We start from the raw sequence: 57,671 nt of genomic DNA, 5'->3' as shown, positions 1-57,671 counted from the left end.
AATTGCCACGAATCCCTCAACGTGAAATGCCAGCTATTGGTGCTCCGGTGATGGTTTTGGCCACCCTAGCGATGGTGGTACTGCCGATTCCAGCATTTTTGCTGGATATGTTCTTCACCTTTAACATCGCGCTTTCGATGGTGGTGTTGTTAGTGACCGTTTACACACGTCGCCCTTTGGACTTCGCTGCTTTCCCAACGGTATTGCTGATCGCCACGTTGCTCCGCTTGGCTTTGAACGTTGCCTCGACTCGTGTCGTCTTACTGCATGGTCATGAAGGCGGTAATGCGGCAGGTAACGTAATTGAGGCGTTCGGTAACGTCGTTATTGGTGGTAACTACGCGGTCGGCCTAGTGGTTTTCCTCATCTTAATGATCATCAACTTTATGGTGGTGACCAAAGGTGCGGGTCGTATCTCTGAGGTAAGTGCTCGCTTTACGCTTGATGCGTTGCCGGGTAAGCAAATGGCGATTGATGCGGACTTGAATGCCGGATTGATAGACCAAGAGCAGGCAAGAGTTCGTCGTTTTGAAGTGACCAAAGAAGCGGATTTCTATGGCTCGATGGATGGTGCCTCGAAGTTCGTAAAAGGTGACGCGATTGCCGGTATTTTGATTCTGTTTATCAACATCGTCGGCGGTCTGTCGATCGGTATGGCGCAGTATGGATTGGGTTTCGGTGAAGCGATTGAAATCTATACCTTACTGACAATCGGTGATGGTTTGGTCGCACAAATCCCATCGCTATTGCTGTCGATTGCAGCGGCAATGATGGTGACGCGCCAAAACACCGATGAAGACATGGGTGAACAACTGGTCTTCCAGATGTTCGACAACCCAAAAGCGCTGATGATTACTGCAGCTATTCTTGGTGTGATGGGCATCGTACCGGGCATGCCGCACTTTGCGTTTTTGAGCCTGGCAGTCGCGGCCGGTGCAGCGGCATATTTCATCGACAAACGGCAGAAGCAGAAAGCGAAAGAGCCCGCTTTACCAGCAACAGCAGATGAAGGTACAGAACCTTCCTCACAGCGCGAACTGTCTTGGGATGACGTCCAGCCAGTCGATATTATTGGCTTGGAAGTAGGTTATCGCTTAATCCCTTTGGTGGACAGAGATCAAGGTGGGGAACTGTTAGAGCGCGTAAAAGGCGTGCGTAAAAAGTTATCGCAAGATTTTGGGTTCCTAATTCCAGCGGTTCATATTCGTGACAATCTTGAGCTGACCCCAAACAGTTACCGAATTACATTGATGGGGGTTGCGGTGGGCGAAGCAGAGATTCGTCCGGATCAAGAGCTAGCGATTAACCCAGGTCAGGTGTATGGCATGATTGATGGGGAGCCAACCATTGACCCTGCTTTTGGACTGGAAGCCGTATGGATCCGAGAAGATCAGCGTGAGCACGCGCAAGCCTTAGGTTATACGGTTGTTGATTCATCAACGGTATTAGCGACGCACCTGAGCCAGTTATTGACCAACAACGCATCACAGCTAATTGGTCATGAAGAAGTAGAGAATTTATTAGAAATGTTGGGACGCAGCGCGCCTAAGTTAGTCGAGAACTTTGTTCCTGACCAATTACCATTAGGTGTGGTGGTGAAAGTCCTACAAAACTTGTTAAACGAGGCCATTCCAATCCGCGATATTCGCACGATTGTTCAAACTTTGGCTGAGTACTCAAGTAAGAGTCAAGAAGCTGACATATTGACGGCAGCAGTTCGAATTAGTCTTAAACGTCTAATTGTTCAAGAAATCAATGGTATAGAGCCTGAGCTACCAGTGATTACTTTGATACCCGAACTGGAACAAATATTGCATCAAACTATGCAAGCATCAGGAGGCGAATCCGCGGGGATTGAACCGGGACTCGCTGAGCGATTGCAATCTTCACTAAGCCAAGCGACACAGGAACAAGAACTGAAAGGCGAACCTGCCGTTCTGCTTACTTCTGGTGTATTACGCTCGACGTTGGCGAAATTTGTGAAGAACACAATACCTAATCTCCGGGTACTGTCTTACCAAGAAATCCCGGATGAAAAACAGATCAGAATTGTGCAAGCCGTGGGTAACTGATCTCACGCATCATTAATGGATTCATAGTTTGAAAATAAAGCGATTTTTTGCCAAAGACATGAGAACGGCGCTGCTCCAAGTGAAAGAGGAGTTAGGCGCGGAAGCGGTGATCATGTCAAACAAGAAAGTGGCTGGTGGAGTAGCGATTGTTGCGGCGATAGATAGTGAATCTAATCCGTCTCAAGCAAGCGCAGCGTCACAGCAAAATCGCGGTGCTTCTCAATCGAATCGCTATAACGAACATCGTCAAATGTCATCGTCTTCTGCTGATCGTTACCAAGATCGTCATTTAGATGAAGATAAAATTAGCCTGAACAGTAATAACAGTAACAATGAAAAAACAGGCTCAATGACGCAGCGATTCGCTAATATGCTTAAGCAATATAGCGGTGGTGCAGCAGATGCTGACGACCACGTAGCGGAAAATGAAGATTCGCTCTCGGCTTTGCTGCAACGCCAAAATAAGCATCGCGACGGCTACAACCAAGAAAAGCCAGCGCCATATCAACCAGATTCACCTTTGGCGAAGCTAATCGCACAGGACAATCGATTTGAACGTCCGACGCCCAAGCTGGACCCGACGCGCTATGACCGACGTCGCCCAAGCGATGAGCGTGGCGAATCGGCCGATGAGCTAGAAAGCATGCGCGAAGAGATGACGTCAATTCGTCGTCTGTTGGAGCACCAAGTTTCTGGCCTGATGTGGCAAGAAGTAGAACGCCGTGAGCCGCTAAGAGCGATGCTGATTAAGCGCTTAGAGCGAATGGGCGTTTCTCCGGAGTTAGCAGACCAGATGGCCTGTTATATCCCGGAAGATACAAAGCCAGCGCGAGCGTGGAAAGCGTTATTGTCGCTGGTGGCGGATCAAATCAATATTCCTAAACAGGACATTTTAAAACGTGGTGGCGTAGTCGCATTGTTGGGTCCGACGGGGGTTGGGAAAACAACAACCGTAGCGAAACTCGCAGCACGCGCAGCCATGGAATACGGTGCCGACAATGTGGCCCTTGTGACAACAGATACATATCGCATAGGTGCACATGAGCAGCTCTCAATTTACGGAAGAATCATGGGTTGTCCCGTAAGAGTTGCTAAAGATTCTAACGAGTTAGCCGATGTTATATATCAGCTAAGAAACAGAAGACTGATTTTGGTCGATACGGCAGGGATGGGGCAACGAGATGTGAGGCTTTCCGAGCAGCTCGACACTCTAATGCAAGAGAGCGGAGAAGTGATTCACAGCTACCTTGTTTTGCCGGCTACCGCACAACGTCGTGTTCTACAAGAAACGCTGGATCACTTCCGACGTATACCACTTTCGGGTTGTATTATGACGAAGCTTGATGAGTCATTAAGCCTAGGCGAATTCATCAGTGTAGTGATTCAAAACGCAATGCCAGTAGCTTACATCGCTAATGGTCAGCGCGTACCAGAAGACATTGTGATAGCGCAACCAAAATATATGCTTGCGAAAGCAAATGAACTGTTAGAGAAGTCGACAGAGAACGAACCTCACTTTTGGAACAGTGACAGTGAAGGACTCTAAGGCGGCGGACTACTATGACTGAGAATATGATACACGATCAAGCAAGCGGCCTCCGTCGCTTAACACAACCATCGTTGACCAAAGTGATTGCTGTTACTGGCGGCAAAGGTGGTGTGGGGAAATCAAACGTAACACTGGGTCTGGCGATTTGTATGGCTCGCCAAGGCAAGAAGGTGATGGTTCTCGACGCTGATTTAGGTCTGGCCAATGTGGACGTGATGCTCGGAATTCGTGCAAAACGTAATCTAGGACATGTCTTAGCGGGTGAATGTGAGCTAAAAGATGCGATTGTCGAAGGGCCTTATGGTATAAAGATAATTCCTGCAACTTCTGGCACACAGAGCATGACAGAGCTTTCTCACGCTCAGCATGCTGGACTCATCCGAGCATTTGGTAGTCTTGAAGACGAAATGGATGTCCTGCTGATTGATACCGCTGCTGGTATCTCTGACATGGTAATCAGTTTTTCGCGAGCAGCTCAAGATGTGGTTGTAGTTGTGTGTGATGAACCGACGTCAATCACAGATGCCTATGCATTAATCAAGCTGTTGAGTAAAGAACACCAAGTTCAACGCTTTAAAGTTGTAGCAAATATGGTCAGAAGCTACCGTGAAGGGCGAGAATTGTTTGCAAAGTTGACACTAGTCACAGAGCGATTCTTGAATGTTAGCCTTGAACTCGTAGCATGTATTCCATTAGATGATAAAGTACGACAGGCTGTAAAAAGACAAAAAATTGTCGTTGATGCGTTCCCACGCTCGCCTGCCGCTTTAGCTATCAGCTCACTAGCAAACAAAGCGTTGACGTGGCCACTACCGAAAACACCAAGTGGACACTTGGAATTTTTTGTGGAAAGGTTGCTAAATCGTACCGAATTCGCAGAGGACCCTTTTGGTGAATAAAGCGATAACCTATGACCAACATGGCAAATTTAATAGCCAGCAGGCGTTCATTGAACGTTATTCAGTGTTGGTTAAGCGCATTGCTCACCACCTACTAGGCCGTTTACCGCCGAGTGTTCAGGTAGAGGATTTAATTCAGGCCGGCATGATCGGTCTTATCGAAGCTCAGCAGAATTATGATGGTTCTAAAGGTGCGAGCTTTGAAACTTATGCAGGTATCCGTATTCGTGGCGCAATGTTAGATGACATGCGTAAAGGCGATTGGGTACCGCGTTCTGTTCATAAAAATAATCGAGAGATTAACCAAGCGATTGCGGAGCTGGAAGGCGAATTAAATCGAGATCCTACTGATTCTGAAGTAGCCACGCATCTCGGTATGACACTGGATCAATATCATAGTGCTCTTACCGATATCAACTGCTCAAAATTAGTCGGTATTGAAGATTTAGGCGTTTCTGATGATGTGATTTCACCGGCGGATGAAACCGATGACAGCAACCCATTCAAAGGGGTAGTTGATGAATCATTTCGAAAAGCACTGGTTGAATCAATAAAACAGCTTCCAGAGCGTGAAGCTTTGGTTCTTTCGCTTTATTATGATGAAGAACTCAATTTGAAAGAAATTGGCGATGTGTTAGGCGTAAGCGAATCTCGCGTAAGTCAAATACTGAGTCAAGCGATGCAACGTTTACGTACCAAGCTCAGTGCGTGGACACAAAATGACTAAAAACACTGATTTTACGATTCAGTGGAGGCAATTTTGAATAAAAACATGAAGATCCTTATTGTTGATGATTTCTCAACAATGCGCCGTATTGTTAAAAACCTGCTTCGTGACTTGGGTTTCAATAACACTCAAGAAGCGGACGATGGTTTAACCGCATTACCAATGCTGAAAAAAGGTGACTTCGATTTTGTTGTAACTGACTGGAACATGCCAGGTATGCAAGGCATCGATTTGCTTAAACACATCCGCGCGGATGCAGAACTTAAGCATCTGCCAGTTCTAATGATCACGGCTGAAGCGAAGCGTGAGCAGATCATTGAAGCTGCTCAAGCAGGTGTAAACGGCTACATTGTTAAGCCATTTACTGCTGCAACATTAAAAGAAAAATTAGATAAAATTTTCGAGCGTTTATAACTCTCTCTTTCTCTTTGTTATTCGAGTCATTCATACCAATTATTAAATACCTATTAAATGACTCGTTTAGCGTTTTCAAAGTGATAAGAAGAACTAAACGTAAAAGGGTCTATTCAGAATGATCTCACTAGAGCAGGCGAAGTCACTCGTTCAAATGCTAGAAAACGGGGAACAAGACCAAGCCAATATGCTTGTTGCCTCGATCTACGAAGGTGCCGATAACCCAATGCTGCAAGAAATTGGAGCGTTAACTCGAGACCTTCACGAATCACTCAAGCAGTTCAGTCTCGATCAGCGCATGACCGAAATTGCGAAAGACGAAATCCCTAACGCTAGGGATCGTCTCAATTATGTGATCGAGAAGACAGAGCTTGCAGCCAACAAAACAATGGATGCGGTCGACTGCTGCCTTCCTATCGCTGACAACCTGCATGATTGCCTTCTAAAAGTTCGTCCTCAATGGAATGAACTCATGCACGGGCGCATAGAATTAAGCGAATTTAAAGCACTGTGCCACCGAATCGACGGGCTATTAGTGCAAGTCGAAGGTGACAGCACTGAATTGCGCGGCCAGTTGACCGAAATTCTCATGGCGCAAGACTTCCAAGACCTAACTGGCCAAATCATTCGCCGCGTAATTACGTTGGTTAATGAAGTTGAAGGCCGCTTAGTGGAAATCCTAACCGTATTCTCTGGAAATAAACTTGAAGAACATATTCAAGTTTTGTCAGAACCGGCAGATAAAAAGAATACACAAACAAGCGAAGCCGAAGGCCCGATTCTTCATCCAGAACTGAGAGAAGATGCGGTTTCATCGCAGGACGAAGTCGATGACTTGTTGTCCAGTCTTGGATTTTAAAGGTAACGTATGAGCTACGATTTAGACGAAGATATTCTTCAGGACTTTCTCATTGAGGCTGGGGAAATTCTCGAGCTGCTTTCTGAGCAGTTGGTTGAATTAGAAAATAACCCAGAAGACAAAGACTTACTTAATGCTATTTTCCGCGGGTTTCATACCGTAAAAGGCGGTGCCGGCTTCCTTTCATTGGCAGAGCTAGTCGATACTTGTCATGGTGCGGAGAACGTGTTCGACGTTTTACGAAACGGTCAACGCACGGTAACGCAAAACTTAATGGATACGATGCTAAAAGCCTTGGATACGGTTAATACCCAGTTCCAGGCTGTTCAAGATCGTGAGCCGTTAGAAGCTGCGGACCCTGAGCTTCTTGAAGAACTTCATCGTCTATGCAAACCTGAGTCAGAAGATGAAGTAGCGGCAACCGTAGTTGAAGAACCAGTGGCTACTCCAGAGCCTATCATCGAAGAACCTGCTGCGCCGTCAGCACCATCAAGTGTCGGCTCTGTTGATGAAATTACCCAAGACGAATTCGAAAAGCTACTGGATGAGCTTCATGGTAAAGGTTCAGCGCCAGGCACCTCAATGTCTGCGACACCTACAACGCCATCTGAACCGCCTCAATCGAGTGCACCATCAGTTGAAAGTGGTGATATCACTGATGATGAGTTTGAACGTTTACTCGATGAACTGCACGGTGTAGGAAAAAGCCCTTCTACGGCAGAGGCTGCTGCATCTGCATCCGTACCAGTAGAGCCACCTAAAGCGGCAGAGCCTTCCGCTCCAGTGTCATCTTCATCAAATCAAGACAGTGACTTAATGACGGACGAAGAGTTCGAAAAGTTACTCGATGAGCTACATGGTTCAGGTAAAGGTCCAACGCTAGAAGAATTAGATATGGCAACGAAGCCAGCGTCAGCAAACGTAGAGCAAAGCCCTGCGAAACCTGAGCCTGTTGCTAAGCCAGCACCCGTTCAAGCAGCGCCAGCACCAAAGCCAGAATCTAAACCAGTCGCGGTAAAAGAAGAAGCTAAAGCACCAGCGGTTAAAAAACCTCAGGCTGAAGCAACCGTTCGTGTTGATACCTCGACACTTGATACCATCATGAACATGGTGGGTGAGCTCGTATTGGTTCGAAACCGCCTATTAAGCCTTGGTTTGAATAGCGACAACGAAGAGATGTCCAAAGCGGTCGCTAACCTTGACGTGGTAACTGCGGATCTACAAGGCGCGGTAATGAAAACGCGTATGCAGCCAATTAAGAAAGTGTTTGGCCGTTTCCCGCGCGTTGTCCGTGACTTGGCTCGTAACCTAAATAAAGACATCGTGCTAGAAATGCGCGGTGAAGAAACCGATCTCGATAAGAACCTTGTAGAAGCATTGGCCGATCCGTTGATTCACTTGGTACGTAACTCGGTTGATCACGGTATTGAAATGCCAGACGCACGCGCGAAGGCCGGCAAATCACGCACAGGTAAAGTGATTTTGTCAGCATCGCAAGAAGGGGACCATATTGAACTATCCATCGTAGATGATGGTGGCGGTATGGACCCGAACAAACTGCGTGGCATCGCGGTGAAGCGTGGCATGATGGATGAAGATGCGGCGGCACGTTTAACAGATAAAGAGTGCTTCAACCTTATCTTCGCACCTGGTTTCTCAAGTAAAGATAAAATTTCTGACATCTCTGGTCGTGGTGTGGGTATGGACGTGGTTAAGACGGCGATCAATACCTTAAACGGTTCAATCGATATCGATTCTGAGCTAGGCAAGGGCACTAAGATTACGATCAAGGTACCACTAACGTTAGCGATTTTACCGACTCTGATGGTTGGTGTTGGCGGTCATCCGTTTGCTCTACCACTGGCTTCGGTGAGTGAAATTTTCCACTTAGATCTTAGCCGTACAAACGTGGTAGATGGTCAGCTGACGATCATTGTACGTGAGAAATCTATCCCGCTATTTTACTTACAAAACTGGTTAGCATCCAAATCGCAAAACGTCCAAGAGCGTACTGGTCACGGTCACGTGGTGATTGTACAGATTGGTAACCAACGCGTTGGTTTTGTTGTGGATACGCTTATTGGTCAAGAAGAAGTGGTTATTAAGCCACTCGATAATCTATTACAGGGCACTCCAGGTATGGCTGGTGCGACAATTACTAGCGATGGCCACATTGCATTAATTCTAGATGTGCCTGATTTACTTAAGCGATACGCTGCGGCTTCACGCCTTTAAGCAAAGCTGACGTTATTAAAAGGAATAAGATGGCGATTAAAGTACTAGTCGTTGATGATTCGAGTTTTTTCCGACGTCGCGTGAGCGAAATCATCAACTCAGAATCGCGCCTAGAAGTGATTGACGTTGCGGTAAATGGTAGAGAGGCGGTTGAGAAAGCCAAATCTCTCAAACCTGACGTCATCACGATGGATATTGAAATGCCAGTGATGGATGGCATTACAGCTGTACGTGAAATAATGGCCGCTGCTCCAACGCCAATTCTAATGTTTTCGTCCCTGACCCACGACGGGGCGAAAGCTACGCTTGATGCGCTAGATGCGGGCGCATTGGACTTCTTACCGAAAAAGTTTGAGGACATTGCGCGTAACCGTGAAGAAGCGGTGTCATTACTTCAACAGCGTGTGATTCAGATTGCCTCGAAGCGCGCTTTCATGCGTCGACCTATCGCTCGCCCAACAGCGAGTACCAGCACGACTACTCGATCATTAGGTTCAAGAACGGCTTCACCTGTGACTCCAACACCAACTCGACCTGCTGCGACAAAGTACCGTGCTTCTGGTAAGAAGTATCAACTGACGGCAATTGGCACATCAACAGGTGGCCCCGTTGCTCTACAAAAAATTCTGACGCGTTTGCCGATGAACTATCCGCATCCGATTGTATTGATTCAACACATGCCAGCAACGTTTACTGCTGCGTTTGCCAGTCGTTTGAACACCTTGTGCAAGATTCAAGTGAAAGAAGCACAAGATGGCGATGTGTTACAGCCCGGTGTCGCATACCTTGCACCAGGTGGGAAACAAATGATGGTGGATGGACGAGCGAGCGCTGCTCGTCTTCGCATTATTGATGGCGGCGACCGCATGAACTACAAACCATGTGTGGATGTGACTTTTGGTTCTGCCGCAAAAGTATATAGCGACAAAGTGCTCTCTTTAGTGTTGACAGGCATGGGTGCAGACGGTCGTGAGGGCGCTCGCATGTTGAAGTCTGCAGGCTCAACTATTTGGGCACAAGATGAAGAAAGTTGTGTTGTTTATGGCATGCCCCAAGCGGTTGCTAAAGCAGGCATTTCTTCAGAAGATTTACCGCTTGACCGCATCGCTGAACGCATGTTGGTGGAAGTTGGCCTAGCTTAGGATTCATCATGATTGTTTGGAGTGTAGCTAACCAGAAAGGAGGCGTGGGTAAAACCACCTCAACAGTGACATTGGCGGGCTTATTGAGCCAGAAAGGCCATCGAGTATTGATGGTTGATACTGATCCTCACGCCTCACTGACTACTTATCTCGGTTATGATCCTGATGCAGTAACTTCGAGCCTATTTGATTTATTCCAGTTGAAGACGTTTTCTCGTGAGACGGTTAAGCCGTTGATTTTAGAAACAGAGCTGGAAGGAATGGATATCATTCCCGCGCATATGTCCCTTGCCACGCTTGATCGCGTAATGGGTAATCGCAGTGGTATGGGATTAATCTTAAAACGGGCGCTGCAAACTGTCTCACAAGACTATGACTATGTGTTGATTGACTGTCCGCCAATCCTTGGCGTGATGATGGTGAACGCGTTGGCAGCCAGTGACCGAATTTTGATTCCTGTTCAAACAGAGTTTTTGGCAATGAAAGGTCTAGAGCGCATGATGCGTACGCTATCCATTATGCAAAAATCTCGCCCGGGCGGTTTCAAAGTGACTATCGTCCCAACCATGTACGATAAGCGCACGAAAGCGTCATTGCAGACATTGATGCAACTGAAAAAAGATTACCCAAATCAAGTGTGGACCTCAGCGGTGCCTATTGATACCAAGTTCCGCGATGCCAGTTTAAAGCACTTGCCAGCTTCGCATTTTGCATCTGGTAGCCGTGGTGTGTTTGCCTATAAACAGCTACTGATTTACCTGGAGAGGTTGGCGTTCGATGAGCAGTAATGATGTGCTGTCCAGTGAACAAGCACTTGATGACTACTTTAATGCATTACTGGATGATGAAACTGAAATAACGACTCTTGAGGAAGACCTTGACCTGTTGGCTCAAGAGGTATCATCTGCAGAGCCAGAGCCAGAGCCAGAGCCAGAGCCAGAGCCAGAGCCAGAGCCAGAGCCAGAGCCAGAATTACAGCTACAATACTCGGAGCCAGAAACGTACCAGTTTCAAGAAACATATCCGCCAGAGTTGGAAGCTCCAAACCTGGAAGATGTTCAAAGGCTATTAAGTCAGCTTGAAGCAAGCAACCCAGTGGCTGAGTTGGATATTGATAGTATTCTTGAACAAAATACGATTGATATTGCAGCAGAGATAAAAGCGGCTGAGCCTGAGGTACAAACCTTTAGTGAGGTGCCTGAGCTTCAGGGTGTTGAGGAAATACAGGACTGGGTGATTGATGAGCCAGTTTTTGAGGAAGCGCAACCAGAGGTGGATGAACCTCACGCAGTGATCGAACAAAGTATCAATATAGAATCGAACGTCGATACTGAACTCGAAACACAAGCAGATTCCGATATACCAACGGTCTGGGAAAGCACGAAGCGAAGTGAGGACTTCCAAGTTCTTTACTTTGATGTGAATGGTGTCACGTTTGCTGTACCTCTTGATGAGTTAGGTGGTATTCATCGCATTAGCGAGCTTAACCATTTGATAGGAAAACCCGCCTGGTATTTGGGGCTACAAACAAATCGCGAGCAGCAGTTTGATGTCGTCGATACCGCGAAATGGGTGATGGCAGATAAGCTTCGTGATGATAGCTATAAAGATAACTACCAATATGTCGTCATGCTTGGTGAGAGCATGTGGGGGTTGGCCAGTAACCAATTAATGGGGACTGAAACGCTTAATATCGACAAGGTTAGCTGGCGTGAGCAGGCGGGTAAACGCCCTTGGCTAGCGGGCATGGTAAAAGAAAAAATGTGTGCCTTAATTCATGTCCAGGCGCTCATTGACATGCTAAACGCCGGTTTAGATGTCAAATCACTGAATTAGATTTAAGTCGGGAACGACATTAACGAGGATTAACTATGTCTCAAGCTTTTGAAGTAGAAGTGAAGAAAGATGCATCGAATGACGAAGTTCTTCAGTGGGTGACGTTCCAGCTAGAAGAAGAAACGTACGGCATCAACGTAATGCAAGTTCGTGAAGTACTTCGTTATACTGAAATTGCCCCTGTTCCAGGTGCACCAGATTATGTACTTGGTATCATCAACCTACGCGGTAATGTAGTTACTGTTATCGATACACGTTCACGTTTTGGCCTGATGGAAGGCGAAGTCACTGACAACACTCGTATTATTGTGATCGAGTCTGAGCGTCAAGTGATTGGTATCTTAGTAGATAGCGTGGCAGAAGTTGTTTATCTGCGTTCTTCTGAAATTGATACGACGCCTTCAGTTGGTACCGACGAGAGTGCGAAGTTCATCCAGGGTGTGAGCAACCGTGACGGCAAGCTTCTTATCCTTGTGGATTTGAACAAGCTGCTAACAGATGACGAGTGGGACGAGATGGCTCACCTTTAATGGCTGAATGATGATGGCTGAAGAGACTCTTTTATCTGCTCCATTCCTTGCGGGTGGCGTCGCTTTTATCGTGTTAGTATTGGTTGTTTTGCAACTGCGGATTCGCTCGGGGTTACAAAAGCAGTTAGACCAACAACGATCTCAATCTCGACACGCAGATAAAGAAGTGCAAAAGTTGAGTAAGCAGTTACTCGAAGTGCGCTCGGTTGTCGTTGGTCTTGGACAAAAAGTGACGGAGCAACAAGACATTATTCAGCACTTAAACGAGAGAATTCGCGAACTCGAACACGCTGATACTGATGGTCGCTTGTACAGTCGCGCTTCTAAAATGGTACAGCTTGGCGCTGATATCAACGAGCTGATTGAAGAGTGCGAACTACCAAAAGCCGAAGCTGAGCTGATGCTTTCACTGCAGAAGAAACTGGCGGGGAAAGAGAAGATTCCACCATTAAGTGGTCAGCCATCAGATGACGCAGAATATCCAACGCGTGGACGTCGTCGACGCTAAAGGTTATCAAGCGATAAAAAAGAGGCGTTATTACGCCTCTTTTTTTGTTTTTAGCCGCTAATGCTCTTCTTAAATACAACCCTAGATAACCTTCAGTCGATCTTGCTCTTAGCTCTGGCTTCTCAAATTCAAAATGAGCGCTTATAACTACTTATAGTTAATTTTATTAAAGTGTGATGATTAATTAACAAAAATACATGAACTTACATGTAACCTAGCCCTCTTATCCTGTTTTGTCATAACTAAGCTGTGCTAATATAGCGGCTCGTTCATTTTTTAGTTGAAGCTCTATGTTAGAAGTGTCTAACCTGACAGCAATCCGTGATGAAAGGGTTCTGTTTGAAAACCTGCAGTTTGAAATTAAGCCTGGTGAATTGGTCCAGATCGAAGGGCGTAATGGTACTGGTAAAACTACATTGCTACGGATTGTGACAGGGTTAGGTGATAGAGAAGAAGGTGTCATTAAATGGAAAGGCGAAGAGGTTGAAAAATCTCGTGATGTTTTCCATCAAGATCTGCTTTTCTTAGGACATCAAACAGGAGTGAAACGAGAGCTTACCGCATTAGAAAACTTACGTTTTTATCAATCTATTCAAAATAATCGCTCTTCAGACGAAGAAATCTTTATCGCTTTGACTCAAGTAGGATTAGCTGGTCGAGAAGATGTGCCTGTAGCACAACTTTCCGCAGGTCAGCAACGACGAGTCGCATTGGCAAGGTTATGGCTCAGTAAGCAAATTTTATGGATTTTAGATGAGCCGTTGACTGCCATTGATAAGCAAGGCGTCAAGGTGCTTGAATCTTTGTTCGCAAGTCATGCTGATAATGGCGGTATTGTTGTCTTGACGACGCATCAAGATATGTTTGCGGACAGCCCGAAACTTAGAAAAATAAAGCTGGGTGACTGATATGATTTCATCGATGACCACCATCATTCGTCGTGAGCTCCTAATCGCATTTCGCCGTCAGGCAGACATTCTGAACCCGCTGTGGTTCTTTATTATTGTCATTACTCTCTTTCCTCTGAGTATTGGACCAGAACCTAATTTGTTAGCACGTATTGCAGCGGGCATCGTTTGGGTTGCCGCATTGCTGTCCGCCTTATTATCATTAGAGCGTCTATTTCGTGATGATTTTCAAGACGGTGCACTAGAACAAATGATGCTAATGCCGATTCCATTGCAACTTGTAGTGGTTTCAAAGGTCATAGCACATTGGTTGTTAACAGGGTTACCTCTGATTTTAATTAGCCCATTATTGGCGGTTTTACTTTCGCTCGACTTCAATACTTGGCTATCGGTTGTACTAACCTTGATGATCGGTACACCAACACTAAGTTTTATTGGCGCCATTGGTGTGGCGTTGACTGTTGGGTTGCAAAAGGGTGGCGTTCTTTTGAGTTTGCTTATTCTTCCGCTCTACATCCCAATTTTGATTTTCGCAACATCGGCAATTGATGCTGCCGCACTCGGTATGGCGTATAACGGTCAACTAGCGATTTTAGGTGCGATGCTAATGGGGGCGATGACATTAACGCCTTTTGCCATCAGTGCCGCATTACGAGTTAGTGTTAACTAACTCAATAAAGTGCCAATGAAGCGGCGCTTGATCAAAGAATTATTATTAAAGCACTGCTACGGTCTCAACCCTTTAGACAGTGTCCCTGAAGTAAGAGTGAGAACAAAACATGTGGAAATGGCTACATCCTTATGCCAAGCCAGAAGCAGCTTATCGTTTGAGTGGTAAGTTTCTGCCTTGGTTTTCTGTATTGGCCCTCGTATGCTTATCGGTTGGTACGGTTTGGGGGCTTGCATTTGCGCCTTCAGATTACCAACAAGGTGACAGTTTCCGAATCATCTACATTCATGTCCCATCAGCTATTTGGTCTATGGGCGTTTATATGTCGATGGCGATCGCTGCATTTATTGGCCTAGTATGGCAAGTTCGCCTATCTGATATGGCGGCACTTGCGATGGCTCCGATTGGTGCAGTATTTACTTTTATTGCTCTACTTACAGGTGCTGTTTGGGGCAAGCCTATGTGGGGCACTTGGTGGGTATGGGATGCCCGTCTTACATCTGAATTGATTCTGCTATTTCTCTACCTTGGTGTGATTGCGCTCTACCATGCGTTTGACGATCAAAAAACCGCTGCAAAAGCCGCTGGTATCTTAGCGATCGTAGGCGTAGTAAACCTACCTATCATTCACTTTTCCGTGGAATGGTGGAACACGCTTCATCAAGGTGCGACGATCACGAAATTTGAGCAACCTTCTATTTCATCCGACATGCTTTGGCCGTTATTGCTGAACATCTTTGGCTTTGCGTTCTTCTTTGGTGCCGTGACGATGGTCCGTTTTCGTAACGAAATCATCAGTAAAGAAAGTCACCGCCCCTGGGTGCGCAAACTCGCAACAGAACAAACTCAGTGAGGTAACTGATAATGCATTTTGAATCTCTGAGCGACTTTTTTGCCATGGGTGGCTACGCATCATACGTATGGAGTGCGTTTGGTATTACTTTCTTATCCATGCTGATTCTTCTGATCACTAGCCTTCGCCGCGGTGATGCATTATTGAAAGAAGTGAAAGCAAAAATTGACCGTCAAGCTCGTATCGACGCAGCTAAGAACATGGAGAACACCTTATGAACCCGAGACGTAAAAAGAGGCTAGGTATTGTACTAGCGATCTTTATCGGTATTAGTGCCACCATTGGTTTGATACTTTATGCGCTTAACCAAAATATGGACCTTTTCTATACTCCAACGGAATTGGTTAATGGTAAGCCAGATGGCACCAAGCCAGAAGTAGGCCAGCGTCTGCGTATCGGTGGAATGGTGGTTGTGGGCTCAGTTCGTCGAGATCCTAATTCTTTGAAAGTGAGTTTTGACCTGCACGATGTCGGTCCGAAAGTGACGATTACCTATGACGGTATTCTTCCTGACTTGTTCCGTGAAGGGCAGGGTATTGTTGCTCAAGGTGTACTGAAAGATGCCACGACAGTTGAGGCATTTGAGGTCCTAGCGAAGCACGATGAAGAATACATGCCACCAGAAATTGCAGAAGCGATGAAGAAAACGCATGAACCGCTTCAATACAGCACCGAACAGAAACAAGGAAGCGGCCAATGATTGCTGAAATCGGTCACTTTGCTCTCATTCTTTCGCTTGCAATGGCAGTGCTGTTGAGCGTATTGCCATTGTGGGGAGCATCGAATAATAACACCATGCTCATGAACACAGCGCGACCGCTATCTTGGTCTATGTTCCTGATGCTGTTGTTCTCTTTCGCCATTTTATGTTGGGGATTTTATACCAACGACTTCACGTTACAGTATGTAGCGAGCAACTCGAATAGTCAGCTTCCTTGGTACTACCGTTTAACCGCAGTATGGGGTGCACACGAAGGTTCACTGTTGCTATGGGTGTTAATCCAAGCTGCTTGGACTGTCGCTGTAGCGACGTTTAGTCGTGGTATGCCGCAAGAGTCGGTTGCACGTGTACTTGCTGTTATGGGCATGATCTCAGTGGGTTTCCTACTGTTTATCATCCTAACGTCGAACCCATTCCTACGTACGTTACCGTTCTTCCCGGTTGACGGACGTGACTTGAACCCTCTGCTTCAAGACCCTGGTTTGATTGTTCACCCGCCAATGCTTTACATGGGCTATGTTGGTTTCTCGGTTGCATTCTCTTTTGCGATCGCATCCCTAATGACCGGACGCCTTGATACGGCTTGGGCTCGTTGGTCTCGTCCTTGGACAACCGCTGCATGGGTATTTTTAACACTTGGTATCGCACTAGGTTCTTGGTGGGCTTACTACGAACTTGGCTGGGGTGGCTGGTGGTTCTGGGACCCAGTAGAAAACGCATCATTCATGCCTTGGTTAGCGGGTACCGCATTAATGCACTCTCTTGCCGTGACAGAAAAACGCGGCACATTTAAAGCGTGGACGGTACTATTGGCAATCTCTGCATTTTCGTTGAGTTTGTTGGGCACCTTCTTAGTCCGTTCCGGTATTTTAGTATCGGTGCACGCGTTCGCGTCTGACCCGTCGCGCGGTATGTTTATTCTAGGCTTCCTCGTTTTCGTTATCGGCGGCTCTTTATTGCTGTTTGCCGTAAAAGGGGCAGCAGTGCGTGTACGAGGTAACTTCGACTTAGTCTCACGTGAAAATGCGCTCTTAGCCAACAACGTATTACTTATCGCCGCTCTTGTTGTGGTGTTAGTGGGGACACTGTTGCCGCTCGTACACAAGCAGCTTGGTTTGGGGTCGGTCTCTATCGGTGCGCCATTCTTTGATATGCTATTTGCGTGGTTAATGATGCCATTTGCTTTTCTGCTTGGTATTGGTCCTCTTATTCGCTGGAAGCGAGACAATTTATCTAAACTTGTGAAACCAATGCTCGTTTCAGGTGTGCTTGCTTTCGCCTTGGCCGCGCTATGCGTGTACCTGTTTGCCGATTTCTTCTCAACCATGGCTTACATTGGTTGGGTGATGGCGATTTGGATTGTTGCGATGCATGGCTTTGAACTGTACGAGCGCGCAACGCACCGTCATAGCTTTAGTGAAGGTGTTCGCAAGCTGCAACGTAGCCACTGGGCAATGATGTTGGGTCATGTTGGTCTGGCGGTATCTGTTATCGGTATTGCGATGGTACAGAACTACAGCATCGAGCGTGATGTACGTTTAGCACCTGGCGAACACTTCCAAATTCAAGGCTATGATTTCTACTTCTCAGGCTTGCGTGATAAAGATGGTCCAAACTACGATGGCTACATCGCAGACTTTGAGATCACACACGATGGCAAATACGTGAATACGCTTCACGCAGAGAAGCGCTTCTACCGTACGGCTAAGTCTATGATGACTGAAGCAGCCATTGACCGTGGTATTAGCCGCGACTTATACATTGCAATGGGTGAACGTTTAGACGACAACCGATCTTGGGCTGTTCGTATTTACTATAAACCGTTCGTTCGATGGATTTGGGCTGGCTCTTTGATTATGGCATTAGGCGGCGCACTAGCGATTTCTGATAAACGCTACCGCTTCCGTAAATCGCCGAAGAAAAACGCGAAGTCAAAAGAGCAGGAGGCATAACATGAATAAGAAAATCTTATTTATTCCGCTTGTCGCTTTCATGATTCTAGCGGGCATTTTCGCAACCCAATTAATGCGTAACCAAGAGGGCGATGATCCAACTAAATTGGAGTCGGTTTTGGTTGGCAAGCCAGTTCCTGAATTTCATTTAGAAGACCTGGCTGAGCCTGGAAAACAGTACGACCAATCAATTTTTAAAGGTGAACCGTTGCTCTTGAACGTTTGGGCAACGTGGTGCCCAACGTGTTATGCAGAGCATAAATACCTAAACGAATTGGCGGGTAAGGGCGTTAAGATCATCGGTATGAATTACAAAGATGATCGTAATAAAGCAATAGGTTGGCTGAATGATCTCGGCAACCCGTACTTGATCAGCCTATTTGATGGCAGTGGTATGCTTGGCCTTGACCTTGGCGTTTATGGTGCTCCAGAAACATTCATTATTGATGCAAATGGTGTGATTCGCTATCGCCATGTAGGGGATGTAAACCCACGTAATTGGTCAGAAACACTGGAGCCGCTTTACAACAAATTGGTTGAGGAGGCGAAGCAATGAGAAAGCTAATTCTTGCCGTTTTTGCTGCGATGACATTATCTCTTGCTGCTCATGCGGCCATTGAAGTGTACGAGTTTGATAATTTGGAACAAGAACAGCAGTTCAAAGAGTTAAGCCATACGCTCCGTTGCCCTAAATGTCAGAACAACACGATCTCGGATTCTAACGCTGAACTTGCTCAGGACTTACGCCATAAGGTGTACGAAATGACCAAAGAAGGTAAGTCCAAAGATGAGATTGTTGATTACATGATCGCCCGTTACGGTAACTTCGTGACTTACAACCCACCATTTACGGTCGCGACTGCGATTTTGTGGCTAGGGCCACTCGCTGTAGTACTGGGTGGTTTTGGTTTGATTGTGCTGCGTAGCCGTAAATCTAAAGTTAAGGCAAAAGCGAGCAGTGACGAGCAATGGGATGAGCAAAAAGAAGCTCGTTTAAAAGCATTGCTTGAAGAAGAGAACAACGGAGATAAGAAGTAATGACACTATTTTGGATTTCCACCGTTGTTCTCACGCTTATTGCTTGTGCGCTGGTGGCTTTGCCGCTGCTTAAACAAAAAGCGAACAATGATGATGTGTTACGCGATGAGCTTAACAAGGCATTTTATAAAGATCGACTATCTGAGCTTGCAGAAGAAACTGACGAAGGTCTAGTTGAAAGTGAAGACGAACTGATTTCTGATCTAAAGCAATCACTGCTTGACGATATCCCTGGTGATAAAGCGCAAAAAGAAACTAAGGTTTCTCCAATCGCGGTTTTAGTTCCATCGGTAATTCTGACGGTGGTGCTGAGCTATGGTTTGTATTATAAATTTGGCGCGTCAGACGATATTGTTCAATGGCAAGAAGTGTCTGCAAATCTACCTGAGTTATCGAAAAAGCTGATGTCGGCTTCTTCTGAGCCGCTGAGTGACGATGAAATGGCGGATTTGACCCTTGCCCTTCGAACTCGCTTACATTACCAGCCGGAAGACTCGACAGGTTGGTTACTGCTAGGTCGTATTGCGTTAGCAAATCGTGATGTCACCACAGCTATCGATGCGATGGAAAAATCGTACCGCCTAGAGCCCAAAGACCCAGATGTGATGTTGGGTTATGCACAAGCTCTGATGCTGTCTCAAGAGGAAATGGATCAAGCGACGGCTCGCTCATTACTCGGCAAGCTGATGCAGCAAGACTATGTCGATCTGCGTGTGTTTTCTTTGTTAGCGTTCGATGCGTTTGAGCGTCAAGACTTCCCGGCAGCCATCAAGTACTGGGGAATCATGCAGCAAATGATTGGTCCAGAAGATAGTCGCTACGAGATGTTGTCACGCAGTATTGAGAGTGCTCGTAAGCAAATGGGCGAAGCGGTTTCACCGGATAAGAGTGTAGCTGTGACAATTAATGTGGCACCAAATGCTCAGTTGGATCCAAACGCAGTTCTGATTGTGTCAGTACATCGTTCAGATGGCTCCCCAATGCCTGTGGCTGCTGCTCGTTATCCGCTAGGTACTTTCCCTCGCACAGTCGTATTAGATGATGGCAATGCCATGATGCAAGGGCAAAAGTTATCTACACTCGATAAGCTCATCGTCCGTGTGCGTGTAGATTCTGACGGTAACGTAGCAACGCGTGATCAAGATTGGCACGGAGAAAGTGACGTCGTTGAATTTGGCGCACCAGTAGAAGTGACCATTGATCAGCAGTATTAATTGTTAACATCTGTCTCTGAAACATGACAACGAGGTAGAGTCAGTTGCCTTTAGTGGTATGACTCTAAACGATCGAGTAGAATACCGAAGGCCAGCGATTGCTGGCCTTTATTTATTCCCATATCTGAGTCATCTTTACTATGTATCCTGCTCAACATACGTACAATGGTTAATCGGGGTGACTTAGGTACATTAATAGTCGTTATGGAAAATAAAATGTATAACAAGGGTAAATCTACCTTCTTGTTGCTGTTAGCCGTTGGACTGGTTGGCTGTTCAAGTGCGCCTGATGAAGCAGTAACAGGACAAGAAACAAATCAAACGACTTCTGATGTGTATGACCCGTTGGAAGGCTTTAACCGAACCATGTGGGAACTCAACTACGAATATTTAGATCCGTATTTGGTTCGTCCTGTATCACTTGCGTATGTAGAATACACGCCAGTTCCTATTCGTTCTGGTATCGCTAACTTCTTATCGAACTTAGATGAGCCAGCAAGCATGGTTAATAACTTAATCATGGGTAATGGTACGAAAGCTGTGGACCACTTTAACCGTTTTTGGATTAACTCGACGTTCGGTATTTTCGGTTTATTCGATATTGCAAGTGCCGCGGGTATTACGAAGTACGACGAGAAAGCGTTCAGTGATGCAGTAGGCCACTATGGTGTTGGAAATGGTCCTTACTTCATGGTTCCAGGTTATGGTCCGTATACCTTACGTGAAGTGACAGATACCGTAGATAGTACGTATTTACCCCTCTCTTATCTCAACTTCTGGGCGAGTTTGGGTAAGTGGGCGTTTGAAGGAATGGAGAAGCGTGCTTTATTAGTACCGCAAGAAGCGCAGCTAGACTCGTCGCCGGATCCATATATTCTAACTCGCGATGTTTATATACAGCGTCAAAACTTTAAAGCAGAAGTTGAAACGGTAGAAGAAGTTAACATCGAAGAAGAAGAGTATTTAGATGAATATCTAGAAGACTTTTAAGCGTTGTTCTTCATAATCGAGAAATGAAAAAAGGCTTAGCTGATACTAAGCCTTTTTTGTATTTTGCAGCTTGGTTAGAAACGGTAGTTTGCTTGAACACCGATTAGCCAAACATTACCCGTAGTTTCGCCTACGAATTGGCCGCCGACTTGTTCTGCAGTGTCGTCTGACTTGTAACCACGAGACTCAACGATTGGTGCGTCTTTCGCAAAAATATAGGTGAAGCCAGCGTCTAGGCTGAAGTCTTTCGTCCAATCGTACGTTGCGCCAATACTTAGCCAAGTGCGGTCAGTTTCTGGAATAGTAATCGTGCGGTTTTTGTCGCTTACCGCTGAAGTATCGTATGCAATACCAGTGCGTAGCGCTAGCTTAGGATCAAGCTGGTAAGTAGCACCAACAGCAAAGCGATAGTTGTCTTCCCAGTTTTCTACTTTAACCATATGCGTGCCAGCAGTATTTAGACGTGCTTCCAATTTCTCGAAAGAGCTCCAATCCGTCCAGTTAACGCTTGCGTGTAACGCAAGTTGGTCTGTTACTTGGTGGAAGCTTGCCAATTCAGCCGTTGCAGGCAGGTTTAGATACATGTAGCCGTTGTCGCGTTCAGAAGTATCGAAGCCAAAACCAAGACCTTCAGCATGGCCTTCAAGCTTTAGTTCAACTTCAGATTTGTACGCGAAGCCGATACGGTTATTTTCATTGATCTGCCATGCTGTACCAACTTGCCAGCCCCAAGCGGTATCGTCACCTTCCATGTATTTTAGAGCAGTACCTTGAGGAACACTGATTGGTTGATTAGTTTCAGGATTTAACCCTACAACGTTATTCTTAGGAGCTGCTGCGCCAAAGCTGCCTTCGCCGATGATGTAACGGATACCACCACCAACGCTGATTGATTCATTGACTTTGTAAGCTGCGTTCAAGTTCGCTTCCATTGTCGTTACGCTTGCTTCGTTACCGAAGTGCGAGGCACCAAAGCCTTTACCTAAATCGGTTTCCATGCCGTAGTTGGTGCCAAATGCCAAACCAATCGCGAATTTCTCATTATATTGGTGTGATAGGTAGAAGTTTGGAATGATTGCATCATGTGCGAAGTCATCTGAAGATGCAGAAGAAGTGCTACCGTGGAAGTTTACATCACCTTCAATATCAATATTTGGGTTCACATAGATTGCACCAACGGACACTTGAGTGCCTTCCAAATAAGTTAGCATTGCTGGGTTACGCCATTGTGCACTTGCGTTGTCAGCCATTGCAGCTTCACCAGCATATGCTCGACCTAGGCCTGTTGCAGAATATTCAGCAAGTTGGAAACCTGCTGCGTTAGCCATGCCCGTTGCGCCAAGTAGGCTTAATGCCACTGCTGTTGATAGAAGAGTCTTGTTGGTTTTCATTCGAATGTTCGCTGATTTGTTTATAACGTGGGACAAAAGTTTAAAGGTAGAGTTTTTACTTTAGAAATGAAAATCCAGCGTAAGTGGTTATTTGGAATATTATGCTTTTAAATGTTATTTGTGCGGTTTAATAATCTAACTGTGAAAGGCTTGTAAACGGAATTCAGCGAACAGCTGTGCGTCCTAATTGTGAGATTTAGATACACGTGTTCACTCAAATTGAGTGGGCAATAAATCGCAGATATGAAAAAAGGCTGGAAATCCAGCCTTTTATATAAAGTATTTTTCTACTAACTAACAGCGAAGCGTTTAGAAGCTACGGCTGTATTGTAAGCCGAATAGAATTGCATCAGCATGAGTTGTTGCTGTTACACCGGTAGAAAGAACAGGAGATAATTGAGTATTCTCATTAACTTTTACATCTTCACCTAACAAGTACGTGAAGCCAAAATCGATGTTTGAGCTATTATCAATATGGTAAGAGAAACCTGTGGAGAACCACTGGCGATCAGAGTCTGGTACCGAGATAGACGTTACTTTATCTTGAGCGCTTGTGTCGTACATGTAACCAGCACGAAGTGTCCAGTTGTTGTTTAGGTAGTAAGTACCACCAATTGCGTAGTGCCAGCCATCTTGCCATTGATAGTCTTTCGAGTAACCACCTCTAAGTAAACCCTGATTTAGGTTCTCAAAATCAATTTGGTCGAAATCTTTCCAACCGATGTATTGGATGCTGTAGTGTACAGCAAACTTAGTGTCTTGGATTTTGTGGAAACCAGAAAACTCGGCCATATCTGGTAGAGGTAGCGTGATTTCCTGACCTTTGTCGTCTTTCGCCGTAAATTCAGGGCTGTAACGATACGCTAGACCAAAACGGTTGTTTTCATCTAGTTCGTACACAGTACCAACGTTAAAACCAACAGCCCAACCATCAGCTTTATCTACGTCCAGAATTTTTTGACCGCCAACCCCTGGGACTGAAGAGCTAGTTGTACGCTTCATTGTGCCTTGGCCGTAGATTAAATCTAAACCAGCACCAAAGCTCCATTGTTCGTTTAAACGGTAAGAACCCGCCAATCCAAAGTTGAAGCTTTTTACATCCGTAAGACCACCGTACTCGGTTGCGGTGTAGTTATCTGAAAATTCAGTTTTAGTGCCGAAATTAGAGTATGCGTTTACGCCCCATGCAAACTTGTCATTTACTGGAACGATTAGGTGAATGTTTGGAGCTATTGACGTATCACCCACATCATCAGTATCAGCAACACTTACAGTACTGGAGCCCAAAGGAGTATTAACGTTATATTTCGCATCTTTCACTTCAATCATTGAAGTAATGCTTTCGAAGCCTAACGAAAGTTCCATTTTATCAAATAGAGCCATTGCTGCTGGGTTACGAGCCATTACCGCGGCGTTATCTGCGATTACTGCATCACCAGCAAATGCACGGCCGATGCCAGTTGCTGATTGAGCGTTGATTTGGAAACCCGCTGCCATCGATTGACCTGAGGCAAAAGCTACCGTTACTGCTAGGAGAGTCTTTTTAAACAGACGCGTGTTCTGAGTCATTTGTTTTTCCTTATTAGATTCGTCTCTTTGGACGATAAATTGAGCTTTTGCTCAGTGGCGCAGATAGTAGTATCAATAATTGCTTGGACAAATCCGACCATTGGATAAAATTGAATAAAAATTGCAGAAATGATGTCTAAAAGACGGGAAATTGCACTTAAAATGCATAATTTAGAGTTTAAGCTCTAAATGCGATAGGGGTGGTGAATGTTTTGTGTTCTATTTATACAAAAATGCCGCTAAATAAGATCATTTAGCGGCATTTAACCTTTTGAAGGCTGGAAATCGTCGAAGTTGTTACATTGGCTTAATCATTGATGCAAGAGTCGTAGCGAGCGCATCAATATTTTCACCTTCTTCCCCGACTAAAATCAGGCTTGAACTCCCGACGGGCTGAACGATTCCGGTCATGCCATCCTTATTAAAGTCGGTACTTTGTTCGCTTGGAATACCAGTAATAAATAACGTTACTTTACCTTTTGGACCTTGGAACACCATATGCACCGCATTGGATTCACCAAAACCGCAGTGGTTTAGGTAGTAAACGTGATATGGAAAGTTTTCACTAAACTGGTAATGAAATGGCGACATTTTCGCATTAATTTGCGAGCTCGGTACATCCTCATCAAGATGACGAACAAACGGTTCTTCATGAATAACGTGTTTCATCGCGGTATCCGCTAAACTGGCTTGTGCTGGAGACACCAAAACATTTCCCCAGTTTACTTGACCAACTAATAACCCTGCGGTGAACGCAATAGAAGCAGCAAGTGCCATTGCTTTGCGGACAAAGTTTGGTCTGACGACCTTCTCTTCATCAAGTGCACTCGACGTCTGGCTAAATAAAATCTTATCTGCGAGATCTTCGGGTACATCCACATTCATGGCTTGTTTAATTTTTACATCGAGATCCAAAACGTCATCAACAAACTTATTGTTGGCGTCGCTACCAGCTAAAGCTTGCAGAATCTCTTCATCCTTTTGTTTTGGATCCGACAAAATACGACGACGAAATTCTAAATCATCCATTCTTTTGTCCTCTCTTGGTATCTTGAGAATCCAACATCTCTTTAAGTTGATTACGAGCGCGAAATAGTCGAGTCATCACTGTGTTTTTATTTAAATCAAGAATGTCACCAATTTCTTCTCCACTGAAACCACCAACAACTTGGAGAAATAAAGGCTCACGGTATTCAACATCGAGCTTCATGATCTGTGCCTGCAGCCATTCTTGCTGATGATGTGGTTCATCGCTGACTTTAGCATCATTGCCGTAATCATCGATATCAACTAAATCAAATTGTTTACGTTCGAAGCGGCGCGCATTTTCTCGTCTCAATATTGTGATGAGCCAAGACTTGGCAGCTTTTTCGTCCTGGAGGCTATCGAGTGACTTCCAAGCTCTAAGACAGGTTTCCTGAACTAGATCTTCCGCGACCGCTTTATCTTTGCACAACCAATATGCGTAGCGGTACAAGTCACGATGATACCCTCGGACGAGCGCTTCGTATTTTCTTTGCTTGTCCATATCAGAGTTGACCGGACTGTTGGAATTTTTCTTTCCAAACATTTTTAATATGGCCACAGGAGCCTCCATCCTCGCTCTGTGAGTTTCTTATTTGTTCTGAGCATGACTTTACTTGCTTCATCGCTTAGCGGTTTTGGTTGCAGGATTTGTCATGCAACCCCTTTGACACAATAAGCCATGTGGTTACCTAAAAGTGTATACGCAAATGTCAGATATCATCGAACACGAATTGATATATATTGTTAACAATATCATCATTAGTAATCAATGGCTTGGATAAGTTCACTCGATGGAGCATTAAAAGGGACTTCTGATGGTGGATTCTTGAATTATTTTGAATCAATAATCGCTCTAGGTGAGCTTAAAACTCGTAAAATCACTATAAAATTGATCTATTTCAAAATATCAAGCAGTGAAGGGGTTATAGTACACCTTGTCATCTCGTTAGTCATTGCGACTAACATGTTGAGCAAGATGACACTTCCTTTTGAAGGCTGACTTTACTTTCTCCTAATCAGGAAACTGATTACTTTTCAATTGGCGTAAGTTAATTGTTTTATAGATATTCCGACCACACAGTTATGTGTGGTTTTTTTTTGCTTCGATTTTACTTTCCGTATACCTCTTACCGTTTTAACTCTCTATAGTTAACCATTAGTAATCGCATAAGAATCAAAGAAGTAGAGTAATTGAACTACTTGCTTCACGTTTATTTAAACGCACGTTTGATAAATTTAACAAATTCATTACAATGCATCAGGTCAGACCTCTTGTATTTAAGGAGAAACAATGGGCAAGCAGGAAGTAAAAACACGCAATGGTGAGCGTGTCGCTATTGTCGCGGGGCTTCGAACTCCCTTTGCTCGTCAAAGCACGGAATTTAGCCAAGTGCCAGCGGTCGATTTAGGGAAAATGGTAGTAAGCGAAATGTTTGCTCGAACAGATATTGATCCGAAGCTAATCGAACAAGTGGTATTTGGACAAGTAGTACAAATGCCTGAAGCGCCAAACATCGCACGAGAAATCGTGTTAGGCACTGGTATGAACATCCATACTGATGCATACAGTGTGACTCGAGCGTGTGCGACGAGTTTTCAAGCGGCGGTTAATGTCGCAGAAAGCATCATGGCGGGAACCATCGATATTGGTATTGCTGGCGGTGCAGACTCTTCTTCCGTCCTGCCTATTGGCGTATCAAAGAAACTGGCCGCTAATCTGCTTGCTCTTAGTAAGACAAAAACAATGGGTCAGAAGCTTAGTATCCTCAAAAACTTGAGCTTTAAAGACCTGATGCCAGTGCCACCAGCAGTAGCAGAGTACTCTACGGGTTTATCCATGGGACAAACTGCAGAGCAAATGGCTAAAACACATGGTATTTCTCGCGCAGAACAGGATGCGCTTGCACATCGTTCTCATACGCTGGCTTCTCAGGCTTGGAAAGAAGGAAAAATCCAAGATGAAGTGATGACGGCTTTCCCTGAACCATACAAAAAATGGATTTCGGAAGACAACAATATCCGTCATGACTCAACGGTTGAGGGATACGCGAAATTGCGACCTGCGTTTGATCGTCAGTATGGCAGTGTTACGGCAGCGAACAGTACGCCATTGACTGATGGTGGTGCGGCAGTGATGTTGATGCGAGAAGGTAAAGCGAAAGAGCTCGGAATGGAGATCCTTGGTTACATCCGAGGTTATGCATTCTCTGCTATCGGCGTGGAAAAGGACATGCTGATGGGGCCGACTTATGCCACAGCGAAAGTGCTTGAAAATACAGGCTTGGAACTGTCAGACCTGACGTTGATCGACATGCACGAGGCCTTTGCTGCTCAAGCATTGGCGAATGTGAAGATGTTTGCTTCCGATAAGTTTGCTCAAGAAAACCTTGGTCGCTCAAAAGCGATTGGTGAAATTGACATGGATAAGTTCAACGTGCTTGGCGGATCAATTGCTTATGGTCACCCATTTGCTGCGACTGGTGCGCGTATGATGACGCAAACCCTACGAGAGCTAAAACGCCGTGGCGGTGGTATTGCATTGAATACTGCATGTGCTGCTGGTGGTCTTGGTGCGGCAATGATTCTGGAGGTTGAGTAATGAGCGAGCAAAAAGCATTTAGTCTAAAGGTTGATGAGCAAAATATTGCTTGGTTAGCCATCGATGTTCCTAATGAAAAAATGAATACGCTGCAGGCGGCTTTTGCTGACGAAATGAAAGAAATTTTTGCTCAGCTAAAAGACTCCAGTGGTATTAAAGGGATGATCATCCACTCCCTAAAACCGGACAATTTTGTTGCGGGTGCTGATGTTCGAATGCTAGAAGCATGCACCACAGCAAGTGAAGCGGAAGCCTTAGCAAGGCAAGGTCAGGAGTTGTTCCAGCAGCTATCGGACTTACCTTATCCTGTCGTTGCGGCTATTCATGGCCCATGTTTGGGCGGTGGTTTAGAACTGGCTCTTGCATGTGATTATCGTGTTTGTACGGATTCTGACAAAACGCGTTTAGGTCTGCCAGAAGTACAACTTGGTTTATTGCCAGGTTCTGGTGGTACTCAGCGTCTGCCACGTTTGATTGGCCTGTTACCGTCGTTGGACTTGATCCTGACGGGTAAACAACTTCGTGCGAAGAAAGCTAAAAAATTGGGCGTTGTGGACGCCTGTGTGCCTGACACCATTTTGCTCGACGTAGCAAAACAGTTTATCGACAAAGGTAAAAACAAGGGCACGAAAAAGCTATCGACGAAAGAAAAGGTGATGTCTGGTAGCGGGCTAGGGCGCAAGTTTGTATTTGAGCAAGCTGCGAAGAAAACGAATCAAAAAACTCGCGGTAACTATCCAGCAACGGTTGCAATTCTAGAAGTTATTCAACATGGCTTAGAGAAAGGCTTCGCTAAAGGTCAAGAACTTGAAGCGAAGCGCTTCGGTGAGCTTGTGATGAGCTCAGAGTCAAAAGCGCTCCGTTCGATCTTCTTTGCCACAACAGAAATGAAGAAAGAAAATGGCACGGATGCGAAACCAGCACCAGTTCATAAAGTTGGTGTGCTTGGTGGTGGTCTGATGGGCGCCGGAATCAGCCATGTGTCTGTTGCAAAAGCAAAAGTACCTGTTCGCATCAAAGACGTTAGCAACGATGGCGTTTTAAACGCGCTCAACTACAACTACAAGTTATTTGAGAAACAGCGCAAACGTCGCATTCTATCCAAGGCCGATCTGCAAGCGAAAATGCTGCAACTGTCTGGTGGTGTCGATTTTACCAGTTTTAATCATATTGATGTCGTAATTGAAGCCGTTTTTGAAGACTTAGATCTTAAGCAAAAAATGGTGGCGGACATTGAAGCGAACGCTAAGACAGAAACTATCTTTGCGACCAATACTTCTTCGTTGCCTATCCACAAAATTGCAGAAAAAGCAGAGCGTCCAGAAAACGTAGTTGGTTTGCATTACTTCAGCCCAGTAGAAAAAATGCCTTTGGTGGAAGTGATTCCGCATGAAACGACGTCAGATGAAACCGTTTCAACAGTTGTTGCACTTGCTAAGAAGCAAGGTAAAACCCCGATCGTAGTGAAAGACAAAGCGGGCTTTTACGTGAACCGCATTCTTGCTCCATACATGAACGAAGCGGCGCATATTTTGTTGGCTAACGAACCGATCGAAAAGATTGATACGGCGTTGCTTGATTTTGGTTTCCCTGTCGGCCCGATTACCTTGTTGGATGAAGTTGGTGTCGACATTGGCGCGAAAATTATGCCGATCCTGGTTAATGAGTTAGGTGACCGATTCAAAGGGCCGGATGTGTTTGATATCTTGTTAAATGATGGACGTAAAGGACGCAAGAGTGGTAAGGGGTTTTACACTTACAAGGGCAAGAAGAAAGATGTCGACAAATCGGTTTACAAACTGCTTAAGCTCGACCCTGAATCTAAGCTAAGCGATAACGATATTGCGTTGCGCTGTGTGCTGCCAATGCTGAATGAAGCGGTACGTTGTTTGGATGATGGTATCATTCGCTCGCCACGTGACGGCGATATTGGCGCGATATTTGGTATTGGTTTCCCACCGTTCTTGGGTGGTCCGTTCCGTTACATGGACCAATTTGGCATTAAAGAGCTCGTAGAGAAAATGAATGAGTTTGCATCGAAGTATGGCGATCGTTACGCGCCATGTGATGGCTTGCTTACTCGAGCTGGTGAAGGGACAACGTTCTATTAAACGTTGCTTCGGTAGAGAAAAAGGCTTGCCAGTGGCAAGCCTTTTTCATAAAGAAGAAATGGTTACTTCTTCTTGTCTTTCTTATCTTTATTGTGGCCTTTACCAGGGTTGTCGTCCCCATGAACGCTGCTATTACCTTTTTTGTCTTTATCATTCCACTGTTTTGAAGAGCAATCATCTGATTTGATGGATACATTGTCTCCGCTAAGGCGCACACAGTCGTCACTTAGTTCGAAACCATCGCCTTTGACTGAGATTTCAGCGTGAGCAGATGCCAATGGCAGTATAAGAGCCACAAGTAAAAGTGCTTTTTTCATGATTACCTCATTAAGTTATTTTTAGTGCGGTAATTAGAGCATAAGCCGCAATGGCGCAATTTCAATTTTCTGCCAATTATGGTGCCGATTCAATCTATGAGACCGACAACCTCATGGGTTTGTAGGTTCATTCTAGTAATCGACAATTTTATTTCTGCGCAACTAGATCACCCCAAGCCGCAATCTTTTGGCCGAAGTTGGAACTCTTCAATCGATCCTATTTCTTGTCCTAGATGGATGCGCGGAGCCTCCGAATGCGCTTGACCTTGAGAGTGCATGATCAAACGATTTGCAGTACGAGGTTTCAATTCGTTCACAACGAAGCGAATCATGTCTGCGCGCGTCAGCTTCTTCAACTCCGCAAGTACCTTGTCACGTTGGTTAAACTCAGTGTCTTTGTTTCCTATCGCAACCCAAAGACGTTGAGCCCGACCTCGAAGTGTGGTGTCCGGCGTTGCTATTTGGTTCCACAAGCCGCGCTTACTGCTGTGCCATTGGTAATCGTTTAACTCTAACAACACCATATAAAAGGCATTTAAAAACTCATCGATTGAGGTAACCAGCTCGGCAGGTGCTGCATTAGGTGACTGCACATATAGTACAATACCAGGGTGACGATTTAGCGGCATATTGCCAGTGCCTACCATGTAACCTAATTGCTGCTTGGTACGGATTTCGTGGAAAAACGTTGCCGACATAAGGTGATTGGCCAATGAGTATAGCGCGATACTACGAGGCTCAATATCCTCGCACTGGTGGTAAATAACGACCGCGGAATCTTGCTGGTTACAATGCACCTCACGTTGAAAACTGCCATTTTTACCTAGCATAATGAGCGGACGAAGTGCCTCTTCATAACGTTGCTCGTTAACTCTTAGAGCATCCTTCAAGGTCGTAGCCATGTCATGGGCTTGCTGGCGTTGCCAGTCTCCGTAAACAAACATTTCAACGTGCAGTTCTGCAAGAATGGATTCTACGAATACCGAGAGTTCATCGACTTCGATTTCTTCTAGCGCTTCGACTAAGGTTGCGAAAGGCGGGTTATTGGGTTGAAGTAACCCAGTAAGTGCGTTAAACAGCTGCGAAATAGGGCGATCTTGTGAAGCATTTCTCCAGTTTCGTAACAATTGTTGTTTGATGGTTTCAAAGCGAGCAGGGCTGAAATCTCGAGAAGCAAAACGGTGCAGAATCACTTCTAGCAACTGAGGCAGCTTTTGACTGAACCCTGAGAGGGTTAAGGTCACGCCACCTTGGTGAGCATACATGTTGTAACCCATCCCTGCGATTTCTGCTTGATAGGTTTCTTTTGCTAGCGAATCGAGGAACATCTCTACACATAAGCGCGTTTTGACGATGTTCTTTGGTGATGCAACGGCATGAGAGCTGTCGATAGCGACATAAACGACACCTTTGGGCACGCGAAATTCGTCATCTTGCAAATGCCACAGCCGAAACCCTTCGAGATCCTCAATCAACTCTGGCAGTGAATCACCATTTTCGAGTGGCATGGGGTCGAGATCGTAGCAAATATAAGGGTTCTTTTCCGGTAAGACGAATTGCCAGCTTGGATCGATTTGTTGATAGAAACGACGTTGGCTTTCACTAAAAGGCGTGACGGAGTACGGGGTAAAGTACCATTCGGCAGTACGATTGTATTCCAGGCCTTTAGCAATCAAAGTGACGCGCACATTATCGATGGTTAAGTATCGCAGCAATGAACGCTGTAACTCTTCATCGTAGCCCGCCATTTTGTAGTCACCATAAACCGTGTCTTCCGGTTGATAGTGCTGCATGTTGATCACCAGATGGCTGACGAGATCCATTGGGCGCGATGGCTCTTGGAAGCGGAAAGCCGATTCTAATACCGCTTGTTTTTCGAGATAGCGCCATTCATCTAACCCGTCTTGTTTGATCATCGAGAGGTATTGAAAAACTGCTTGAACGATATCATCAACATGATCTAAGCCGTTTGGCGTCAGGGTGCAGCTTACGGTAAAGTCTCGGTAGTTACTGCCACTCGCGCCGCCGCCCGCTGAGAGAGAAGTAATCCAGCCTTTTTCTTTGAGTTGAAGCATCAAACTGCCTTCTCCTTCATAACCCAACAGGTGAGCAAAGTAGGAGAGTGGCTTCACGCTATAATGCGCATCCATTCCCGGCATGGGGAATGTGAGAATCAGTTTACGGAACTCTTTGAGCGGCTCGACTTGAACCAAAATGCCCGTGCTTTCCTCAGTGCCGATCGGTACATCAATCGATTTTCCACGAAGATGGTGATTTGGGATGTCGGCAAACATGGCTTCTACCCAAGCTTGCTGTTCATCGAGCGGCTGTGGCCCAAATAGAGTCAGTGTCATCAAATCGGCGGAATACTGAGAGTGGTGAAACTCCACAATTTCGTCGCGGATGGATTTACCATCTCGGTCGCCAAGAGTATCTAAGTTTCCGACAGAGAATTTTGAAAACGGGTGCTCTGGATTGATGACTTCTTTGTTAACTTGATACAGGCGACGAGAATCATCATTGAGTTTGAGCTTGTATTCGGAGTCGACAGCCTGGCGTTCTTTGTCTAATGCTTCTTCGTTAAACAAAGGTGCGGTAAAAAATTGGCTAAATCGATCTAAGGCACTTTCAAAGGCATTTGGAGCAATATTGAAAAAGAAACAAGTGTGCTCTGTACCAGTCCAAGCGTTGTTTGTTCCACCGTGTTGGCTAATATAGCTTTGAAACTCGCCCACTTTAGGGTATTTTTCCGTACCCAAAAAAAGCATGTGTTCTAAATAGTGTGCCAGACCTTGGCGATCGTTTGGGTCGTCGAAGTGTCCAACGTTCACTGCCAGAGCAGCTGCCGACTGTTGAGCTGTATCGGAATGAATCAGCAGTACACGCAGTTCATTGCTCAAGGTAATGTAGCGGTATTGATTTGAATCGTTAGGACTTAGATGCACGATGCGTCTCCAGATTTCGCATTACAGTAATTTAGGCTCCCCTCGCGGGGGGCGCAAAGTTTGCGTTTCGACAAATACTGCTTGCCGTATTTTTGTTATTCGTAGACTTCTGCACAGGCCCATCGCGTTTGCGTATGGGGAAGAACTGTTTGAGTGAATGCTCTGAACTCATTGCACAGTTAAATAGTGTGATGAACTGAGTACATTCTTTTAATAGATTGTTAAGAAAGTCGCTATCTTTAACAAGCGAATTGGTATAATGAACAGATAATTATATCAGTATTTTTGTTTCGTCATTGTTAAAGTTAGCCCCGTCTATCTAATAAAGATAGCAGTCAACCTTTTGGTAGCGTTAGCTATCCCTAGGAAATAACATGAAAATATTCATCATGCGTCACGGTGAAGCCGAGCATTTTGCAGATTCAGACGCAGCACGACAATTGACCCCAAGAGGCAGAGTCGAATCAGAAGCGGTTGCGAGAGCCTGTAAAGAACAGGGTTTTGCGCAATTCGATAAAGTGTTGGTGAGTCCGTACATTAGAGCTCAACAAACTTGGCAAGAGATCAGTGCGTATTTCTCTGCAAAAAGCATTGAAACTTGTGAAGATATTACACCTTATGGCCAGTCCGAGCATGTCTTCGATTTCGCAAGTGCGTTAATAGAAGTCGAACAATTGGACTCGCTTTTGTTCGTATCGCATTTGCCTTTGGTCGGTTATCTGACTTCAGAGTTTGTAAAAGACATGACACCACCGATGTTTCCTACATCAGGGCTAGTGTGCATTGAATATGATTTACAAACACAAAATGGTGAAGTGCTATGGCATATTACGCCATAAGTGTCTAAACCAAAATAAGTGTTTGCAAATTAGAGACCGAATAAGAAAGGCAGGATATCCCTGCCTTTTCGTTTCGTCGTGTCTACAGCAAGCTTGTTACTTTTCAGGAATTGAAAGCAACACTAACAACGCACCATCACCACCAAATTCTAGTGGCGCTTGGTGAAAAGCCATAACGTCAGGATGCTGTGCTAACCAAAGTGGGGCTTTCTGTTTCAGGATGTGTTTCCCAATACCATGTTGCACACACGCACAATGAATCTCGTTTTTGATGCAATAGGCTATCATCGCACCAAGCTCGCGTTTTGCTTCTTGCTGTGTCATGCCGTGCATATCGAGGAACACGTCCGGTACATACACGCCACGACGTAGACGTTTGACTTCATAAGTGGAGACGTCGTCACGTGCATAACGAGTTGGACCTTCATCGTTTAATAGAGGGACAAACTCGTCTGAAAAGTAAAATTCAGAGTCACTCGCTTCACGGTTGGAGCGCTTGATTTCTTTTTGCTTAGTATTTTTTTTTGGTTGCTGGATTATGGTATCCTGTCGCAACTTTTTTACGCCCTGTACTGCTTCCTGAAACAAGGCGAAATCGTCATCGTTCTCGGTGTCTTTTTTGCTCATTAGGTAAACAATTTCATTAATAAACTTTATTGGCAGTATTGTAGCGCTTTTCGGAGGCAATTTTGGATAAGATTTTTGTAGAAGAAGCGGTATCGGAGCTGCATACCCTTCAAGATATGATTCGTTGGACGGTAAGCCGCTTTAATGCAGCGAACCTGTTTTACGGTCATGGTACTGATAATGCGTGGGATGAAGCTGTTCAGCTTATCCTGCCAACCTTATACTTGCCGATTGATGTGCCTCCGCACGTATTGAACTCTCGCCTAACGACAAGCGAGCGTCTGCGTATTGTTGAGCGCGTAGTAAAACGCATCAACGAGCGTACGCCAACAGCATACCTAACAAACAAAGCATGGTTCTGCGGTCTTGAGTTCTTCGTTGATGAGCGTGTACTTGTGCCACGTTCTCCTATCGGCGAATTGATTCAAGCGGAATTCCAACCTTGGTTGGTGGAAGAGCCTACGCGCATCATGGACCTATGTACGGGTTCTGGTTGTATTGCGATTGCTTGTGCGCACGCTTTCCCTGAAGCAGAAGTGGATGCGATCGACATCTCTACAGATGCTCTACAAGTGGCTGAGCAAAACGTACAAGATCACGGTATGGAGCAGCAAGTGTTCCCAATTCGCTCTGATTTGTTCCGTGATCTTCCAAAAGAGAAATACAATCTAATCGTGTCCAACCCACCATATGTGGATGAAGAAGACATGAACAGCCTGCCAGATGAGTTCACGCATGAGCCTGAGCTTGGTTTAGCTGCGGGTACGGATGGTCTAAAACTAGTGCGTCGTATTCTTGCTAACGCGCCAGATTATCTAACAGATAACGGCATTCTTATTTGTGAAGTCGGAAACTCAATGATTCATATGATGGAACAGTATCCAGAGATTCCATTTACTTGGATTGAGTTCGAGAACGGCGGTCATGGCGTATTTATGCTAACGCGTGACCAGCTGGTTGAGTGTGCAGAAGAGTTTAAACTGTACAAAGACTAATAGAGTCTTGCACTAAACATCAAAACACCGAGCTTTATGCTCGGTGTTTTTTTTATGCATACCTCGCCGATATTAACTCTTTACATCAAAACGTAATAAAGCCACTATGAATCCACGAAGAATTGGAAAGCAGCTATGCTCTGTTTTGAGAGAGCGTGGCGATAAAAACTTGAGGAAGTAATGGCAGGAAACAGTATCGGACAACATTTCCGAGTGACGACATTCGGGGAAAGTCACGGTATCGCACTGGGATGTATCGTAGACGGGTGTCCTCCGGGGTTGGAAATTACAGAAGCAGATCTACAAATCGATCTCGACCGCCGTCGTCCAGGCACATCACGTTACACCACACAACGTCGTGAACCGGATGAAGTTAAAATTCTTTCTGGCGTTTTTGAAGGCAAAACCACGGGCACATCGATCGGTTTGCTAATTGAAAACACCGATCAGCGCTCAAAAGACTACTCTGACATCAAAGATAAGTTCAGACCGGGTCATGCTGATTACACTTACCACCAAAAATATGGCATCCGCGACTATCGCGGTGGCGGCCGTTCTTCAGCTCGTGAAACCGCAATGCGTGTGGCGGCTGGTGCAATCGCGAAGAAATACTTAAAAGATGAGTTTGGTGTTGAGATTCGTGCTTACTTGTCACAAATGGGTGATGTATCTATCGACAAGGTAGATTGGAGCGAAATCGAGAACAATGCGTTCTTTTGCCCAGATGTGGACAAAGTAGAAGCATTTGACCAACTTATCCGTGACCTGAAAAAAGAAGGCGACTCAATTGGCGCGAAAATTCAGGTTGTGGCAACTAACGTGCCTGTTGGTCTTGGTGAACCTGTATTTGACCGTCTGGATGCAGACATCGCGCACGCACTAATGAGCATCAACGCGGTGAAAGGCGTAGAAATCGGAGACGGTTTCGAGGTGGTAAACCAAAAAGGCAGTCAGCACCGTGATACGCTTGCTCCTGAAGGTTTTGGTAGTAATCATGCGGGTGGCATTCTTGGTGGTATCTCGACTGGTCAAGACATTGTCGCAAACATTGCGCTTAAGCCAACATCAAGTATCACTGTGCCGGGTGAGACCATCACAAAAGAAGGTGAACCAACTCAGTTGATCACCAAAGGTCGTCATGACCCATGTGTGGGTATTCGTGCTGTGCCTATCGCAGAAGCGATGCTGGCAATTGTGGTGATGGATCATTTACTACGCCACCGTGGTCAAAACCATGGCGTAACAACTGAAACACCGAAGATTTAAGAGCTTTGTGTCATTCCAGCGAGCTATAGCGAGACTAGGAATCTAATTTCAGCACGATGAAAAGAGAAAGAAACATCTCTGACAACAGAGTGCTCGGATAATAGATCCTGAATCATGCTCCTTCGTCGCTGTTCAGGATGACTGAATATAAAATTATGCCACTCACTGAATCGCGGGTGGCACAATTTTATCAGGCAACCTTTTTTGTTTAAGTAGTTTTTGCTTAATGAATCGAGCCTTCGGTTTCCAAATGGAAAGAAGGCAGACGCCACTTAAAGCGTACCGCAGCCATACGCAACATGTAACCAGTAACCAGTGTAATAATAGTGGCAGTGACATCGGGAACATTGAATTCTAATAGCGCTAAGTACATTCCTGATGCGATAAGAGCGACAGAAGCGTAAAGCTCTTCATGCAGTACCAATGGTGTTTGGCGACAGATTAAGTCGCGAAGTAGCCCACCGAATACACCAGTTACTAACGCTGAAACCATACAAATACCAGGGTGCAAGCCCATGCCCATCGCAATTTTTGTTCCGATGATACTAAACACGATTAAACCTAATGCATCGAGGCGAATGAACAGACCTTTCAGCTTAATCACCCATTTCGCTAAACCTGTTGTTAGCACACCTGCAACACACGTAATTGCAAGGAACTCTGGGTTTTTTACCCAACCAAGAGGGTAGTGGCCTAATAGAATGTCACGTACGGTGCCACCACCAATGGCCGTTGCGCTGGCCACCAACATAACACCAAACCAGTCCATCTTTCTTCTACCAGCACTTAACGCACCTGTCATGGCTTCAGCCGTGATACCAATGATATACAACACACTTAGCAACATAGGGAAACACTCAACGTAAAAAGTCACTACGTTCTACGAGAATCAGCGTAGGCGAAGTAACAACACTTACAAACGGTTCTATCTCTCTTAAAAAGTGATTAAAACCAGCAACATGCTTGTAATCAAACGGCTTCAAAATAGCGGTTTGAACGGCATCAAAATAAGGCGAGAGTGTAGTGGTAAATAAGTACGCTGACGAATGAGAAATTGTATGGAGAAAGCGACCTTCAGATAAATTCAACTAATAACCAAAAATGTGGGGGTGCCTTTACCTCATAACTAAAAACAGCGACAATATGCAGCGCATGTCAAACTGAAGTACAAACTCGACGATGACCCACGAATACCAAGACTTAATCACCATTTTTAATGACACCTTTTTAGAACAATTTAATACGAAATTAGAGTTAGGTGGTGATGAGCCTATTTATCTTCCTGCTGATGATGAACACCCTCATCATCGGATTATTTTTGCTCGGGGTTTTTACGCCTCTGCTTTACACGAGATTTCGCATTGGTGTGTGGCTGGTCCAGAGCGTCGTTTGCTGGAAGATTTTGGTTATTGGTATGAACCTGATGGGCGAACAGCAGAAGTTCAAGAGGAGTTTGAGAAAGTTGAAGTGCGACCTCAAGCTTATGAATGGATTCTGGCACAAAGCGCTGGCTTCCCTTTTACGGTGAGTTGTGACAATCTACACGGCGATTTTGAACCAGATAGGCTCGGCTTTATGAAAAAAGTGCATAAAGAAGTGCTAGGTATTTTGGACGTTGGCTTGCCTTTGCGAGTGAAAATGCTTTCTGATGCCCTGCGCGCATTTTATCAAACTAAGCCACTGGAAGCGTCGGACTTTTGCGTTAAATAACCACTAATAACCTCAGAGATACACCATGATTATTGAATTTGAAGAAAAACTACTGGAACTGATTGATGCTCGAATTGAAACAGCATCTGACGATGAATTGTTTGCTGGTGGTTATTTACGTGGTCACATCTCTTTATCCGCGGCGTCTTGTGAAGAAGAAGGGATTAGCGATATTACTGAGCTGAAGTCACGCATTGAGAGCAGCTTAGAAAATGCGCGTACCGAGTTAAGCCCGGCCGATCGCGTGATTGTCAGTGATTTGTGGCAAGAGCTCCAGGCTCAGGCTTAGTCCCTAAGCAGCGTTCTCCCTTTATTTAATCCTAGTCATTTACTACTTCGAAAAATTCGAACCTCTCCATAAAATTTTTGTGGTTGTAGCGAAACTGTTCAACTTTTATTCTGATCAGCATAAAACGTGAACAAAGGATTACAACCATGAAAATTGTCGCATTTGGTGCATCTACCAGCTCTAACTCAATCAACAAACTACTTGCTACATACGCAGCAAATCAAGTCGAAGGCGCTCAAGTGAATGTTCTAGACTTAAACGATTATCAAGCGCCAATGTTTAGCGAGGACAAAGAGAAAGAAATAGGTCAAGCTGAAGGGGCTGTCGCGTTTTTACGTGACTTGGCGGAGGCTGACGCTCTCGTTGTCTCCTTCGCAGAGCACAACGGTTCGTACCCAGCGGCCTATAAAAACTTGTTCGATTGGGCGACGCGCATTGAGCGTAATGTATTTCAAAACAAACCTGTCGTTTATTTAGCAACTTCCCCAGGTCCCAGTGGTGCGCAAAGTGTTCTTGCGGCGGCGACAGGTTCTGCACAATTTTTTGGCGCGGATGTAAAGGCATCGTTATCGGTGCCGAGCTTCTACGAAAATTTTGACGTGGAATCGGGTGAGGTTGTAAACCCAGAAGTGGCAGAGCAAGTGAAACAGGCAGTTGCACTGCTGAAGTAATCTCAGTACGAGCGACTTAATGAGTTAGCGATTCCCGACACGTATCTGTGTCGGGAATCAAAACAGAGAATACTCTTACAGCTCGGTAATGGCTTTGCCTTTTCTTAGTTTACGAACCCACATTCGACTTGGGTGAAGTTCGGTCAATACATCAACCGGTAATGGCAGCGGGTCCCCACAGATCTGGGAGGCCAACACTTCAGCTAATAATGGTGCAGAGCTCAGTCCACGAGATCCTAAACCTAAGAAGCAGAATAGGTTAGGGTACTGATGAATGGTTTCTACCTCTTCTTCTTTTTGATTTTGTAAGTTGGCGTATTGCGTTTTGATCGTCTCAAAGTCACCCACATTTCCGACAAATGGTAAGTGATCTCGGCTAACACAACGAATACCTTGGCGAGATTGATTACCAGTGATATCTACCTCTTTTGCCCATGTTTGATTCGGTACACATTTCACTAGCTTTTCCGCATTATCTTTTTGGGCGTTTTCATCAAATTCGTAGTCAAGGTGACTGCGGTCGTAGCTTGCACCGATACACAAGTGTTGATTACTTGGGTTAACAGGTGTCATGTAACCGTCGTAACACAACACCGTTTTCAGCTGACTCAGCGTTTCGGTTGCTGGCGCATGACTGACTTGTCCTTTCACTTGTCCCATTGGTAGGGAAGCGGTTTGACTCAATGTCTGGAACTCATGGCCGTTCGCAATTACAACCGTTGAGTGCTCAAATGTTTGACCACTCGCCGTTAGTAGCCAGAGCTGACGCTTTTCATCCCAATCTAATGCCTCAACAAGATGTTCAAACTTCGTTGAGAGTAACGACGTCTTCTCCAATTGATTAATTAACCCGCGAGTTAACTCGGCAGGACACAGCCACCCTCCCATTGGGTAGTGCACAGATGCCATATCAATAGGTAACCCGATAGTGTTCGCAGTCTCCTCGGCGGACAGCTTGTGAATGAGCTCTGGTGTGAAGTTACCCGCAAGTATTTTCTCCAGTTTGTCTGTGGATTTGTCATCCCACATCAACTGAGTCACGCCACACCAGTCATGATCAAAATCGATCTCTTGTGCTGCTTGTTCAACAAACTGACGTGCGAACAAAAATGCAGGAGCAAACACTCGTGAAACACCCGTATGCGGGCCATTAAGCAGTGGATAAACGGCTCCTTGTCGATTGCCTGAAGCTCCTTTGGCTGGTTGTTTGTCTTTACAGTAAAGGGTGACGTTTTGGCCACGACGAACTAACGTTTTCGCTAACGCCGCGCTGGCTATACCACCACCAATGATGGCTATCGAATCAAGATTGCTAGATGCTGTGCGATTGAACCAAGGGAGATGGTTCGACTGCTTTTCACGTTGCTCCATAGAGCCGGCGATCATTTCTCGTTTAGTGCCGAAACCTTTCACCTTTTTCATTGTAAAGCCAGCTTCGTTCAAACCACGACGTACAAAGCCTGCTGCGGTAAACGTGGCAACTGTACAATCTTGCTTGGCTAGCTTTGCCATGTTGTTGAACAGGCCTTGGTTCCACATCTCTGGGTTTTTGCTTGGCGCGAATCCATCTAAGAACCAAGCATCAATCAAACCTTGTTCGTTGTATGGGACTTGCGGCATGCAGTCTTTAATGTCACCAAACCAAAGGTCGAGTGTGATTGCACCGTCTTCTAAAACAATGCGATGACACTCCGGCACAGCGGCAGGATAGTGCTTTTGTAACTTTTCCGCGTACTCAGCTAGCTCAGGCCAAGCTTCATGCGCCTTCTTTAAATCGGCTTTGCTTAATGGGTATTTTTCAAAGCTAATAAAATGCAGCTCTTTCAATGTTGCGTCCGGATGCTGACGACGAAACTCACTAAACCACTGGCATACTGCTAAGAAGTTTAATCCCGTGCCAAATCCTGTTTCACCAATGACAAAACGTCTTTGGTCAAATTCCTGCCATCTTTCTGGGAGATGATTTTGTTTTAAGAAAACGTAGCGTGTCTCTTCAAGACCGTTTACGTTAGAGAAGTAAACATCATCAAATTGGTCTGAAACCGGAGTACCAGCTTCGTTCCAACCAAGTTCTGCGTTTTTTATTGAAGTCATAATGGTGCAAATTTGTGATTTGGCGCGGTAAGAATGGGGCGATTGTACGAATTTATGGGAAAGCTGACCACTTTTGTTGACTATCTTAGTTATCATCTAGCGGATTTTTGAATTATAGGAATGTCATAATGAAACGAGTCGTAATCACCGGTATGGGTATTGTTTCAAGTATCGGTAACAACGTCGAAGAAGTTCTAGCGTCTCTTAAAGCGGGCAAATCTGGCATCACTGCATCTGAGCAGTTCAAAGAACACGGTCTTCGTTCGCAAGTATGGGGTGACCTAAAAATCAACCCGGCGGAACACATCGACCGTAAGCAGATGCGCTTTATGGGTGATGCGGCTGCTTATGCATACCTATCAATGGAGCAGGCAATCGCAGACGCTGGTCTTACAGAAGAGCAGGTTTCAAACGACCGTACCGGTATCGTTGCAGGTTCTGGCGGTGCTTCTGCATACAACCAAACGGTAGCGACAGACACGATGCGCGCCAAAGGCGTAAAGCGAGTTGGTCCTTACATGGTTCCTCGTACTATGTCTTCTACTGTTTCTGCTTGTCTTGCTACGCCATTTAAGATTCGTGGCGTGAACTACTCAATGAGCTCTGCATGTGCAACATCTGCACACTGTATCGGCCATGCTATGGAGCTTATTCAACTAGGCAAACAAGATATTGTTTTTGCTGGTGGCGGCGAAGAGCTAGATTGGTCTCAAACTATGATGTTTGATGCGATGGGCGCACTGTCAACCAAATACAATGACACGCCAGACAAAGCATCTCGTACATACGATGCAGACCGTGACGGTTTTGTTATCTCGGGCGGCGGCGGCATGCTGGTTATTGAAGAACTAGAGCACGCACTGGCACGTGGTGCGAAAATCTACGGTGAAATCGTAGGTTACGGTGCGACATCAGATGGCTACGACATGGTAGCGCCATCAGGTGAAGGCGCAATTCGTTGTATGAAGATGGCGATGCAAGACGTTGATGGTGTGGATTACATCAACACGCACGGCACATCGACACCAGTTGGTGACGTGAAAGAGCTTGGTGCTATCCAACAATTGTTTGGTGAGAACAGCCCTGCAATCTCTGCAACAAAAGCAATGACTGGCCACGCACTCGGCGCAGCGGGCGTGCACGAAGCAATTTACTCAACACTTATGCTAGACAAAAACTTCATTGCTCCAAGCATCAATATTTCAAACTTGGACGAAGCAGCACAAGGTCTGGACATCGTGACAGAAGCTCGTGATGCAGAGCTAACGACCGTAATGTCAAACAGCTTTGGCTTTGGCGGCACAAACGCAACTTTGGTTATTAAAAAGTACCAAGGTTAACTGAATTTGTTGGCGCCTTGCGAGAGTACTGTAAACGCCAACAATCCAGTTTCCAGAGCTTGATCAGTCACACTGATCGAACAGACGCAGACTCTATCCCATGGAGAGCGGGATAGGATCCTTTTGTTCTGGAACTTTGCCCGGCTATTTAGCCGGGCTTTTTCTTTTCTCTGTTTCTGCTTTTCTCTAGGCTTCCCGTCAATCGATTCTATAGGAGTTACCTCCTTGAGGTTTATTGGTGTTATATCTTGAGATTTTTCGGGAAAAGGGCACAATCGCTTTAGTTTCGCATCTTGCGAATAAACGAACTCTTACAAATGGATGTTAGAACGCTGGCGCTATGAAAATTATTGTTGATGAAAATATGCCGTATGCTGAAGAACTATTCAGCCAACTCGGTAACGTAATTCTAAAACCAGGTCGTACACTGACCGCCGATGATTTAGTGGATGTTGATGCCCTAATGATTCGCTCAGTCACCAAAGTGAATGCTGACCTGATCAGCAAAGCAAACAAGCTGAAGTTTGTTGGTACGGCCACGGCAGGCATGGATCATGTTGACCAAGCACTCTTAAAAGAGAAAGGCATTTTCTTCACTGCGGCGCCAGGGTGTAACAAAGTGGGTGTGGCGGAATACGCGTTCAGCGTGATGATGGTGCTTGCTCAGCAACAAGGTTTCTCGGTATTTGACAAGACGGTAGGTATTATTGGTGCAGGCCAAGTAGGTAGCTACCTAGAGAAATGTTTGAAAGGCATGGGTATTAAAGTTCTCATCAATGACCCATTCAAACAAGAGGCTGGTGATCCTCGTAGCTTTACTCCGTTGACAGAACTGATTGAAAGCTCAGACATCATTACACTACATACGCCAATCACCAAAGATGGCCCATACCCAACGCATCATTTGATTGATGAGAAGGTATTAAATGGTCTCCGCAGCGATCAAATTTTGATTAACGCGGCTCGAGGTCCCATCGTTGACAACGCTGCTTTGAAGCAACGTCTTTTGAAAAATGATGGCTTTACAGCGGCACTCGACGTATTTGAATTTGAACCAGAGGTTGATATGGAGCTTCTGCCTCTGCTAGCATTCGCAACCCCTCACGTTGCAGGCTACGGCTTGGAAGGGAAAGCTCGCGGTACAACGATGATTTTCAACAGCTACTGTGAGTTCTTAAATAACGAATTACGTGCGCATGCCAGCGATTTACTGCCAACCGCGCCTGTTCCTACTATGGTATTGGACAGAGCTTGGGACGAAGCAACACTGCATAACATCACGCAGTTAATCTATGATGTGCGTAGAGATGACGCTCTTTTCCGCCGTGAAATCAGTAAGCCAGGCGCTTTTGACCTGATGCGTAAAAACTACTGGGATCGCCGTGAATACAGCGCTGTCACGCTAGTGGGTAACAAAACATGTAACCTTGCTCCATTAGCAGAACTAGGTTTTCAGATTGAGGTAAGTCAATGAGCCAGCAATATAATGTTGCCATTTTAGGTGCGACCGGTGCGGTCGGTGAAACAATTTTGGATGTGCTTCAAGAGCGCAAATTCCCAGTAGGCGAAATCTTCCTACTCGCGAGTGAGCGCAGCGAAGGCAAGACTTACCGCTTCAATGGTAAAACGGTACGCGTTCAAAACGTAGAAGAGTTCGATTGGTCTCAAGCGCATATCGCACTGTTTTCTGCTGGTGGTGAGCTATCAGCCAAGTGGGCTCCAATTGCCGCTGATGAAGGCGTGATTGTTATCGACAATACATCACACTTCCGTTACGAGTACGACATTCCTCTTGTTGTGCCAGAAGTAAACCCAGAAGCGATTGCAGAGTTTCGTAACCGTAACATCATCGCGAACCCGAACTGTTCAACCATCCAAATGCTGGTGGCACTAAAACCAATTCACGATGCGGTGGGCATTGAGCGTATTAACGTATCAACTTACCAATCGGTGTCTGGTGCAGGCAAAGCGGGTATCGATGAGCTAGCAGGTCAAACGGCGAAGCTGCTAAACGGTCTGCCTGCAGACAAGAAGCAATTCTCTCAACAGATCGCGTTTAACTGTATTCCACAAATCGATCAAATGATGGAAAACGGCTACACCAAAGAAGAAATGAAAATGGTGTGGGAAACACAGAAGATCTTTAACGATCCATCAATCACAGTCAATCCAACGTGTGTACGTGTTCCTGTATTCTACGGTCACGCAGAAGCACTTCACATTGAGACTCGTTCACCTATCGATGCACAAGAAGTCGTTAACTTGCTTGAACAAACTGACGGTATCGAAGTGTTCCACGGTGAAGACTTCCCTACACAAGTTCGCGATGCGGGCGGTAAAGACCATGTAATGGTTGGCCGTATCCGTAACGATATCAGCCATCATAGCGGCGTAAACCTGTGGGTTGTTGCTGATAACGTGCGTAAAGGCGCGGCAACTAACGCGGTGCAAATCGCAGAAGTTCTGATCCGCGATTACTACTAAGTCGTTTACAATTCATTTCAAAGCCTCGCACAGTGCGAGGCTTTTTTGTACGAACGAAACAAAATAGTGTGAGATTAGTACGAATATGGCGAGAGCCACACATTTTTTATTCTCAACGCTATAGTTTTGCATGCGATATCCGATATATTTAACCGATCACCATTTCAAATTGTATTTAGCACAAAACTGAGCCTTCTATGCGTCAAAATTATAAGCGTTTGTTAGCAGCCCTTGTGTTGATGAGCGCGACTCAGACATCATCAGTGGTTCAAGCCGAAGGAATTCGTCTTGTTGGACCGTCTGGTGAAGTGCAATCATCTCCGAGCTATGCTGAAGATATTGAGCGAGCATTACCTGCTCCTCCTGCGAATACTCAACCGTCACGTTTCTTTGGTCCGACTGGTGAAAATCAAACACTATGGTCGATCGCTTCAGAATTACGACCTTCACGCGGTGTTACCGTTCAACAAACGCTTCTTGCCATTTACCGAATTAACCCTCAAGCGTTTGAGAACCAAAACATTCATGAATTGATCCCAGGTAGTCGGCTACGAGTACCTTCTCTAGAGCAAGTGCAAAGCGCGACCACAGCGCAAGCTGTTGCGATTATGAAGGCGCATGAAGCTAAGTTAAAACAGCCGAAGCCGACAAATAGAGCGACGCCAGCACAACGAGTCACCGAGCAACCAAAGCCACAAATTAAAGTAGAACCCAAGCCTGCGGCTAAGCCAGAGACAGTGGCAGCAACGGAGCCAAAACCAACTCCGAAAACAATACCCGTCATCCCTGCGCCACCAGTAACCACCTCTCCGCAGGGTGAAAAGCAGGTCAGTGCGCTAAAGGACAAACTTCAAGGCTCACAAAGTGAATTAGAGTCATTAGAAGAGAAGAACCATCGTCTTCGATTGATGCTGTCAGAAGTGCAAAGCGAAGTCGAAACTTTGAAAAGCGAACTGAATGACGAAGAACGCATTCGCTCAGAAGTCGAGAAACTGCTTGCAGAAGAGCGCCAGCGCCTTGCTGAACAACAGCGCATGCAACCAAGCACCATGGACAAAATTTTGTCTAATGGTTGGCTTGTTGGTCTTGCGGCATTAATTCCTGGAGCTTTGATTGCGTTGCTAGTTGTTATGCTTCTTGGTCGACGCTCTAAAGCGAAAGGGGAAGAAGCGGCTGCACAGGAACAGCAAAACGTTGATCCTCTTGCGGCGCCAATCGGTTTAGCGGCGGCGGATGAGCTTGATGAAGAGCTCACGCTTGATGATGAATTGTTTGCAGATGAAGATATCAACACACAGTCTTTACAAGAAGAGAAGTCAGATTTAGAAGAAGACGTCTTTGCTAACCTCGACGATGAAGAACTTGATTTCAATCTGGAAGGGGACGATGACCCATTTGCAGATATTGGCGATGACGGTGACCTAGATGTTGGTCTGGATGAGTTTGAGTCATCGAACAATGGTATCCAAGTCAACGGCGAAGAAAAAGCGCTTGGTTTAGAAGAAATGGAGCGAGCCTTAGATGAGGTTGCTCCAGAACTAGAAGTGCTCGATGACGATGAGTCTGGCTTCGATCTTTCGGACGATGCGAATGAGAAATCAGACTCGCTTTCAGACGACGCATTTGCCGAGTTACTTGCAGCCGATGAGCCGTCAGAAGAGTTACCAAGTGACACTGTCGACCAGGATATGCTTGATGACTTGTTTGCTGAACTTGGCAACGATGACTTCGATTTAGATACTGATGAGCCTGAGTTAAAACAGCCCGTTTCGGATGATGACTTTAGTGTAGGAGAGGCATCTGACGACGATATCGATAAGCTATTGGCCCAGTATGAACAACCGGCTAGTGAATCGGAAGTTCGAGAAGCTGACGCCAATGAAGGCCCTGTTCTAGATGAAAACAGTACAGAGCTACTCGATGAACTCATTGATTTTGATGAAGATGACACAGACGAGTTTGATCCACTAAACGAGCTAGAAGCAATCTCTGGTTTTGAAGGTGATGACTCGATCGAAGAGTTAGACGCAGATAGCACAGACTTACTGGATGAACTCATTGATGATGTTACCTCTGAACTTGATGAAGAGACTGAAGCTGATTTAGATCCGTTTGATGATCTGATTCGAGAGGACGAGAGCCCAGAGCAGAATAAATCGGAAGAGGAAGAGTTACTGAAATCACTTGGTTTTGGTGAGCCAGACGCCGACGAAAAGCCATCTTCCGTAGTTGAGTCAGAACAAACTCATGAAGATCAGGACATTGAGTCTGGGTTGGACATCGACGCTTTATTAAGTGAAAGCCAACCAGACACGCAACAAGCTGCAAAAGAGCAACCATTAACCGAGCCAGAGGCTGCTTCAGAGCCATTTAGCAGCGATGAATTTCTTGGTGATTTAGAGGACCTCTCACCAGAGAATGATCCTTTAATGAGCGAGCTAGACGACCTATTTGAGTCAGACAGTGAAGAGCTTCTGCCAACAGAACAAGAAAAAGCGGATTTTTCTGCTGAACTTGACGCTCTATTTGATAGTGAAGACGATTTACCGCAGCAAGTTGAAAAAACACAAACGGAGATAGAGGAAGCTTCATCACTACAACAAGAGGCTACCGATACTGATTCAACACAAGAACCATCCGTGGAGTCCGATACTGAGGTACAGCCTCACGTTGAGCAAGAGGAAGACATTCCAGCCTTCACACCGACACCAAATACAATAGAAAATGAATTCGGTGTTCCACAAGAAGAAGATTGGCTACTGGATGAACCTGAATTGGAGCCGGAAACTGAGTCGACCAACGATTCAGAAGATGAACTCAATTTTGATGAGCTAGATCTTCCAGAATTCAGCGAAGAAGACGCATTGGCGTCTATGTCGGATGAGCCGGAGTTAGAAACGTCCGAGTCCGTTGAGCCAGAACAGGTTGAAGCCGACTTACCAACTGAATCAGAAGATGAATTCAATTTTGACGAGCTGGATCTTCCTGAGTTCAGTGAAGAAGACGCATTGGCGTCTATGACGGATGAGCCGGAGCTAGAAACGTCCGAGTCCGTTGAACCAGAACAAGTTGAAGCCGACTTGCCAACTGAATCAGAAGATGAATTCAATTTTGATGCGCTCGATTTGCCAGAGCTCAGTGAAGAAGATGCACTGGCGTCTATGGCTGGCGAACCTGCGTTAGAAACGTCCGAGTCCGTTGAACCAGAACAAGTTGAAGCCGACTTGCCAACTGAGTCCGAAGAAGAGTTCAATTTTGATGAGCTGGATCTTCCTGAGTTCAGTGAAGAAGACGCATTGGCGTCGATGGAAGAAGAGCCAGAATTACCGAGCTCTGAGACTGCAGATATAGAACCAATCTCCGGTGAGGATGAAGAGTTAAGTTTTGACGACCAAGATCTTCCAGAGTTCAATGAGGAAGATGTTCTCGCGTCAATGAACGAGGGTGCGTCAGAGAGCCCTAAGGTTGAAGCAGAGACATCGAGACCAGCTATTCAAGCCGATAACGATCATGATGCTTTGTTTGAAGTATTTGCGCAGCAAAACGGCTTTGATACTGACCCAGAAGTGCAGCCAACAGCGACAGAGGGTGAGCCGCTCAGTAATTTGGATGATGAATCATCAATGGCTAACCTTCTTGCGGAAGACGCAAACTCAGAAGTATTTGAAGGTAAACTAGACAGTGACACCATCGCAAGTGCAGGTATGGATTTTGAAACCATGCTTGATGTTGGAGATGATTGGGATGGCTTTAAACCCGCTGCTGATAACGTAAGTTCTACTGAAGAAGTGCCTGAGGACCAGCGTGATGTTTGGAATTCGAGTGATGCACTAAGTCAGCCAGAGATCGCGCAAGAAAACTGGGCAGAGCAAAGCGACTTGGATGACTTCGACCCGAAGAAAAATCAATTTATGACGATTGATGAATTGATGGCTCAGGTCGACAGAGAAGGTGGTGAGTTCGAAGAAGAAGACCTTAAGCTCGATGTCGGATTGAACGAGTTTCCAGATGTTATCGGCGAGATCGGCGATATTGACGTAGATAACAATGCTGAAGCGGCTGGGAAACTGGATTTGGCTAAAATCTATCTCGAGATGAACGATTCTCAAGGGGCGATTAAACTACTAGAAGAGGCGATTGTTTACGGTGAGGATGATATTCGCCGCGAAGCAAAAAGCCTGATTGACGCCATTAATGGCCGATAAACCGAAACAAAAGGGTAGCGTTTGCTACCCTTTTTGTGTCCCGTTAGTAGGATGCTACCTTTAGGTCACCCTTGGTGAAACTGGCAACTTGAGGTGACTTGAGTATATACTTCCCGCCCCATTTTAGAGTTCGAAGGTTAAGATGAGAATCGCATTAGGTATCGAGTACAACGGTACAAACTACTTTGGTTGGCAGCGCCAAAGAGAAGTGAAAAGTGTCCAAGAAGAGCTAGAGAGAGCATTGTCCGTCGTCGCTAATCACCCAGTTGAAGTTCAGTGTGCTGGTCGGACAGACGCAGGCGTGCATGGCACGGGACAAGTTGTGCACTTTGATACCAACGTTACTCGAAAAATGGTAGCTTGGACCATGGGCGCAAACGCGAACATGCCGAGCGATATAGCGGTTCGTTGGGCTAAGGAAGTTTCAGATGATTTCCATGCAAGATTCTCAGCGACAGCGCGCCGTTATCGTTACATTATTTTCAATCATGCTTTACGTCCAGGCATCTTAAACTCGGGGGTTAGTCACTATCATGGTGAGCTCGACGAGAAAAAAATGCATGAAGCAGGGCAGTTCCTACTCGGCGAAAATGATTTTACGTCGTTTCGCGCGGCGCATTGTCAGTCTCGCAGCCCATTTCGAAACTTGATGCACCTGAACGTTACGCGCCATGGAAACTATGTGGTTATTGATATTAAAGCCAATGCGTTCGTGCATCATATGGTTCGTAATATCACAGGTAGCTTGATAAAAGTTGGACGTGGCGAAGAGAGTCCTGAATGGATCAAGTGGTTATTAGACGCCAAAGATCGCAAACTAGCGGGTGCGACAGCGAAAGCGGAAGGTCTGTACCTGGTAGATGTAGACTACCCAGAAGAGTTTGGGTTACCTGAAGTGCCGATCGGTCCACTGTTTTTACCAGATAATTTGAACTAATTTTACAAACTTATTTCAAAATATCGGTAGTGTTTACATTGAATGTGAACGGAAAACATACGCTATTTACGATATCAAAAATAGGTACAACCAGTTTTTTATCTACAGTAGCTGCAAGATATGGTTTAATCCGTCGGTATTATGTCGAATTTATATCTTTCGCAATGAAGCGGAAGAGTTGAGAGAAAAGGTCTTCCATGAGTTGGCTTGAAAAGATTTTAGAGAAAAGCAATCTAGTAAGTTCACGCAAAGCTTCTATCCCAGAAGGCGTGTGGACTAAATGTACCTCTTGTGAACAGGTTTTATACCATGCAGAGCTAGAGCGTAACTTAGAAGTTTGTCCAAAGTGTAACCATCACATGCGTATGAAAGCGCGTCGTCGTTTGGAAACATTTTTAGATGAAGGTAATCGAGTTGAATTAGGTTCTGAACTTGAGCCACAGGATAAACTGAAATTTAAAGATTCTAAGCGATACAAAGAGCGTATCTCTGCTGCACAAAAAAACAGCGGTGAGAAAGATGCGCTAGTTGTGATGCAGGGTGAATTGCTTGGTCTGCCGCTTGTGGCGTGTGCGTTTGAATTCTCCTTCATGGGTGGTTCAATGGGTTCAGTCGTTGGTGCTCGCTTTGTGAAAGCAGTGGATGCAGCCATTGAAAATAACTGTGCGCTTGTTTGTTTCTCAGCAAGTGGTGGTGCTCGTATGCAAGAGGCTTTAATGTCTCTTATGCAAATGGCAAAAACCAGTGCTGCGCTTGAGCGTTTATCAGAAAAAGGTCTGCCGTTTATTTCTGTTCTAACTGACCCTACAATGGGTGGTGTATCAGCAAGTTTGGCTATGTTAGGTGATATCAACATCGGTGAACCTAAGGCCCTCATTGGCTTTGCTGGTCGTCGTGTAATCGAGCAAACTGTACGTGAAGATCTTCCTGAAGGTTTCCAGCGTAGTGAGTTCCTACTTGATCACGGTGCTATTGATATGATCGTTGACCGTCGTGAAATGCGTCAGCGTGTGGGTGGTCTTATCGCTAAGATGACTAACCACAAGTCTCCTTTGGTGGTTTCGGTTAACGAATCTCCAAATGAAGAGCCATATTCTGTACCAGAAGCGGACGAAAAAGGGTAAAGTATCAACTAACATAAAAACCAAAGAATTTAATGGTTAAAGTTAGATGACCCAAAACCCAATTCCTCAAGCCACATCTTCATTAGAGATGTGGCTTGATTATTTAGCAAATATTCATTCCTCAGCAATTGATCTAGGCTTAGACCGTGTCCAAGCGGTAGCAAACAAAGCCAATCTTACCAAACCAGCTCCAACCGTAATCACCGTTGCCGGAACCAATGGCAAAGGCTCAACGTGTGCGTTAATGGAAGCCATTTTACTTGATGCTGGCTATTCAGTCGGTGTTTACAGTTCTCCGCACCTGATTCGTTACAACGAGCGTGTACGCATTAATGGCGTTGACGTTGTAGATGCAAAGCACTGTGAAGCATTCGATTATGTAGAAAAGCAGCGTGGTGATGTTAGCCTTAGCCTCTTTGAATTCGGTACGCTTGCTGCGCTACGTATTTTTCAAGTAGAGAAAGTTGACGTTGTCTTACTTGAAGTAGGACTTGGCGGCCGTCTAGACGCCACTAACGTTGTTGACCATGATGTTTCTGTTATTACGAGCTTAGCGATCGATCATGTGGATTGGCTTGGTGATGACATCAATGTTATTGGTTTTGAAAAAGCGGGCATTTACCGTTCAGGGAAGCCAGCAATTTGTGGTCAACCAACGCCACCAGCGACCGTGGCGGCTCATGCTGACGATATTGGTTCTGAGTTCTTCCAAGTAGGTATTCAGTACGATTACCAACTAACTGATAATGGTTGGAAGTGGAGCAGTGGGGCATTTGAGTTAGAGGATTTACCAATCCCATCGCTACCATTACAAAATGCAGCTACTGCACTGATGGCACTAGGGGCTTCGGAATTGCAAATCACTGACATAAATATTGTCAATGGCTTGAATAATGCGCGTTTGGCGGGGCGTATGCAAGTACTGCATCACGAACCTGAAATAGTCCTTGATGTCGCTCATAACCCGCACTCTGCTGAGTATTTGGTAGAGAGAGTGAAGCAACAATATCTGGGTAAGAATATCCATATTGTGGTTGCAATGCTGCATGACAAGGACATTAAAGCAACCATTGAAGCTCTAACTCCAGTTGCAACACAATGGTATCCAGCGTCGCTTACTGGACCGAGAGCGGCGACCGCTGATGAATTGTGCCAATACTTACCTGATGGGCAAGTTCATTTTGAAAACCCTGTTGACGCCTTCGAGAGTGCGAGAAGCCACGCAAAGACAGGAGACGTTATTCTGGTGGTTGGCTCATTCCATACCGTCGGAGAGGTATTGGAACATTGGCAATCAAATAATAAATAAGTAAAGGTATTTTGATGGCAAGTAAATTCCAAAGTCGTTTAGTCGGCACCATCATTCTAGTCGCAGTCGGAGTCATTGTTCTTCCCGATGTGCTAGATGGTAAGAAACTGCACTACAAAGAAGAATTTGCCAGTATTCCTATCAAACCAGAACTTGATAGTGATGTGGAAAACTTCGAAATATTAGAGCCAGTGGAAGACGACATTACGTTACCGGATTCTCCGGTTGAAGCTGTAGTGCAAGAACGTGAGGATGCTCAAGTAGCCGTTTCTGAGCCCGAGCCAGCGCCAACATCTAAACCTGAGGTCATCAAACAACCAGAGCAAGTTGAGGTCGTCACTCGTCCTGTTCAAGAGAAAAATCAATATGAAGATTCAGCTTGGATCATTCAGTTGATGGCACTTAAGAATCACGAAAATGCTGTCGCGCTTGTTGCGGATTTGCAAAAGCGTGGTTATCAAGCTCACACAAAGAAAGAAAACGAGTTTACGAGAGTGATTGTTGGCCCTGATGTGTCAAAAAGTAAACTTGAACGACAAGTTCAAGAATTACAAAAAATTACAGGTTCAAAAGGTCAATTGCTTAAATTTAAGCCATTAAATCCATAAGAAAACGTTTGCGTCAGCATTTTTTCTGTTAAAATGCGCGCCAACTTAAGATGAAGAAAAGATGAATTGGATAGATTTTATCATTTTAGGTGTGATCGGATTTTCAGCTCTGATCAGTTTAGTTCGCGGTTTTGCTAAAGAAGCTTTGTCTTTGGTGATTTGGTTCGGAGCGTTTTTTATCTCCAGTAATTACTACGCCAAATTGGCGGTGTACTTCACCAACATCGAAGATGATATGTTTCGTAACGGAGCGGCGATCGCGGCGTTATTTGTCGCAACCTTGGTAGTTGGTGCAGTGGTGAATTACGTCATTGGTCAACTGGTACAAAAAACAGGGCTATCAGGTACGGACCGAATTCTCGGGATTGTATTTGGTGGTCTACGCGGAGTCTTAATTGTTTCTGCGGTGCTGTTTTTTATGGATGCGTTTACTGCATTCCCAAGCTCGGATTGGTGGAAAGATTCACAGTTGATCCCTGAGTTCAGCCGTATCATCGCCCCATTCTTCGAGCATTTACAAGCAACATCAAGTTTTCTGTCTGGCACTATCTAGTAGTGCCAGCTACTGTCGCAAATCGAGGATTAGGACATGTGTGGTATTGTTGGAATCGTGGGCACAACGCCTGTAAACCAGTCTATTTATGACGCGTTAACGGTGTTACAGCATCGTGGCCAAGATGCCGCTGGTATTTGTACCATAGAAAGCAATCGTTTTCGTCTGCGTAAGGCGAACGGTTTAGTCAAGGATGTATTTGAAGCAAGACACATGCAACGCCTGCAAGGCGAGGTCGGAATTGGTCATGTTCGTTACCCTACAGCAGGCAGTTCAAGCGCTTCAGAAGCTCAACCTTTCTACGTAAACTCTCCTTTCGGTATTACACTTGCCCACAACGGTAACTTGACCAACGCTAACGAAGTTCGTCAGAAGCTGTTTGAAAAAGATCGCCGTCATATCAATACCACTTCAGACTCCGAAGTGTTACTAAATGTACTGGCGCACGAAATTGACTCAGTAAAAGGAAATGTCACGACCGAAGACGTATTCCGCGCAGTCACCAATGTTCATCGCACAATTCGCGGTGCTTATGCTGTGACCGCCATGATCATTGGTCATGGTATGATTGCATTTCGTGACCCACACGGTATTCGCCCGCTGTGTTTAGGTAAGCGTGAAGTTAACGGCAGAGCAGAGTACATGGTTGCGTCTGAATCGGTGGCATTGGATGCGGTCGGTTTTGATTTCGTCCGTGATGTTGCACCTGGTGAAGCGATTTACGCAACGTTTGACGGTGAGCTTTACACGAAGCAGTGTGCAGATAATCCTAAGCTGAACCCTTGTATTTTCGAGTTCGTGTACTTTGCTCGTCCAGATTCGTTCATCGATAAAATTTCGGTATACAGCGCTCGCGTTGAAATGGGTAAAAAGCTGGGCGAACGTATTCGTGAAGATTACGCAAACCTTGATATCGATGTTGTCATTCCTATCCCTGAAACGTCTTGCGACATTGCACTGCAAATCGCACAAGCGATCGATATCCCTTATCGCCAGGGTTTCGTGAAAAACCGTTATGTTGGACGTACGTTTATCATGCCTGGCCAGCAACAACGTAAGAAATCAGTACGTCGCAAGTTGAATGCTATTCGTTCGGAATTCAAAGGTAAGAACGTGTTGCTGGTGGATGACTCTATTGTTCGAGGTACAACGTCAGAGCAGATTATTGAGATGGCTCGTGATTCTGGTGCCAAGAAAGTGTACATGGTCTCAGCGGCTCCTGAAGTTCGTTTCCCGAACGTATACGGCATTGATATGCCAAGTGCTACAGAGCTTATTGCCCATGGCCGTGACAACGATACAATTTGTAAGCAGATTGGTGCCGATGCGCTTATTTATCAACGCCTAGAAGATTTGGTAGAGGCGGTCGGTCTTGGAAACCAAGATATTACTCAGTTCGATACATCCGTGTTTAACGGCGAATACGTAACGGGTGATATTGACCAACAATACCTAGATTTTTTAGATGGTCTTCGTAACGATGATGCGAAAACACAACTTGAAATCCAACAGGATTTAGCAAACCTAGAGCTTCATAACGAAGGCGCATAGGGTGCGTTTTCTTAAGTCGTAAAAAAACCAGAGCTTCGGCTCTGGTTTTTTGTTTTCGCTATCTAATTAGTGAATGTTATAAGCGATCACAAAGTCAATAAAGAGGCGAACTTTCTCTGGCAGGTGGTCTTTGTGGTTGTAAAGCATATAAATGTCGCGCGGGTTTGCACTCCAATCTGGCAGTACGCGTACCAAATCGCCGCTCTCGATGTACTCTTTGATCATGACATCTGGCATTAGTGTGATGCCTAAACCTTCGGAACAAGCGCTGCGCACCACATTGAGAGCGTTTGCTTGAAAACGACCACGATCAACATTCACCACAGACTCGCCTTTGCTATTAATCAAGGTCCACTTAATAAGCGGGTACCCTTTTAGCAATGAATGGTTAGAGAGCTCTTCTGCATGATGTGGCGCAGGATTCGAGGTTAGATAGTCAGGGCTTGCAACGAGAATATCCTTCACTTCGCCAATCTTACGCGCGATGAGGCTAGAGTCGCGTTGAGGTCCCACTCGAAAAATTACATCCCATTCAGTAGGGTCAAGCTTGTCCGCATTATTCTCTGTCGTTAGCTCAATGTTGATGTCCGGGTACTGCTTCATAAAGCTGTTGAACATCGGCATCATCATTCGTTTAGTTAAGTTGTAAGGCGCGGATATCTTAATCTTGCCGGATGCTCCTCGGCAGTCGTCAGTGATTTCCTCTGCTGCGGTTGTTAGCCTTTGTAGTAAAGGAGAGCACTCATGGTAAAAACGTTCCCCTGCTTCAGTGAGCGAAAGTTTGCGAGCATGACGGTTCAATAGTCGAAGATTGACAGAGTCTTCTAGCGCTTGAATGCGTCGGGTGATGGTCGCAACCGGGATCATGGTTTTTCGCGAAGTTGCGGTGTAGCTCCCATTTTCGACAACCAGTCGAAACAGGTTTAAGTCATCTAATTTCATATTTCCAGACACATTAAATTACCGATTACGGTTAATTTATAATTAACTTTGTGATCAAAGCTTGCTTTAAGTCAACATGTTGCATCATTTGAACACAGCAACCCTGTTTGAGTAAATACTGTTATACGCCGTAATATTTGTATTAATGCAGTTTCCGAGCTAAGTTTTATAACAAGGCGAAGCGGCCTCGGGTCTTGCTGTGACACGTTTTGCTGGAAGTAAACACAACAAAAATAATGACTTAATAATAAATCTGTTTTTTTGACTGAGCTTTGTGAGGGATAAAGGTATGTTTAAGACTCACAGTCAAACGGCAATGGTCTCGGCACAGGAAGTGATTAATCAAAAACTAATAATGTTGGTGGACGATGATCCAATATTTCGTAAAGTAACCAATGCCTATTTAGAAAGTCAGGGTTTTAAAGTAGTAGAAGCAGAAAACGGCCTAGAAGCGCTTCAACAACTCAGGGAATGCCAACCCGATCTTATCTTATGTGATTTATCGATGCCGGTCTTAGATGGTATCGAGTTCGTCGAAGAAGTTAGTCTCGAATACCCATATATGCCGCTTATCGTGGTATCAGGCACGGATGAAATGTCCGATGTCGCGAAAGCGTTGCGATTTGGTATTAAAGATTTTCTTCCTAAACCGATAGGTAATTATGAGCACCTATCTCAGGCGATAGAGAATACGCTAGAAGATACCGATAGTCACTTTTCAGAACAACGTGACTTTTCAAGTCAGTGGTTTAGAGTTGATGATGGTGGTGAAATCCCAGATGAACAAGAGCTGTATTGGCATCTGGAATATTTACAACAGAATCCGAGTGCGGCAAGAGATTTACTGCAAGCGCTATTGCCAGAGAAGGATGCTGCTCAGGGAGATTGGCGCTGCTCGTACCGTTTATTGCAATCGACGGATGTGATGCCCTTGGTTTTCGATTATCGTTGGTTAATGAATGGTCAATTTGCGTTTTATCTCGTTGATTCTGCTTCCCAAGCTAATGATGGAGTTGCGACGACATTGCTCGTTAGGGCATTGTTTGACGATT

General features: G+C 45.4%; 51 protein-coding genes (2 of these 51 cut by a window edge). 41 read left to right on the top strand and 10 right to left on the bottom strand.

All coding sequences use genetic code 11. The features are described from left to right. From flhA to KI742_RS15465, 22 genes are all read left to right on the top strand, one after another. Nucleotides 1-2,072, top strand: partial view of a flagellar biosynthesis protein FlhA gene (gene flhA / locus KI742_RS15570; protein ID WP_025998722.1) — the 3' portion only. The gene continues 28 nt to the left of window position 1, outside the view; only the last 2,072 of its 2,100 coding nucleotides appear in the window; its start codon lies beyond the left edge, outside the window; the stop codon is at nucleotides 2,070-2,072. Between the two features lie 28 nt (nucleotides 2,073-2,100). Continuing rightward, nucleotides 2,101-3,618 carry a flagellar biosynthesis protein FlhF gene (gene flhF / locus KI742_RS15565; protein WP_064354227.1) on the top strand — a complete coding sequence of 506 codons (1,518 nt, stop codon included), beginning with the start codon at nucleotides 2,101-2,103 and terminating at the stop codon, nucleotides 3,616-3,618. 14 nt (nucleotides 3,619-3,632) lie between these two features. Then, entirely contained in the window at nucleotides 3,633-4,520 is an 888-nt protein-coding gene (locus tag KI742_RS15560) for a MinD/ParA family protein (protein ID WP_005380498.1), read from the top strand. Then, entirely contained in the window at nucleotides 4,513-5,247 is a 735-nt protein-coding gene (locus tag KI742_RS15555; protein ID WP_005380499.1) for an RNA polymerase sigma factor FliA, read from the top strand. Before KI742_RS15560 ends, KI742_RS15555 begins: the two co-directional genes overlap by 8 nt. 45 nt (nucleotides 5,248-5,292) lie before the next feature. Beyond that, entirely contained in the window at nucleotides 5,293-5,661 is a 369-nt protein-coding gene (gene cheY / locus KI742_RS15550) for a chemotaxis response regulator CheY (protein ID WP_017635949.1), read from the top strand. Nucleotides 5,662-5,779: 118 nt separating this feature from the next. Continuing rightward, nucleotides 5,780-6,520, top strand: coding sequence for a protein phosphatase CheZ (locus KI742_RS15545; RefSeq protein WP_005380502.1), 741 nt, complete (start codon nucleotides 5,780-5,782; stop codon nucleotides 6,518-6,520). Nucleotides 6,521-6,529: 9 nt separating this feature from the next. After that, nucleotides 6,530-8,755 (top strand): chemotaxis protein CheA, encoded by a 2,226-nt coding sequence (locus KI742_RS15540; RefSeq protein ID WP_285385917.1) that lies wholly within the window; start codon nucleotides 6,530-6,532, stop codon nucleotides 8,753-8,755. A 29-nt stretch (nucleotides 8,756-8,784) separates the two neighbouring features. Next, on the top strand, nucleotides 8,785-9,897 hold the full coding sequence (locus KI742_RS15535; RefSeq protein WP_213868028.1) for a chemotaxis response regulator protein-glutamate methylesterase: 1,113 nt from the start codon (nucleotides 8,785-8,787) through the stop codon (nucleotides 9,895-9,897). Nucleotides 9,898-9,905: 8 nt separating this feature from the next. Then, a complete protein-coding gene (locus tag KI742_RS15530) occupies nucleotides 9,906-10,685 on the top strand; it encodes a ParA family protein (protein WP_213868029.1) in 780 nt (259 codons plus the stop codon). Then, nucleotides 10,675-11,733, top strand: coding sequence for a chemotaxis protein CheW (locus tag KI742_RS15525; RefSeq protein WP_285445299.1), 1,059 nt, complete (start codon nucleotides 10,675-10,677; stop codon nucleotides 11,731-11,733). The genes KI742_RS15530 and KI742_RS15525 overlap by 11 nt, the downstream gene beginning before the upstream one ends. A gap of 35 nt (nucleotides 11,734-11,768) precedes the next feature. Then, the gene (locus KI742_RS15520) at nucleotides 11,769-12,263 is read left to right on the top strand and encodes a chemotaxis protein CheW (RefSeq protein WP_005380507.1); all 495 of its coding nucleotides are present in this window, start codon (nucleotides 11,769-11,771) and stop codon (nucleotides 12,261-12,263) included. A gap of 13 nt (nucleotides 12,264-12,276) precedes the next feature. Next, complete coding sequence (locus tag KI742_RS15515) at nucleotides 12,277-12,771, top strand: DUF2802 domain-containing protein (protein ID WP_213868031.1); 495 nt, start codon at nucleotides 12,277-12,279, stop codon at nucleotides 12,769-12,771. A 290-nt stretch (nucleotides 12,772-13,061) separates the two neighbouring features. Beyond that, a complete protein-coding gene (ccmA, locus tag KI742_RS15510; protein WP_005380511.1) occupies nucleotides 13,062-13,679 on the top strand; it encodes a cytochrome c biogenesis heme-transporting ATPase CcmA in 618 nt (205 codons plus the stop codon). Between the two features lies 1 nt (nucleotide 13,680). Beyond that, the gene (gene ccmB, locus KI742_RS15505; protein WP_005380512.1) at nucleotides 13,681-14,349 is read left to right on the top strand and encodes a heme exporter protein CcmB; all 669 of its coding nucleotides are present in this window, start codon (nucleotides 13,681-13,683) and stop codon (nucleotides 14,347-14,349) included. Between the two features lie 109 nt (nucleotides 14,350-14,458). Next, the gene (locus tag KI742_RS15500; protein WP_005380513.1) at nucleotides 14,459-15,202 is read left to right on the top strand and encodes a heme ABC transporter permease; all 744 of its coding nucleotides are present in this window, start codon (nucleotides 14,459-14,461) and stop codon (nucleotides 15,200-15,202) included. 11 nt (nucleotides 15,203-15,213) lie between these two features. Beyond that, nucleotides 15,214-15,420, top strand: a complete 207-nt coding sequence (gene ccmD, locus KI742_RS15495) for a heme exporter protein CcmD (protein WP_005380515.1) — start codon at nucleotides 15,214-15,216, stop codon at nucleotides 15,418-15,420. Next, nucleotides 15,417-15,902, top strand: a complete 486-nt coding sequence (gene ccmE / locus KI742_RS15490; protein ID WP_005380516.1) for a cytochrome c maturation protein CcmE — start codon at nucleotides 15,417-15,419, stop codon at nucleotides 15,900-15,902. The genes ccmD and ccmE overlap by 4 nt, the downstream gene beginning before the upstream one ends. Continuing rightward, nucleotides 15,899-17,875 carry a heme lyase CcmF/NrfE family subunit gene (locus tag KI742_RS15485; RefSeq protein ID WP_213868033.1) on the top strand — a complete coding sequence of 659 codons (1,977 nt, stop codon included), beginning with the start codon at nucleotides 15,899-15,901 and terminating at the stop codon, nucleotides 17,873-17,875. Before ccmE ends, KI742_RS15485 begins: the two co-directional genes overlap by 4 nt. A gap of 1 nt (nucleotide 17,876) precedes the next feature. Continuing rightward, nucleotides 17,877-18,431 (top strand): DsbE family thiol:disulfide interchange protein, encoded by a 555-nt coding sequence (locus KI742_RS15480; RefSeq protein ID WP_005380518.1) that lies wholly within the window; start codon nucleotides 17,877-17,879, stop codon nucleotides 18,429-18,431. After that, complete coding sequence (locus tag KI742_RS15475; RefSeq protein ID WP_005380519.1) at nucleotides 18,428-18,913, top strand: cytochrome c-type biogenesis protein; 486 nt, start codon at nucleotides 18,428-18,430, stop codon at nucleotides 18,911-18,913. Before KI742_RS15480 ends, KI742_RS15475 begins: the two co-directional genes overlap by 4 nt. Beyond that, nucleotides 18,913-20,127 carry a c-type cytochrome biogenesis protein CcmI gene (gene ccmI, locus KI742_RS15470; protein WP_054575506.1) on the top strand — a complete coding sequence of 405 codons (1,215 nt, stop codon included), beginning with the start codon at nucleotides 18,913-18,915 and terminating at the stop codon, nucleotides 20,125-20,127. The genes KI742_RS15475 and ccmI overlap by 1 nt, the downstream gene beginning before the upstream one ends. Before the next feature lie 216 nt (nucleotides 20,128-20,343). Beyond that, nucleotides 20,344-21,117, top strand: coding sequence for a VacJ family lipoprotein (locus tag KI742_RS15465; protein ID WP_005380523.1), 774 nt, complete (start codon nucleotides 20,344-20,346; stop codon nucleotides 21,115-21,117). 74 nt (nucleotides 21,118-21,191) lie between these two features. Here the strand turns inward: KI742_RS15465 and KI742_RS15460 are convergent, their stop codons facing one another. The 4 genes from KI742_RS15460 to KI742_RS15445 form a co-directional block, all read right to left on the bottom strand. Next, nucleotides 21,192-22,508, bottom strand: a complete 1,317-nt coding sequence (locus KI742_RS15460) for an outer membrane protein transport protein (RefSeq protein WP_213868034.1) — start codon at nucleotides 22,506-22,508, stop codon at nucleotides 21,192-21,194. A 309-nt stretch (nucleotides 22,509-22,817) separates the two neighbouring features. After that, on the bottom strand, nucleotides 22,818-24,077 hold the full coding sequence (locus tag KI742_RS15455) for an outer membrane protein transport protein (protein ID WP_213868035.1): 1,260 nt from the start codon (nucleotides 24,075-24,077) through the stop codon (nucleotides 22,818-22,820). A gap of 297 nt (nucleotides 24,078-24,374) precedes the next feature. Next, nucleotides 24,375-25,106 (bottom strand): DUF3379 domain-containing protein, encoded by a 732-nt coding sequence (locus KI742_RS15450; protein ID WP_025767180.1) that lies wholly within the window; start codon nucleotides 25,104-25,106, stop codon nucleotides 24,375-24,377. After that, the gene (locus tag KI742_RS15445; RefSeq protein ID WP_033907378.1) at nucleotides 25,099-25,674 is read right to left on the bottom strand and encodes a sigma-70 family RNA polymerase sigma factor; all 576 of its coding nucleotides are present in this window, start codon (nucleotides 25,672-25,674) and stop codon (nucleotides 25,099-25,101) included. The genes KI742_RS15450 and KI742_RS15445 overlap by 8 nt, the downstream gene beginning before the upstream one ends. 720 nt (nucleotides 25,675-26,394) lie before the next feature. Here KI742_RS15445 and fadI point away from each other — a divergent pair. Then, nucleotides 26,395-27,702 (top strand): acetyl-CoA C-acyltransferase FadI, encoded by a 1,308-nt coding sequence (gene fadI, locus KI742_RS15440; RefSeq protein WP_213868036.1) that lies wholly within the window; start codon nucleotides 26,395-26,397, stop codon nucleotides 27,700-27,702. Beyond that, nucleotides 27,702-29,813, top strand: a complete 2,112-nt coding sequence (gene fadJ, locus KI742_RS15435; protein WP_005384446.1) for a fatty acid oxidation complex subunit alpha FadJ — start codon at nucleotides 27,702-27,704, stop codon at nucleotides 29,811-29,813. Before fadI ends, fadJ begins: the two co-directional genes overlap by 1 nt. Nucleotides 29,814-29,875: 62 nt before the next feature. On the opposite strand, the gene KI742_RS15430 is transcribed toward fadJ, so the two are convergent. Together KI742_RS15430 and KI742_RS15425 are read right to left on the bottom strand one after the other, a co-directional pair. Next, nucleotides 29,876-30,130 carry a hypothetical protein gene (locus KI742_RS15430; RefSeq protein WP_005384444.1) on the bottom strand — a complete coding sequence of 85 codons (255 nt, stop codon included), beginning with the start codon at nucleotides 30,128-30,130 and terminating at the stop codon, nucleotides 29,876-29,878. Nucleotides 30,131-30,297: 167 nt separating this feature from the next. Further along, entirely contained in the window at nucleotides 30,298-33,075 is a 2,778-nt protein-coding gene (locus tag KI742_RS15425; RefSeq protein WP_213868038.1) for an insulinase family protein, read from the bottom strand. A gap of 374 nt (nucleotides 33,076-33,449) precedes the next feature. Between KI742_RS15425 and sixA the strand changes: the two genes are divergently transcribed. After that, nucleotides 33,450-33,914 carry a phosphohistidine phosphatase SixA gene (gene sixA / locus KI742_RS15420; protein WP_005380537.1) on the top strand — a complete coding sequence of 155 codons (465 nt, stop codon included), beginning with the start codon at nucleotides 33,450-33,452 and terminating at the stop codon, nucleotides 33,912-33,914. Between the two features lie 96 nt (nucleotides 33,915-34,010). Here the strand turns inward: sixA and smrB are convergent, their stop codons facing one another. Then, nucleotides 34,011-34,541 (bottom strand): endonuclease SmrB, encoded by a 531-nt coding sequence (gene smrB, locus KI742_RS15415; protein ID WP_005380539.1) that lies wholly within the window; start codon nucleotides 34,539-34,541, stop codon nucleotides 34,011-34,013. A 62-nt stretch (nucleotides 34,542-34,603) separates the two neighbouring features. Between smrB and prmB the strand changes: the two genes are divergently transcribed. Both prmB and aroC read left to right on the top strand, forming a co-directional pair. Beyond that, the gene (gene prmB / locus KI742_RS15410; protein WP_005380541.1) at nucleotides 34,604-35,536 is read left to right on the top strand and encodes a 50S ribosomal protein L3 N(5)-glutamine methyltransferase; all 933 of its coding nucleotides are present in this window, start codon (nucleotides 34,604-34,606) and stop codon (nucleotides 35,534-35,536) included. Nucleotides 35,537-35,716: 180 nt separating this feature from the next. After that, nucleotides 35,717-36,802: a chorismate synthase gene (gene aroC / locus KI742_RS15405; protein ID WP_262592366.1), complete on the top strand. Its 1,086-nt coding sequence runs from the start codon at nucleotides 35,717-35,719 to the stop codon at nucleotides 36,800-36,802. 223 nt (nucleotides 36,803-37,025) lie between these two features. Here aroC and KI742_RS15400 read toward each other — a convergent pair whose 3' ends face one another. Continuing rightward, complete coding sequence (locus KI742_RS15400) at nucleotides 37,026-37,649, bottom strand: trimeric intracellular cation channel family protein (protein ID WP_005380544.1); 624 nt, start codon at nucleotides 37,647-37,649, stop codon at nucleotides 37,026-37,028. Nucleotides 37,650-37,981: 332 nt separating this feature from the next. Between KI742_RS15400 and KI742_RS15395 the strand changes: the two genes are divergently transcribed. The 3 genes from KI742_RS15395 (at nucleotide 37,982) to KI742_RS15385 (ending at nucleotide 39,472) form a co-directional block, all read left to right on the top strand. After that, nucleotides 37,982-38,512, top strand: coding sequence for an elongation factor P hydroxylase (locus tag KI742_RS15395; protein WP_186584747.1), 531 nt, complete (start codon nucleotides 37,982-37,984; stop codon nucleotides 38,510-38,512). A gap of 25 nt (nucleotides 38,513-38,537) precedes the next feature. Next, nucleotides 38,538-38,801: a YfcL family protein gene (locus KI742_RS15390; protein WP_017635933.1), complete on the top strand. Its 264-nt coding sequence runs from the start codon at nucleotides 38,538-38,540 to the stop codon at nucleotides 38,799-38,801. 146 nt (nucleotides 38,802-38,947) lie between these two features. Continuing rightward, entirely contained in the window at nucleotides 38,948-39,472 is a 525-nt protein-coding gene (locus KI742_RS15385; protein ID WP_285385541.1) for an NADPH-dependent FMN reductase, read from the top strand. Nucleotides 39,473-39,547: 75 nt separating this feature from the next. On the opposite strand, the gene mnmC is transcribed toward KI742_RS15385, so the two are convergent. Further along, nucleotides 39,548-41,566 (bottom strand): bifunctional tRNA (5-methylaminomethyl-2-thiouridine)(34)-methyltransferase MnmD/FAD-dependent 5-carboxymethylaminomethyl-2-thiouridine(34) oxidoreductase MnmC, encoded by a 2,019-nt coding sequence (mnmC, locus tag KI742_RS15380; protein WP_285385543.1) that lies wholly within the window; start codon nucleotides 41,564-41,566, stop codon nucleotides 39,548-39,550. Nucleotides 41,567-41,694: 128 nt separating this feature from the next. On the opposite strand from mnmC, the gene fabB reads away from it, so the two are divergent. The 10 genes from fabB (at nucleotide 41,695) to purF (ending at nucleotide 55,677) form a co-directional block, all read left to right on the top strand. Continuing rightward, nucleotides 41,695-42,906 carry a beta-ketoacyl-ACP synthase I gene (gene fabB / locus KI742_RS15375; protein ID WP_005380557.1) on the top strand — a complete coding sequence of 404 codons (1,212 nt, stop codon included), beginning with the start codon at nucleotides 41,695-41,697 and terminating at the stop codon, nucleotides 42,904-42,906. Between the two features lie 340 nt (nucleotides 42,907-43,246). Continuing rightward, a complete protein-coding gene (locus tag KI742_RS15370) occupies nucleotides 43,247-44,380 on the top strand; it encodes a 4-phosphoerythronate dehydrogenase (protein ID WP_005380560.1) in 1,134 nt (377 codons plus the stop codon). Beyond that, nucleotides 44,377-45,390 (top strand): aspartate-semialdehyde dehydrogenase, encoded by a 1,014-nt coding sequence (locus tag KI742_RS15365; protein WP_005380562.1) that lies wholly within the window; start codon nucleotides 44,377-44,379, stop codon nucleotides 45,388-45,390. The genes KI742_RS15370 and KI742_RS15365 overlap by 4 nt, the downstream gene beginning before the upstream one ends. A 197-nt stretch (nucleotides 45,391-45,587) precedes the next feature. Continuing rightward, nucleotides 45,588-49,595: a FimV/HubP family polar landmark protein gene (locus KI742_RS15360; RefSeq protein ID WP_285385545.1), complete on the top strand. Its 4,008-nt coding sequence runs from the start codon at nucleotides 45,588-45,590 to the stop codon at nucleotides 49,593-49,595. 142 nt (nucleotides 49,596-49,737) lie between these two features. Further along, a complete protein-coding gene (truA, locus tag KI742_RS15355) occupies nucleotides 49,738-50,532 on the top strand; it encodes a tRNA pseudouridine(38-40) synthase TruA (protein WP_258515184.1) in 795 nt (264 codons plus the stop codon). A 197-nt stretch (nucleotides 50,533-50,729) separates the two neighbouring features. Continuing rightward, nucleotides 50,730-51,656 (top strand): acetyl-CoA carboxylase, carboxyltransferase subunit beta, encoded by a 927-nt coding sequence (gene accD, locus KI742_RS15350; RefSeq protein ID WP_005380583.1) that lies wholly within the window; start codon nucleotides 50,730-50,732, stop codon nucleotides 51,654-51,656. Between the two features lie 46 nt (nucleotides 51,657-51,702). Then, complete coding sequence (gene folC, locus KI742_RS15345; protein ID WP_017820798.1) at nucleotides 51,703-52,965, top strand: bifunctional tetrahydrofolate synthase/dihydrofolate synthase; 1,263 nt, start codon at nucleotides 51,703-51,705, stop codon at nucleotides 52,963-52,965. A gap of 14 nt (nucleotides 52,966-52,979) precedes the next feature. Next, nucleotides 52,980-53,573: an SPOR domain-containing protein gene (locus tag KI742_RS15340; RefSeq protein WP_017820797.1), complete on the top strand. Its 594-nt coding sequence runs from the start codon at nucleotides 52,980-52,982 to the stop codon at nucleotides 53,571-53,573. 61 nt (nucleotides 53,574-53,634) lie between these two features. Then, nucleotides 53,635-54,126: a CvpA family protein gene (locus KI742_RS15335; protein WP_005380590.1), complete on the top strand. Its 492-nt coding sequence runs from the start codon at nucleotides 53,635-53,637 to the stop codon at nucleotides 54,124-54,126. A gap of 36 nt (nucleotides 54,127-54,162) precedes the next feature. Continuing rightward, nucleotides 54,163-55,677, top strand: a complete 1,515-nt coding sequence (gene purF, locus KI742_RS15330; RefSeq protein WP_005380592.1) for an amidophosphoribosyltransferase — start codon at nucleotides 54,163-54,165, stop codon at nucleotides 55,675-55,677. A 66-nt stretch (nucleotides 55,678-55,743) separates the two neighbouring features. On the opposite strand, the gene KI742_RS15325 is transcribed toward purF, so the two are convergent. Then, a complete protein-coding gene (locus KI742_RS15325; RefSeq protein WP_005384959.1) occupies nucleotides 55,744-56,619 on the bottom strand; it encodes a LysR family transcriptional regulator in 876 nt (291 codons plus the stop codon). Nucleotides 56,620-56,908: 289 nt separating this feature from the next. Here KI742_RS15325 and KI742_RS15320 point away from each other — a divergent pair, with 289 nt between their 5' ends. After that, a protein-coding gene (locus KI742_RS15320; protein ID WP_005380606.1) for a response regulator crosses the window boundary here: on the top strand, nucleotides 56,909-57,671 show its 5' portion. 344 nt of this gene lie beyond the right edge of the window; only the first 763 of its 1,107 coding nucleotides appear in the window; the start codon lies at nucleotides 56,909-56,911; its stop codon lies beyond the right edge, outside the window.

Origin of the sequence: Vibrio sp. D417a (assembly GCF_030248595.1) — a bacterium.
GTDB lineage: Bacteria > Pseudomonadota > Gammaproteobacteria > Enterobacterales > Vibrionaceae > Vibrio > Vibrio alginolyticus.
The sequence above is the reverse complement of the archived record's forward strand: the minus strand, read 5'-3'. Positions and strand labels throughout refer to the sequence as shown.

Excerpts from the sequence above, each read along its gene's own strand:
- fadI (WP_213868036.1), top strand. The coding sequence starts at position 26,395 with ATGGGCAAGCAGGAAGTAAAAACACGCAATGGTGAGCGTGTCGCTATT.
- KI742_RS15515 (WP_213868031.1), top strand. The coding sequence starts at position 12,277 with ATGGCTGAAGAGACTCTTTTATCTGCTCCATTCCTTGCGGGTGGCGTC.
- KI742_RS15530 (WP_213868029.1), top strand. The coding sequence starts at position 9,906 with ATGATTGTTTGGAGTGTAGCTAACCAGAAAGGAGGCGTGGGTAAAACC.
- KI742_RS15325 (WP_005384959.1), bottom strand. The coding sequence starts at position 56,619 with ATGAAATTAGATGACTTAAACCTGTTTCGACTGGTTGTCGAAAATGGG.
- KI742_RS15370 (WP_005380560.1), top strand. The coding sequence starts at position 43,247 with ATGAAAATTATTGTTGATGAAAATATGCCGTATGCTGAAGAACTATTC.
- sixA (WP_005380537.1), top strand. The coding sequence starts at position 33,450 with ATGAAAATATTCATCATGCGTCACGGTGAAGCCGAGCATTTTGCAGAT.
- KI742_RS15525 (WP_285445299.1), top strand. The coding sequence starts at position 10,675 with ATGAGCAGTAATGATGTGCTGTCCAGTGAACAAGCACTTGATGACTAC.
- KI742_RS15455 (WP_213868035.1), bottom strand. The coding sequence starts at position 24,077 with ATGACTCAGAACACGCGTCTGTTTAAAAAGACTCTCCTAGCAGTAACG.
- KI742_RS15390 (WP_017635933.1), top strand. The coding sequence starts at position 38,538 with ATGATTATTGAATTTGAAGAAAAACTACTGGAACTGATTGATGCTCGA.
- KI742_RS15430 (WP_005384444.1), bottom strand. The coding sequence starts at position 30,130 with ATGAAAAAAGCACTTTTACTTGTGGCTCTTATACTGCCATTGGCATCT.
- ccmE (WP_005380516.1), top strand. The coding sequence starts at position 15,417 with ATGAACCCGAGACGTAAAAAGAGGCTAGGTATTGTACTAGCGATCTTT.
- KI742_RS15360 (WP_285385545.1), top strand. The coding sequence starts at position 45,588 with ATGCGTCAAAATTATAAGCGTTTGTTAGCAGCCCTTGTGTTGATGAGC.
- ccmA (WP_005380511.1), top strand. The coding sequence starts at position 13,062 with ATGTTAGAAGTGTCTAACCTGACAGCAATCCGTGATGAAAGGGTTCTG.
- KI742_RS15395 (WP_186584747.1), top strand. The coding sequence starts at position 37,982 with ATGACCCACGAATACCAAGACTTAATCACCATTTTTAATGACACCTTT.
- aroC (WP_262592366.1), top strand. The coding sequence starts at position 35,717 with ATGGCAGGAAACAGTATCGGACAACATTTCCGAGTGACGACATTCGGG.
- KI742_RS15460 (WP_213868034.1), bottom strand. The coding sequence starts at position 22,508 with ATGAAAACCAACAAGACTCTTCTATCAACAGCAGTGGCATTAAGCCTA.
- truA (WP_258515184.1), top strand. The coding sequence starts at position 49,738 with ATGAGAATCGCATTAGGTATCGAGTACAACGGTACAAACTACTTTGGT.
- KI742_RS15445 (WP_033907378.1), bottom strand. The coding sequence starts at position 25,674 with ATGGAGGCTCCTGTGGCCATATTAAAAATGTTTGGAAAGAAAAATTCC.
- KI742_RS15500 (WP_005380513.1), top strand. The coding sequence starts at position 14,459 with ATGTGGAAATGGCTACATCCTTATGCCAAGCCAGAAGCAGCTTATCGT.
- smrB (WP_005380539.1), bottom strand. The coding sequence starts at position 34,541 with ATGAGCAAAAAAGACACCGAGAACGATGACGATTTCGCCTTGTTTCAG.
- ccmB (WP_005380512.1), top strand. The coding sequence starts at position 13,681 with ATGATTTCATCGATGACCACCATCATTCGTCGTGAGCTCCTAATCGCA.
- KI742_RS15335 (WP_005380590.1), top strand. The coding sequence starts at position 53,635 with ATGAATTGGATAGATTTTATCATTTTAGGTGTGATCGGATTTTCAGCT.
- KI742_RS15385 (WP_285385541.1), top strand. The coding sequence starts at position 38,948 with ATGAAAATTGTCGCATTTGGTGCATCTACCAGCTCTAACTCAATCAAC.
- fabB (WP_005380557.1), top strand. The coding sequence starts at position 41,695 with ATGAAACGAGTCGTAATCACCGGTATGGGTATTGTTTCAAGTATCGGT.
- ccmD (WP_005380515.1), top strand. The coding sequence starts at position 15,214 with ATGCATTTTGAATCTCTGAGCGACTTTTTTGCCATGGGTGGCTACGCA.
- KI742_RS15540 (WP_285385917.1), top strand. The coding sequence starts at position 6,530 with ATGAGCTACGATTTAGACGAAGATATTCTTCAGGACTTTCTCATTGAG.
- accD (WP_005380583.1), top strand. The coding sequence starts at position 50,730 with ATGAGTTGGCTTGAAAAGATTTTAGAGAAAAGCAATCTAGTAAGTTCA.
- KI742_RS15480 (WP_005380518.1), top strand. The coding sequence starts at position 17,877 with ATGAATAAGAAAATCTTATTTATTCCGCTTGTCGCTTTCATGATTCTA.
- KI742_RS15450 (WP_025767180.1), bottom strand. The coding sequence starts at position 25,106 with ATGGATGATTTAGAATTTCGTCGTCGTATTTTGTCGGATCCAAAACAA.
- mnmC (WP_285385543.1), bottom strand. The coding sequence starts at position 41,566 with ATGACTTCAATAAAAAACGCAGAACTTGGTTGGAACGAAGCTGGTACT.
- KI742_RS15485 (WP_213868033.1), top strand. The coding sequence starts at position 15,899 with ATGATTGCTGAAATCGGTCACTTTGCTCTCATTCTTTCGCTTGCAATG.
- KI742_RS15545 (WP_005380502.1), top strand. The coding sequence starts at position 5,780 with ATGATCTCACTAGAGCAGGCGAAGTCACTCGTTCAAATGCTAGAAAAC.
- folC (WP_017820798.1), top strand. The coding sequence starts at position 51,703 with ATGACCCAAAACCCAATTCCTCAAGCCACATCTTCATTAGAGATGTGG.
- purF (WP_005380592.1), top strand. The coding sequence starts at position 54,163 with ATGTGTGGTATTGTTGGAATCGTGGGCACAACGCCTGTAAACCAGTCT.
- KI742_RS15560 (WP_005380498.1), top strand. The coding sequence starts at position 3,633 with ATGACTGAGAATATGATACACGATCAAGCAAGCGGCCTCCGTCGCTTA.
- KI742_RS15520 (WP_005380507.1), top strand. The coding sequence starts at position 11,769 with ATGTCTCAAGCTTTTGAAGTAGAAGTGAAGAAAGATGCATCGAATGAC.
- KI742_RS15365 (WP_005380562.1), top strand. The coding sequence starts at position 44,377 with ATGAGCCAGCAATATAATGTTGCCATTTTAGGTGCGACCGGTGCGGTC.
- KI742_RS15340 (WP_017820797.1), top strand. The coding sequence starts at position 52,980 with ATGGCAAGTAAATTCCAAAGTCGTTTAGTCGGCACCATCATTCTAGTC.
- ccmI (WP_054575506.1), top strand. The coding sequence starts at position 18,913 with ATGACACTATTTTGGATTTCCACCGTTGTTCTCACGCTTATTGCTTGT.
- KI742_RS15465 (WP_005380523.1), top strand. The coding sequence starts at position 20,344 with ATGTATAACAAGGGTAAATCTACCTTCTTGTTGCTGTTAGCCGTTGGA.
- KI742_RS15475 (WP_005380519.1), top strand. The coding sequence starts at position 18,428 with ATGAGAAAGCTAATTCTTGCCGTTTTTGCTGCGATGACATTATCTCTT.
- cheY (WP_017635949.1), top strand. The coding sequence starts at position 5,293 with ATGAAGATCCTTATTGTTGATGATTTCTCAACAATGCGCCGTATTGTT.
- KI742_RS15535 (WP_213868028.1), top strand. The coding sequence starts at position 8,785 with ATGGCGATTAAAGTACTAGTCGTTGATGATTCGAGTTTTTTCCGACGT.
- fadJ (WP_005384446.1), top strand. The coding sequence starts at position 27,702 with ATGAGCGAGCAAAAAGCATTTAGTCTAAAGGTTGATGAGCAAAATATT.
- KI742_RS15400 (WP_005380544.1), bottom strand. The coding sequence starts at position 37,649 with ATGTTGCTAAGTGTGTTGTATATCATTGGTATCACGGCTGAAGCCATG.